Annotated in this window: 40 protein-coding genes and 1 tRNA gene (1 of these 41 cut by a window edge); 39 read left to right on the top strand and 2 right to left on the bottom strand. The window is 44.9% G+C overall.

The genetic code is table 11. From position 1 onward, the window contains the following. The 16 genes from G590_RS0114990 to thiI form a co-directional block, all read left to right on the top strand. Positions 1-969 carry the 3' portion of a glucose-1-phosphate adenylyltransferase gene (locus G590_RS0114990; protein WP_022766477.1) on the top strand. Its footprint begins 300 nt before the window's first position, so only the last 969 of its 1,269 coding nucleotides appear in the window; its start codon lies beyond the left edge, outside the window; it ends in the stop codon at positions 967-969. A gap of 2 nt (positions 970-971) precedes the next feature. Beyond that, positions 972-2,090 (top strand): glucose-1-phosphate adenylyltransferase subunit GlgD, encoded by a 1,119-nt coding sequence (glgD, locus tag G590_RS0114995; protein WP_022766478.1) that lies wholly within the window; start codon positions 972-974, stop codon positions 2,088-2,090. A 40-nt stretch (positions 2,091-2,130) separates the two neighbouring features. Further along, positions 2,131-2,424, top strand: a complete 294-nt coding sequence (spoVG, locus tag G590_RS0115000; RefSeq protein WP_022766479.1) for a septation regulator SpoVG — start codon at positions 2,131-2,133, stop codon at positions 2,422-2,424. Between the two features lie 87 nt (positions 2,425-2,511). Further along, complete coding sequence (pth, locus tag G590_RS0115005) at positions 2,512-3,141, top strand: aminoacyl-tRNA hydrolase (RefSeq protein ID WP_022766480.1); 630 nt, start codon at positions 2,512-2,514, stop codon at positions 3,139-3,141. Next, positions 3,138-6,692 (top strand): transcription-repair coupling factor, encoded by a 3,555-nt coding sequence (gene mfd, locus G590_RS0115010; protein ID WP_022766481.1) that lies wholly within the window; start codon positions 3,138-3,140, stop codon positions 6,690-6,692. Before pth ends, mfd begins: the two co-directional genes overlap by 4 nt. 91 nt (positions 6,693-6,783) lie before the next feature. After that, positions 6,784-7,974 carry a pyridoxal phosphate-dependent aminotransferase gene (locus tag G590_RS0115015; protein WP_022766482.1) on the top strand — a complete coding sequence of 397 codons (1,191 nt, stop codon included), beginning with the start codon at positions 6,784-6,786 and terminating at the stop codon, positions 7,972-7,974. 20 nt (positions 7,975-7,994) lie between these two features. Continuing rightward, positions 7,995-8,642 (top strand): phosphatase PAP2 family protein, encoded by a 648-nt coding sequence (locus G590_RS0115020; RefSeq protein WP_022766483.1) that lies wholly within the window; start codon positions 7,995-7,997, stop codon positions 8,640-8,642. Positions 8,643-8,769: 127 nt separating this feature from the next. Next, the gene (locus tag G590_RS21580) at positions 8,770-9,396 is read left to right on the top strand and encodes a DUF6465 family protein (protein WP_022766484.1); all 627 of its coding nucleotides are present in this window, start codon (positions 8,770-8,772) and stop codon (positions 9,394-9,396) included. 177 nt (positions 9,397-9,573) lie between these two features. Continuing rightward, complete coding sequence (gene hrcA / locus G590_RS0115030) at positions 9,574-10,638, top strand: heat-inducible transcriptional repressor HrcA (protein WP_022766485.1); 1,065 nt, start codon at positions 9,574-9,576, stop codon at positions 10,636-10,638. A gap of 29 nt (positions 10,639-10,667) precedes the next feature. Next, a complete protein-coding gene (gene grpE / locus G590_RS0115035; protein ID WP_022766486.1) occupies positions 10,668-11,318 on the top strand; it encodes a nucleotide exchange factor GrpE in 651 nt (216 codons plus the stop codon). A gap of 45 nt (positions 11,319-11,363) precedes the next feature. Continuing rightward, positions 11,364-13,247 (top strand): molecular chaperone DnaK, encoded by a 1,884-nt coding sequence (dnaK, locus tag G590_RS0115040; RefSeq protein WP_022766487.1) that lies wholly within the window; start codon positions 11,364-11,366, stop codon positions 13,245-13,247. Positions 13,248-13,335: 88 nt separating this feature from the next. Further along, on the top strand, positions 13,336-14,520 hold the full coding sequence (gene dnaJ / locus G590_RS0115045) for a molecular chaperone DnaJ (RefSeq protein ID WP_022766488.1): 1,185 nt from the start codon (positions 13,336-13,338) through the stop codon (positions 14,518-14,520). Positions 14,521-14,611: 91 nt separating this feature from the next. After that, the gene (prmA, locus tag G590_RS0115050) at positions 14,612-15,649 is read left to right on the top strand and encodes a 50S ribosomal protein L11 methyltransferase (RefSeq protein WP_022766489.1); all 1,038 of its coding nucleotides are present in this window, start codon (positions 14,612-14,614) and stop codon (positions 15,647-15,649) included. Next, positions 15,649-16,407: an RsmE family RNA methyltransferase gene (locus tag G590_RS0115055; protein ID WP_022766490.1), complete on the top strand. Its 759-nt coding sequence runs from the start codon at positions 15,649-15,651 to the stop codon at positions 16,405-16,407. The genes prmA and G590_RS0115055 overlap by 1 nt, the downstream gene beginning before the upstream one ends. 8 nt (positions 16,408-16,415) lie before the next feature. Then, complete coding sequence (locus G590_RS0115060) at positions 16,416-17,573, top strand: cysteine desulfurase family protein (protein ID WP_022766491.1); 1,158 nt, start codon at positions 16,416-16,418, stop codon at positions 17,571-17,573. A gap of 10 nt (positions 17,574-17,583) precedes the next feature. Further along, positions 17,584-18,786 (top strand): tRNA uracil 4-sulfurtransferase ThiI, encoded by a 1,203-nt coding sequence (thiI, locus tag G590_RS0115065; protein ID WP_022766492.1) that lies wholly within the window; start codon positions 17,584-17,586, stop codon positions 18,784-18,786. A gap of 79 nt (positions 18,787-18,865) precedes the next feature. On the opposite strand, the gene G590_RS0115070 is transcribed toward thiI, so the two are convergent. After that, on the bottom strand, positions 18,866-19,096 hold the full coding sequence (locus G590_RS0115070) for an HPr family phosphocarrier protein (protein WP_022766493.1): 231 nt from the start codon (positions 19,094-19,096) through the stop codon (positions 18,866-18,868). A 74-nt stretch (positions 19,097-19,170) separates the two neighbouring features. Here G590_RS0115070 and mtaB point away from each other — a divergent pair, with 74 nt between their 5' ends. The 14 genes from mtaB to G590_RS0115140 all read left to right on the top strand — a co-directional run bounded on the left by mtaB (position 19,171) and on the right by G590_RS0115140 (position 34,399). Then, positions 19,171-20,520, top strand: coding sequence for a tRNA (N(6)-L-threonylcarbamoyladenosine(37)-C(2))-methylthiotransferase MtaB (mtaB, locus tag G590_RS0115075; RefSeq protein WP_022766494.1), 1,350 nt, complete (start codon positions 19,171-19,173; stop codon positions 20,518-20,520). A 137-nt stretch (positions 20,521-20,657) separates the two neighbouring features. Further along, positions 20,658-20,933, top strand: a complete 276-nt coding sequence (locus G590_RS0115080) for an IreB family regulatory phosphoprotein (protein ID WP_022768041.1) — start codon at positions 20,658-20,660, stop codon at positions 20,931-20,933. Further along, positions 20,933-21,358, top strand: coding sequence for a Holliday junction resolvase RuvX (gene ruvX / locus G590_RS0115085; RefSeq protein ID WP_022766496.1), 426 nt, complete (start codon positions 20,933-20,935; stop codon positions 21,356-21,358). Before G590_RS0115080 ends, ruvX begins: the two co-directional genes overlap by 1 nt. Positions 21,359-21,364: 6 nt before the next feature. Continuing rightward, positions 21,365-21,628: a DUF1292 domain-containing protein gene (locus G590_RS0115090; RefSeq protein WP_022766497.1), complete on the top strand. Its 264-nt coding sequence runs from the start codon at positions 21,365-21,367 to the stop codon at positions 21,626-21,628. 59 nt (positions 21,629-21,687) lie between these two features. Further along, complete coding sequence (locus G590_RS0115095) at positions 21,688-23,367, top strand: ribonuclease J (protein WP_022766498.1); 1,680 nt, start codon at positions 21,688-21,690, stop codon at positions 23,365-23,367. A 19-nt stretch (positions 23,368-23,386) separates the two neighbouring features. Continuing rightward, positions 23,387-23,809, top strand: a complete 423-nt coding sequence (locus G590_RS20850; RefSeq protein WP_022766499.1) for an endolytic transglycosylase MltG — start codon at positions 23,387-23,389, stop codon at positions 23,807-23,809. After that, the gene (locus G590_RS0115105) at positions 23,751-24,443 is read left to right on the top strand and encodes an O-methyltransferase (RefSeq protein ID WP_330361684.1); all 693 of its coding nucleotides are present in this window, start codon (positions 23,751-23,753) and stop codon (positions 24,441-24,443) included. The genes G590_RS20850 and G590_RS0115105 overlap by 59 nt, the downstream gene beginning before the upstream one ends. Positions 24,444-24,472: 29 nt before the next feature. Beyond that, positions 24,473-25,717 (top strand): peptidase U32 family protein, encoded by a 1,245-nt coding sequence (locus G590_RS0115110; RefSeq protein WP_022766501.1) that lies wholly within the window; start codon positions 24,473-24,475, stop codon positions 25,715-25,717. Positions 25,718-25,785: 68 nt separating this feature from the next. Next, positions 25,786-27,897, top strand: a complete 2,112-nt coding sequence (locus G590_RS0115115) for a glutamine synthetase III family protein (protein WP_022766502.1) — start codon at positions 25,786-25,788, stop codon at positions 27,895-27,897. Positions 27,898-28,051: 154 nt separating this feature from the next. After that, a tRNA-Gln gene (locus G590_RS0115120) sits at positions 28,052-28,124 on the top strand. A gap of 80 nt (positions 28,125-28,204) precedes the next feature. Next, entirely contained in the window at positions 28,205-28,933 is a 729-nt protein-coding gene (locus G590_RS19820) for an acyl-[acyl-carrier-protein] thioesterase (protein ID WP_035763473.1), read from the top strand. A gap of 39 nt (positions 28,934-28,972) precedes the next feature. Then, positions 28,973-29,803: a CvfB family protein gene (locus G590_RS0115130; RefSeq protein ID WP_022766504.1), complete on the top strand. Its 831-nt coding sequence runs from the start codon at positions 28,973-28,975 to the stop codon at positions 29,801-29,803. Positions 29,804-29,811: 8 nt separating this feature from the next. After that, positions 29,812-30,735, top strand: coding sequence for a CPBP family intramembrane glutamic endopeptidase (locus G590_RS0115135; RefSeq protein ID WP_022766505.1), 924 nt, complete (start codon positions 29,812-29,814; stop codon positions 30,733-30,735). 226 nt (positions 30,736-30,961) lie between these two features. Then, entirely contained in the window at positions 30,962-34,399 is a 3,438-nt protein-coding gene (locus G590_RS0115140) for a hypothetical protein (protein ID WP_022766506.1), read from the top strand. A gap of 67 nt (positions 34,400-34,466) precedes the next feature. Here G590_RS0115140 and G590_RS0115145 read toward each other — a convergent pair whose 3' ends face one another. After that, entirely contained in the window at positions 34,467-34,655 is a 189-nt protein-coding gene (locus tag G590_RS0115145) for a YjfB family protein (RefSeq protein WP_022766507.1), read from the bottom strand. A gap of 272 nt (positions 34,656-34,927) precedes the next feature. Between G590_RS0115145 and G590_RS0115150 the strand changes: the two genes are divergently transcribed. The 9 genes from G590_RS0115150 (at position 34,928) to G590_RS19830 (ending at position 44,395) form a co-directional block, all read left to right on the top strand. Next, positions 34,928-36,010 carry a PucR family transcriptional regulator gene (locus tag G590_RS0115150; protein WP_022766508.1) on the top strand — a complete coding sequence of 361 codons (1,083 nt, stop codon included), beginning with the start codon at positions 34,928-34,930 and terminating at the stop codon, positions 36,008-36,010. Between the two features lie 104 nt (positions 36,011-36,114). Further along, a complete protein-coding gene (ftsE, locus tag G590_RS0115155) occupies positions 36,115-36,801 on the top strand; it encodes a cell division ATP-binding protein FtsE (RefSeq protein WP_026494199.1) in 687 nt (228 codons plus the stop codon). Continuing rightward, on the top strand, positions 36,791-37,687 hold the full coding sequence (gene ftsX, locus G590_RS0115160) for a permease-like cell division protein FtsX (protein ID WP_022766510.1): 897 nt from the start codon (positions 36,791-36,793) through the stop codon (positions 37,685-37,687). The genes ftsE and ftsX overlap by 11 nt, the downstream gene beginning before the upstream one ends. A gap of 25 nt (positions 37,688-37,712) precedes the next feature. Beyond that, a complete protein-coding gene (locus G590_RS0115165) occupies positions 37,713-38,936 on the top strand; it encodes a murein hydrolase activator EnvC family protein (RefSeq protein ID WP_022766511.1) in 1,224 nt (407 codons plus the stop codon). Positions 38,937-38,954: 18 nt separating this feature from the next. After that, positions 38,955-40,253: a S41 family peptidase gene (locus G590_RS19825; RefSeq protein ID WP_022766512.1), complete on the top strand. Its 1,299-nt coding sequence runs from the start codon at positions 38,955-38,957 to the stop codon at positions 40,251-40,253. Between the two features lie 151 nt (positions 40,254-40,404). Beyond that, complete coding sequence (locus tag G590_RS0115175) at positions 40,405-41,187, top strand: PP2C family protein-serine/threonine phosphatase (protein ID WP_022766513.1); 783 nt, start codon at positions 40,405-40,407, stop codon at positions 41,185-41,187. Between the two features lie 18 nt (positions 41,188-41,205). Beyond that, positions 41,206-42,180: a serine/threonine protein kinase gene (locus G590_RS0115180; RefSeq protein ID WP_022766514.1), complete on the top strand. Its 975-nt coding sequence runs from the start codon at positions 41,206-41,208 to the stop codon at positions 42,178-42,180. Continuing rightward, a complete protein-coding gene (locus G590_RS0115185; protein WP_022766515.1) occupies positions 42,177-42,416 on the top strand; it encodes a hypothetical protein in 240 nt (79 codons plus the stop codon). The genes G590_RS0115180 and G590_RS0115185 overlap by 4 nt, the downstream gene beginning before the upstream one ends. 269 nt (positions 42,417-42,685) lie before the next feature. Continuing rightward, complete coding sequence (locus G590_RS19830; RefSeq protein ID WP_022766516.1) at positions 42,686-44,395, top strand: hypothetical protein; 1,710 nt, start codon at positions 42,686-42,688, stop codon at positions 44,393-44,395. Positions 44,396-44,910: the final 515 nt, after the last annotated feature.

Consider the following 44,910-nt stretch of genomic DNA (forward strand, 5'->3'; position numbering starts at 1 on the left):
ACCGGTACTGCTAACGCAATTTATCAGAACATGGAATACATGGAGAACTATAATCCTGACTATGTCCTGATTCTTTCCGGTGACCATATTTATAAGATGGACTATGAGACAATGCTTGATTTCCATAAGTCAAGCGGCGCTGATGTTACCATTGCTGTTATGCCTGTTCCTATGGAAGAGGCCAGCAGATTCGGAATCATGATAACGGATGAAAACAAGCGCATCGTGGACTTCGAGGAGAAACCCGAGCATCCACGCAGCAACCTTGCTTCTATGGGTATCTACATCTTCTCATGGAAGTCTCTTAAGGAAGCGCTTATTAAGAATAAAGATCAGGCAGGACTGGATTTTGGTAAGCATATCATTCCTTACTGCAAGGATCAGGGACAATCTCTTTTCGCATATGAGTTTGATGGCTATTGGAAGGATGTAGGAACTCTTACATCTTACTGGGAAGCCAACATGGAGCTCATCGATATCGTTCCTGAGTTCAATCTCTACGAAGAGTATTGGAAGATATACACAGCAAGCGGAGTTCAGCCGCCGCAGTACCTGGGACCTGAGAGTGCCATTGAGAGAAGTATTGTCGGTGAGGGCTGCGACATAGAAGGAAAGGTTTACAACTCAGTTATCGGACCCGGCGTCAAGATCGGAAAGGGCACAGTTGTCAGCCATTCCATCATCATGAATGAGACGCAGATCGGTGATAACTGTAACATTGAGAAGGCAATCATTGCAGAGAGAGCACAGATCGGAAACGGCGTAATGCTCGGAACCTTTGAGGAAAAAGAGAATGAGACCAAGCCCGCAATTTATTGCGAAGGTCTCTGCACTATCGGCGAGAGATCAGTTATACCGGATGGTGTAAAGGTGGGTAAGAACACCATGATCTCCGGAGTTACAACTGCTGACGACTACGTGGACGGAGTCCTGGACAGCGGAAGAACATTAGATAAGGCAGGTGATTGAGTATGAGGGCGATTGGTATTATTTTAGCAGGCGGCAGCAGTAGCAGGATGCAGGAACTGTCCAAGAGAAGAGCGGTTTGCGCAATGCCGGTGGCTGGTTTTTACAGAAGTATCGACTTCGCACTGAGCAACATGACCAACTCTCATATTCAGACAGTAGCCGTATTTACACAGTACAATGCAGGAAGTCTTAATACACACCTCAGTTCTTCAAAGTGGTGGGACTTCGGACGTAAGCAGGGAGGCTTATACGTATTCACTCCCGCAGTTAAGGCATCAGGTAATCTCTGGTACAGAGGTACGGCAGATGCCATTGCACAGAATCTTGATTTCCTTAGAAGCTGTCATGAACCGTATGTAGTGATCACTTCAGGAGACTGCGTATACAAGATGGACTATGGCAAGCTTCTTGAGTATCACATTCAGAAGCAGGCTGACATCACAGTTGTTTGCAAGGATATGCCGGCAACAATTGATACCGAGAGATTCGGAACAGTTCGTATGAACGAGGAGAGCCGTATCGAGGAGTTCGAGGAGAAGCCGGTTGTATCAAGATCCAACACAATCTCCTGCGGTATCTACGTTATCAGAAGAAGACAGCTCATCGAGCTCATTGAGAGAGCCGAAGAGGAAGAGAGATACGACTTTGTAAGAGATATCCTTGTAAGATACAAGGATATGAAGAGAATATACGGATACAAGATCAAGGAATACTGGAGCAACATCGCTTCGGTAGAGGATTACTACAGGACCAACATGGACTTCTTAAAGCCTGAGATCCGCCAGTACTTCTTCCGCGAGTATCCGGGTATCTACACCAAGGTTTCCGACCTTCCGCCGGCTAAGTATAACGTGGGAGTAAACGTCAAGAACGGACTTATCTCCAGCGGTTGTATCATAAACGGAACCATCGAGGATTCAGTGATCTTCAAGGGTGCGTTCATCGGCAACAACTGCTACATCAAGAATTCGATCATCCTGAATGATGTTTATATCGGAGATAATTCACATATTGAGAACTGCATTGTAGAGAGCCACGGCACGATACAGGCAAACTCATATTATAAAGAAGAAAACGGAATAAAGGTAGTTGTAGAGAATAACGAAAGGTACGTCATCTAAGGTATCGTTGACCAGGTTGTAATCAAGAGGGGGTTACAATATGAAGATTACAGATATTCGTGTTAGGAAAGTTACCAAGCAGGGCAAGATGCGCGCAGTAGTTTCTGTTACTTTTGACAATGAGTTCGTTGTTCATGACATCAAGGTCATCGAGGGTGAGAGAGGTCTTTTCATCGCTATGCCCAGCAAGAAGTCTGCAGACGGTGAATATCGCGACATCGCGCACCCCATCAACTCAGACATGAGAGGCGTTCTTCAGACACAGATCCTTGAAGCTTACGACAAGGCATCTTTAGAAGAGCCTGAGGGCGAGGATGCACCTGTAGAGGGTTGACAAGCCACTTTGCAAAGTTAATAATGGGTATTAATAACAGGGGACTTAGGTTGTTACTAGGTCCCCTGATTTATGCTGGGGGATGGGATGTTTGAATTTTTAAAAGCAATATTTTCAAGGAAGAATAGAGAGGAAGACGGTAAAGTGTTCGTGATAGTGGGACTCGGAAATCCGGAGAAAAAATATTTCGGAACCAGGCATAATGTAGGATTTGATACCATTGATTACCTTTCCGATAAATACAATATCGGCCTTACGGAGACCAAGTTTAAGGCTGCTTACGGCAAGGGAAGGATTGGGAATGAGAGAGTAATTCTGGTCAAACCCCTTACCTATATGAACCTCAGCGGAGAAGCTGTGGCTCCGATATGTAACTATTTCAAAATTGATACAAAGACAAACCTTATTGTTATATCCGACGATGTGGAACTTGATGTGGGTAACCTCCGTGTTCGCCCCAAGGGAAGCGCCGGAGGACATAACGGACTTAAGAACATAATTGCTCAGCTTGGGCATGATGAGTTTTCCAGAGTCCGCGTAGGAGTTGGCAAGAAGCCCAAACAGTGGGATATGGTGGACTGGGTCCTCGGACACTTTGAGGGTGAAGATGCAACTCTTATTAAAGAGAGTATAGAAAATGCAGCCGGTGCTGTAACATGCATTATGGAAGAAGGCGTGGACAGTGCCATGAACAGATTCAACGGAAAGAATAAATGAGAGCAATTACGACGCCCCTTTCGGAGCTGAAGGAATTTAATGAAATAAACGAATATCTTGAAAAGCCCTTTGCCTGTGCTGAGGTGACAGGCTGCGTTGACTCGCAGAAGCTCCACATCATCGACGGACTTGGGGCTGATTTCAAGTACAGGATCATTGTGACTTACTCGGATCTTCGGGCAAAAGAGATCTATGAGGATTACAAGTTTTACGACAGAAATGTCACAGTGTATCCCGCCAAGGATCTGATCTTCTATCAGGCTGATGTTCACAGCAATGAGATTGCAAGGCAGAGAATCCGCTGTATGAGAAGACTCATTGAGGGAAGGCCTGTTACGGTGGTCACTACTTTTGCTGCCCTTATGGCTCCTCAGATCAAGCCGGAAGTCATTCGCGATCACATTTTGTCTTTGGACAGACACAGCGCTATTGATGTTGTGGAGATAGGCAAAAAACTTGTCACCATGGGCTATACCAGAAACTATCAGGTTGAGGCTCCGGGTGAGTTTTCGATACGTGGAGACATTGTAGATGTCTTTGATCTTACGGAAGAGAATCCTTTCAGAATCGAGCTTTGGGGTGATGAGATCGACTCCATCAGAAGCTTTGACATTCTCTCTCAGAGATCTCTTGAGAAGCTGGAGAGCGTGGATATTTATCCTGCTTCAGAGATCATTCTCGAGGATGAGGAGCTTGAGAAGGGCTTTGCCAGGATTCAGGAAGATACCGACAAGGCAGTGAAAGCCCTCAGAGATGAGTTTAAAACTGCAGAAGCACATCAGCTGAAAAAACAGACCGAGGAACTTAAGGAAGAACTTTTTGAGTTCAGGGCGGCTGTCAATCTTGAGAGCTATATCAGATATTTCTATGAAGATACGGTTACCATTCAGGAGATGTTTCCCAAGGGCAAGAGCTGTATCTTTATCGACGAGCCGCAGCGCGTGCAGGAACATGCAAGGGCTGTGGAAACAGAGTTCCGCGAGAGTATGACCCACAGAGCAGAGAAGGGCTACGTACTTCCGGGACAGATGGACATTCTTTATTCCATAGACAACTGCATAGCAAGAATGGGTAACGGCAGGAGAGTCCTGGTGTCTGCTCTTGCAATGCCGGCTTCTCTGAATCTCTTTTCCCCGGAAAAGAGCTGGGACATTAAGGCGAGAAGTATAGCTGCTTACAATAACAGCTTTGACTCTCTGGTCAGCGACTTAAAGAGCTATTCCAAGAGAGGTTACAAGGTTCTTATCCTCTCCGGTTCAAGGACAAGAGCAAAGCGTATAGTTGAGGACCTTAGGGATAATCTTGTCAGTGCATTTTACAGCGAGGATCCCGGAAGGGTTCTGCAGCCCGGCGAGATCATGACATACTACGGCAGGATAATGAAGGGCTTTGAGTACCCTGACATTAAGTTTGCTGTTATTGCTGAGAGTGATATCTTCACCGAGCACACGAGGAAGAAGAAAAAGAAAAAGAGCCAGTACAGCGGCGAGAAGATTTCGGATTTCGCCGATCTTAAGATTGGTGACTACGTAGTTCATGAGGACCATGGTCTTGGTATATACAGAGGTATCGAGAAGATCGAGACCGACCATGTGGTCAAGGATTATATCAAGATAGAATACGGTGGTGGCGGAAACCTTTACGTTCTTGCGACAGGACTTTCTGTAATTCAGAAGTACGCCTCCGGTGGTGATGACGAGACTGCCCACAAACCCAAGCTCAACAAGCTTGGAAGCGGAGACTGGAGCCACACCAAGAGCAAGGTCAGAGCTGCAGTTGAAGAGGTTGCGCAGGATCTGGTTGAACTCTATGCCAAGAGGCAGCAGGCCATCGGCTACGAGTTCGGAAAAGACACAGTGTGGCAGCAGGAGTTTGAGGATGCCTTTCCTTATCAGGAGACGGAGGATCAGCTCACTGCCATCGACGATACCAAAAAAGATATGGAATCAAGTCGCATAATGGACAGACTCATCTGTGGAGATGTTGGCTTTGGCAAGACAGAAGTGGCTATCCGTGCGGCTTTCAAAGCAATACAGGACGGCAAGCAGGTGGCGGTTTTGGTACCCACCACAATCCTTGCCCAGCAGCATTACAACACCTTCTCCGAGAGAATGCGTTCATTCCCGGTGAGGGTTGATCTCATGTCCAGATTCAGGACTGCTGCGGAGCAAAAGAAGACAGTGGCTGACCTTAAGAAGGGTCTTGTAGATGTTGTCATCGGAACTCACAGACTTCTGTCCAAGGACATTGAATACAAGGATCTTGGACTTCTTATTGTGGATGAGGAACAGCGCTTTGGTGTAACCCACAAGGAAAAGATCAAGACCATGAAGGAAAACGTGGATGTACTGACCCTGACCGCTACTCCTATTCCGAGGACTCTTCATATGTCTCTTGTTGGCATCAGGGATATGAGTGTTCTCGAAGAAGCACCCAACGACAGGCTCCCTATCCAGACCTATGTCATGGAGTACAATGACGAACTTGTGAGGGAAGCTATTGTCAGAGAGCTCTCCAGGAAGGGACAGGTTTATTACGTTTACAACAGAGTAAATACCATTGCCGATACGGCAGCCAAGATCCAGAAGCTTGTGCCTGAAGCAAATGTTGCTTTTGCCCATGGCCAGATGAAGGAATCCGAGCTTGAGCGTATCATGTATGATTTCATCGACGGAACCATTGATGTGCTGGTATCAACCACCATCATTGAGACGGGACTTGATATCCCCAACGTCAACACCATGATCATCCACGACTCTGACAAGATGGGTCTTTCTCAGCTCTATCAGTTAAGAGGACGTGTGGGAAGATCCAACAAGACAGCCTATGCCTTCCTTATGTATAAGAGAGACAAGATGCTCAAGGAGATCGCTGAAAAGAGACTTGCTGCCATCAAGGAATTTACAGACCTTGGCAGCGGCTTTAAGATTGCGATGAGGGATCTTGAGATCAGAGGAGCAGGAAATCTCCTTGGCAAAAAACAGAGCGGACACATGGCGGCTGTCGGATACGACCTCTACTGCAAGATGCTTGGAGAGGCTGTCAAAGTCAGAAAAGGCGAAGAAGACGGTACCATTTCCGATTTGCCGGGAACAAGTATCGACCTTGATGTCAGTGCTTTTATTCCGGATAACTACATCCTCAATGAGGATCAGAAGCTTGAGATATACAAGAGAATAGCCAGCATCGAGAATCAGGCGGAGTGCGACGAGATGAAGGACGAGCTCATCGACAGATTCGGCGAAGTTCCGGAGACCGCGATAAACCTTCTTCGAATATCTCTTTTGCGCGCCAGAGCTCACGACCTGTATATCATAGAGATCAAGGGCGGCGACGGAACCATCGAGATCAAGATCAGCCCAAGTGCCAAGATCGATCCCGGCAAGATTCCGGGATTTATCGCCTCCTACAAAGGAAACATGGCCTTCCACAGTACAGGCATTCCGGTATTCGTCTACAAGTACAAGAAGGATTCCAACCCCACCAAGGCAGAGAAGCAGCTTCTCGAGGATGCGGAAAAGCTTGTGGAGAAACTTAAGGAATTGCGCTGACGCTTTAATGATGTAAATCGTTAAACATTGTGCTATAATCAAACGGACATTATGCTATAATCATACAGATAATAACATAGGAGGAACGGCTATGATAAACGAACAATATAAGAGCATGTTGGGAGCGAAGTCTGTAATAAGAGAGCTCTCTGAGTATGCAACTGCCAGGGGAAAAGAGATTGGATACGAGAATGTTTTTGACTTCAGTCTCGGAAATCCAAGTGTTGAGGTTCCTAAGGAGTTCACAGATGAGATGATAAGACTCCTCCAGGAAGAGGACACCATGACACTTCATGGATATACTCCGAGTCTTGGAAACCCTCTATATAAAGAAGAAATTGCAAAATCACTGAACGAGAGATTTGGGATGAACTATGGACCGGAGCACATCTTCCCTACAACAGGAGCTGCCGGAGCTGTTGCTCATGCAGTCAGGGCAGTGACCAAGCCCGGGGATGAGATGATAGTTTTTGCGCCATACTTCCCGGAGTACGGTCCATATATTACAGGTGCCGGATGCAAGCTCAGTGTTGTTCCGGCTGATACAAGCTCTTTTCAGATTAATTTCGATAAGTTCCTTGAGATGATAAATGAGAATGTGGCAGCAGTTCTTGTTAACACACCTAACAATCCTTCAGGTATCGCTTATTCAACTGCTACTCTTCAGAGACTTGCTGATATTCTCAAGGAGAAGTCAAAAGAGTACGGACATACAATATTCCTTCTCTCAGACGAGCCATACAGAGAGATCGTGTTTAAGGGTGCTGATTCACCATATGTTTCCAAATTCTATGACCATACTTTGAGCTGCTACTCTTTCTCAAAATCGCTGTCTCTTCCCGGAGAGCGAATCGGATATGTGGCAGTCAATCCTGCGTGCGAGGGCGCAGATGTTATTGTTCCTATGTGCGGACAGATTTCAAGAGGCACAGGACACAACTGCCCGCCTTCAATCATTCAGCAGGCTGTTGCCAAGGTGTGCTCAATGACAGCGGACCTCTCGGTATATGAGACCAACATGAACATCATATACGATACTCTTGTGGAGCTTGGCTTTACTGTTGTTAAGCCCGGCGGAACCTTCTATATAATGCCCAAGGCACTTGAGGAAGACTCAGTTGCCTTCTGCAAAAAAGCTCTTAAGTACGATCTGGTATTTGTTCCTGCTGACGGCTTCGGAGCACCCGGATTCTTTAGAATGGCTTACTGTATCGATACTGAGAAGGTTGAGAGAGCAATGACTGCTCTCAGAAAATTCGTGTCGGAGGAGTACGGCAAATAATCCGAAAGGGGATGTTTTAATTGAAGATTGAGAAAAATTCGCTGGTAAAGCCTTTATGTCTTTTGCTGGTGACTGTGATTTTTTCTGTTCTAACATACTTTGTGGATAGAGCAGCTATAGGACTTGAGGGTACTTCCGTAGGATTCTCTTCATTAAACGGAGCTGTGTCAGGTGCACTTGGCTACAATGGATTTTTTGACAAAGTATCGGATCTTGTGATGGTGCTGTCATTTTTGGTTGTGGCAAGCTTTGCGTTTATAGGTCTTCTTGTGCTGGTAAAAACAAAGAGCATAGCCAAAGTGGGTAAGACAATTCTTGGACTTGGAATCCTTTATCTGGTGGTTGCCATTATATATGTTGCTTTTGATAAGATTCCGATAAATTACAGACCGCTTTTACAGCCGGGTGAGACTGAGATTGAGACGTCTTTTCCATCAAGCCACACACTCGTTATATGCAGTGTTTTTGGAAGTGCTATGATTGCCTGGAAAAGGCTTCTTAAGAATAAGACTTATGCTAAAGTGCTGAGAATAGCTGCAGTTGCGCTTATGGTGATTGGAGTATGTGCAAGATTACTGGCCGGAGTACACTGGCTTACCGACATTATCGCGGGAGTTCTGTTTTCGCTCACACTGGTTTCCTTTTATGCCGCTTGTAGCAAGGATTAAAAGTCATTAAATCTTAGTAAATGCGTTGACAATGCGCATTAATGAGTGTAAACTCTATTTCGTAATCGCTTTATTGTTTTAACGAGCTACAATAAATCATATATGATTTTGAGGAGGAAATGTAAAAATGGCAGAGATCAAGAAGACTGAGGCAGCTGCAAAGCCTGTTGCAACAATCAAGACACCGGTAGCTGCAGAAGTTAAGACACCTGAAGTAAAAGCAGCACCTGCAAAGGCAGAGGAGAAGAAGGCAGCACCTGCAAAGGCAGAGGAGAAGAAGGCAGCACCTGCAAAGGCAGAGGAGAAGAAGGCAGCTCCTGCTAAGAAGGCAGCAGCTAAGAAGCCTGCAGCTAAGAAAGCTGCACCGGCCAAGAAGGCAGCTCCTGAAAAGAAGGCTGAGCCTAAGAAGGCAGCTGAGAAGACTGAGGCTAAGAAGCCTGCAGCTAAGAAAGCTACAACAGCCAAGAAGGCAGCTCCTGCAAAGAAGGCTACAGCAGCCAAGAAGCCTGCAGCTAAGAAGGCTACAACAGCTAAGAAGGCAGCAGCACCTGAGGTTAAGACAAATATTGTTCTTCAGTACGGCGACAAGAATGTTACATACGATACAATCGTTGCTAACGCTAAGAACAACTTCAAGTTTGAGATGGGCGGAGACGTTGATTCCATGAAGAAGCTCAGCGTTTATGTTAAGCCTGAAGAGAACTCAGCTTACTACGTTGTTGATGACAAGGTACAGGGCAGAATTGATCTTTAATCTTTCGTTAATATAAAAACTCTTGCAGCAGACACCTAAAAAGTGTCTGCTGTTTTTTTATCCATATTTAACATTTAGATGGTTGACATTAGTTCCGCCGAGTGATATTTTATGTTACAGAGAAGATGTTAGCACTCGATTGAGTTGAGTGCTAACAACTCAAAAAAAGCCATTCCAATGGAATCCGGAGACAGAGGAAGGGGTAACAACTTGGAACTTGATGAGAGAAAGAGAACCATACTACATGCAATAGTAAGGAACTACCTTGAGACGGGAGAACCTGTCGGATCAAGGACTATTTCCAAGGATACTGATCTGAACCTTAGTTCAGCCACCATCAGAAATGAGATGGCAGACCTTGAGGAGATGGGACTTATTATTCAGCCCCATACTTCAGCCGGAAGAATTCCTTCCGATCAGGGCTACAGAGTTTATGTAGACGAGATGCTGAGGGAGAAGGAACAGGAAGTTGAGAATATGAAGGAGATGCTTCTTGATAAGGAAGAGAAGCTTGAGAATCTCCTTAAACAGGTGGCTAAGACCCTTGCAATTGATACCAACTACGCCACAATGATCTCGGCACCTCAGATCCGCAAGAACAAGCTGAAGTTCATACAGATATCCAAAGTTGACACCGAGCACCTTCTGGCAACTATCGTTATAGAAGGAAATGTCATCAAGAATAAGATCATTCCCGTTGAGGAAGAACTTGATGATGCCACAATGCTCAAGCTTAACATTCTTCTTAACACAAGACTTGACGGACTTGCTGTAGAGGATATCAATTTAGGACTTATAGCAGCGGTCAAGCAGGAAGCCGGAATTCACAGTGAGATCATCGGAAACGTCATTGATACAGCTGCCGAATCAATCACAGCTGATGACGACCTTCAGATATATACTAGCGGTACAATGAATTTCTTCAAGTACCCGGAGCTTACGGATTCAGCCAAGGCCAGTGAGCTCATAAGCACCTTTGAGGATACCAAGGACCTCTCCAGTATCGTAGAGGACACGCTCTCATCTGACGGAGAGCAGACAGGAATCCAGGTTTACATCGGCAATGAGACACCGATACAGTCCATGAAGGATTGCAGTGTTGTAACGGCGACATACGAGCTTGGTGATGGCATGAAGGGAACCGTTGGAATCATCGGCCCCAAGAGAATGGATTACGGCAAGGTTATAACGACGCTTAAGAATATGCGTCATGCACTTGATGATCTATATAAAAAGGATTAGGAACATAAGCTTTAAGGAGGCAATTTGAATTGAGCGAAGATAAGAAAAAGGCTTCATCTGCCAAGGCAGGTAAGAGCGCTGAGGAAAAGAAAAAAGAAGAAGTTCTTGAGAATATCATGGAAGAACTTGAAGAGGAAGCCAAAGAGAAAGAGGCAGCTGAAACATCCGCTACTAAGGAGGATAAAGATGATGCTGAGGCAAATCCTACTGTAGAAAAAGAAGATAAGAAAAAAGAGAAAAAGAATCCGCTTCAGGAAAAGATCGATGAACTTAACGACAAAGTCCTGAGACAGATGGCGGAGTTTGAGAACTTCAGGAAGAGAACCGACAAAGAGAAATCACAGCAGTTTGAACTTGGTCAGGGCAATGTCCTTGAGAAGCTCCTTCCTGTAGTAGATAATTTTGAGAGAGGTCTTGCAGCAGTTCCCGAGGCTGAGAAAGACGGAGCTTTTGCAGATGGCATGAACAAGATTTACAAGCAGCTCATCAAGCAGCTTGAAGATCTCGGAGTAACCCCAATAGAAGCGGTTGGAAAAGAGTTTGATCCAAACCTCCACAATGCAGTAATGCAGGTGGAATCCCAGGAATACGAATCCGGAATCGTTGCCCAGGAGCTTCAGAAGGGATACATGTTCCATGATACAGTGCTCAGACACAGCATGGTGGCTGTAGCACAATAACTTAGTAAATACAGAATCTTATTATTATAAACGGAGGAAAAAGAAATGAGTAAGATTATTGGTATCGACCTTGGTACAACTAATAGCTGCGTAGCAGTTATGGAAGGTGGTAAGCCCACCGTTATCGCTAACGCAGAAGGCGCTAGAACAACACCTTCAATCGTTGCTTTCACAAAGAACGGCGAGAGGATCGTCGGCGAGCCTGCTAAGCGTCAGGCAGTAACAAATGCTGAGAACACAATCTCATCTATCAAGAGAGATATGGGTACAGATCACGGCCGTACAATCGACGGCAAGAAGTATTCACCTCAGCAGATTTCAGCTATGATCCTGCAGAAGCTTAAGGCAGATGCAGAACAGTATCTCGGCGAAAAAGTTACAGAAGCAGTTATAACAGTTCCTGCTTACTTCAATGATGCTCAGCGTCAGGCTACTAAGGACGCAGGTAAGATCGCAGGACTTGAGGTAAAGAGAATCATCAACGAGCCTACAGCAGCAGCTCTGGCTTACGGTCTTGACAACGAGAAAGAGCAGAAGATCATGGTTTACGACCTTGGTGGTGGTACATTTGATGTATCTATCATCGATATTGGTGACGGTGTTATCGAAGTTCTTTCAACAAACGGCGATACACACCTCGGTGGTGATGACTTTGACCAGGCAATCATCAACTGGATGGTTCAGGATTTCAAGAACAAAGAAGGCGTTGACCTTTCAGGCGATAAGATGGCTATGCAGAGACTTAAGGAAGCTGCAGAGAAGGCTAAGAAGGAGCTCTCTTCTTCAACAACAACCAACATCAACCTTCCTTTCATCTCAGCAGGCGCAGATGGCCCTAAGCACTTTGATGTAGATCTTACAAGAGCTAAATTCGAAGAGCTTATCCATGACCTTGTAGAGAGAACAGCTATCCCTGTTCAGAACGCTATGAAGGATGCAGGACTTACAAATGCAGATATCGGCAAGGTTCTCCTTGTTGGTGGATCAACACGTGTTCCTTGCGTAGTTGAGAAGGTTAAACAGCTCACAGGCCAGGAGCCTTCCAAGAACCTCAACCCTGATGAGTGCGTAGCTATCGGTGCAGGTATCCAGGGCGGTAAGCTTGCAGGTGATGAGGGCGCAGGTGATATCCTTCTTCTTGATGTAACACCTCTTTCACTTTCTATCGAGACAATGGGTGGTGTTGCTACAAGACTTATCGAGCGTAACACAACAATTCCTACCAAGAAGAGCCAGGTATTCTCAACAGCTGCTGATAACCAGACAGCCGTAGATATCAACGTACTTCAGGGTGAGAGACAGTTCGCCAAGGATAACAAGTCACTTGGACAGTTCAGACTTGACGGAATCCCTCCGGCAATGAGAGGTGTTCCTCAGATCGAGGTTACATTCGATATCGATGCTAACGGTATCGTTAACGTTTCAGCTAAGGACCTTGGAACAGGCAAGGAGCAGCACATCACAATCACAGCCGGTTCTAACATGTCTGACGAGGATATCGATAAGGCAGTTAAGGAAGCTCAGGAGTACGAGGCTCAGGACAAGAAGCGTAAGGAAGGCATTGATGCAAGAAACGACGCTGACTCATTCGTATTCCAGACAGAGAAGGCTCTCCAGGAAGTAGGCGACAAGATCGATGCTTCTCAGAAGCAGGTTGTTGAGGATGACATCAAGGCTCTCAAGGAGACACTTGAGCAGACCAAGGACAAGGAGCTTTCAGATTCTGAGATCGATTCTCTTAAGAGCCAGAAAGAGAAGCTCATGAACGATGCTCAGGCACTCTTTGCTAAGATGTACGAGAACGTACAGGGAGCAGCAGGTGCTCAGGGTGCAGGCCCTGACATGGGAGCAGCAGGTCCTGACATGAATGCAGGAAGCACAGCTTCAAATGACGACAATGTAGTTGACGGTGACTACAGAGAAGTATAAGCAGACGCTTTGTTGGATAATGTTAATAATAGCCAGGCTGGAAACAGTCTGGCTATTGGAGAGTTTAAACAGATACGGTGGATTATAGATGGCAGAACAAAAACGTGACTACTATGAAGTCCTGGGCGTTGGTAAGAACGCTTCAGAGGATGAAATAAAGAAAGCATACAGAGTGCTTGCCAAGAAGTATCACCCTGACATGAATCCGGGTGATGCATCTGCGGCCGATAAGTTCAAGGAAGCATCCGAGGCTTATGCGGTACTCAGCGATCCTGAGAAAAAGCGTCAGTATGACCAGTTCGGACACGCAGCCTTTGAGGGTGGTGGTAATCCGTTCAGTGGTGGATTTGACTTTAATGGTGCAGACTTTGGCGACATCTTTGGTGATATTTTTGGTGACTTCTTCGGAGGCGGACGTGCCAGAGGCGGAGCAAGAAGTGGCCCTTCAAAGGGTGCCAATCTTCGTGCCAGCGTACGCATAACCTTCCTTGAGGCTGTATTTGGCTGTGAAAAAGAGCTTGAACTCACCATCAAGGATCCATGCCCGACATGTCATGGAACCGGAGCTAAACCCGGAACATCTCCTCAGACATGTACTAAGTGTGGCGGTAAGGGACAGATTGTTTATACACAGCAGTCATTCTTCGGAACCGTCAGAAACGTTCAGACATGTCCTGAATGTGGCGGAACAGGTAAGGTCATCAAAGAGAAGTGTGCCGACTGTCATGGAACCGGATATATTGCAAGTCGCAAGAAGATCAAGGTTACAATTCCTGCCGGTATAGACAACGGCCAGAGTGTAAGAATAAGAGAAAAGGGTGAGCCCGGAGTTAATGGCGGACCAAGAGGAGACCTTCTTGTTGAAGTTGTTGTATCTGAGCATCCTATTTTCCAGAGAGACGGTTACAACGTATATTCAATGGTTCCTGTTTCATTTGCTATTGCAGCACTTGGTGGAACAGTTCTTATAGATACTGTGGACGGTAAAGTGGCTTATGATGTTAAGGCCGGAACCCAGACAGACACAAGAGTAAGACTTCGCGGAAAGGGTATTCCTTCCCTTAGAGACAAGGAGCAGAGAGGAGACCACTATGTAACACTTGTGGTACAGGTTCCTGAGAAGCTCTCCAAGGAAGCCAAGGATCTTCTTAAGAAGTTCGATGAAAAGACAGGCGATTCCCTGACAGCGGCAGAGAGGCTCATGGGTAATGACAATAATAACCCCGGAGGCTCAGGCGGCGGTAAAAAGAAAAAGAAATTTTGGGAAACGTAAATAAGTGTGATATACTACCGTAGTTAGAAGCATTAACTACGGTAGTTTTTTGCGTGTGAAGCAGAGTCATGCAACGAGAGGACAAACTATTATGAAATGGATGCGTTTCAGAGTTCGAACAAATGAAGAATCAGAAGACATTATTGTAAGTTACCTTGAGGACATAGGTCTTGAGGGTGCTCAGATTGAGGATAATGCACCTTTATCTGCAGCCGACAAGGAGCAGATGTTCATTGATGCACCGGAGCTTGAACCGGATGAGACAGAAAGCGGTATTGAGAGCGGAGTTGCATACCTGAGCTTCTTTGTTGAGATTGATGACGACAACATGCTCACAGTTGAACTTCCCAATGATGAAGGTGAATACGAGAAGGTCAAGAAGACTCCGGAAGAGATGCAGGCCGCCATCAGAGAGAAGCTTGAGGAACTTAAGTCATTCTCCGATATAGGTGATGGTACAATCTCCGTTGATGTTACTGAAGATATAGACTGGATCAACAACTGGAAGCAGTACTTTCATAAATTCTACATTGATGATATACTTGTTATTCCATCCTGGGAAAAAGAAAGCGCAGAGGACGAGGGAAAGGCTGGCATGGTCCTTCATATCGATCCCGGAACAGCTTTCGGAACCGGTATGCATGAGACAACACAGCTCTGCATCAGGATGCTTAAGAAATATGTAACAGAGGATACCGAGCTTTTGGATGTCGGAACAGGAAGCGGAGTACTTTCCATCCTGGCCTTGATGTTCGGAGCAAAGCATGCTGTGGGAACTGACCTTGATAAATGTGCTGTTCCTGCGGTAAAAGAAAATATGGAAAACAATGGTATTTCATCCGACAAGTTTGACATGATGATCGGAAATATCATTGACGATAAAGAGGTTCAGGACAAGGTTGGATACGACAAATACGACATCGTAGTTGCCAACATTCTGGCCAATGTACTTGTTCCTTTGACACCGGTTATTTTAAACCAGCTAAAGAGCGGCGGAATCTATATCACCTCCGGTATTATCAATACCAAGGAGGAGGAAGTGAAGAAGGCGCATCTTGATGCGGGTCTTGAGATTCTTGAGATCCATCATCAGGGAGACTGGGTTTCAATCACATCGAGGAAGAATTAATGTTTCATTTCTTTGTGGACAGCAGTCAGATCACACCTGATCTTAAGAAGGTGGAAGTAACAGGCAGCGATTACAATCACATGGTAAGTGTCCTTCGCATGAAGGTGGGAGAGCAGTTTTCCGTCAGCATCAGAGAAGAGGGAGAAGGACGTGAGCTCTTTTACGAAATAGAAGAGATCACGGGCGAATCCGTTATCGGCAATCTTTGCTTTGTTGAGGAACAGGGAAACGAACTGCCCTCCAAGATATATCTTTTCCAGGGACTTCCCAAGGTGGATAAGATGGAACTCATCATCCAGAAGGCGGTTGAGCTGGGAGCTTACAGGATTGTTCCTTTGAAGACCAAGAGATGCGTTGTCAAGATAGATGAAAAAAAGGCACCGGCCAAGCAAAAGAGATGGCAGGCAATATCCGAGGCTGCAGCCAAGCAGAGTAAGCGCGGTATTATCCCTGAGGTTATGCTGCCCATCACCATGAAGCAGGCTATAGAATACTGCGACAGCGAAGGCATTGATGTCCGCCTCATTCCCTATGAGAATGCAAAAGACATCTCGGTGACCAGACAGATAATAGATAATATAGAACCCGGCCGGAGCATAGCTCTTTTCATCGGCCCCGAAGGGGGATTCTCGGAGGATGAGATAGCGCTGTGTTCTGAGAACAACATAAAGCCCATCACTCTGGGCAAGAGGATCCTTAGAACCGAGACGGCCGGATTTACTGCGATAGCATGGCTTATGTATCACCTTGAAAGCTGAGTAATAAAATGAGAGCATATTTGGATAATTCAGCCACCACAAGAGCCTACGATGAAGTGGCACAGCTGGTGGCCAGGATAATGACAGAAGAATACGGAAATGCATCCAGTGTACATCACATGGGAACTATTTCCGGCAACAGACTCTACAGTGCAAGAGAGACAATCGCTGATACCTTGAAGGTTGATCCTGCGGAGATAGTATTCACCTCAGGCGGAACGGAGTCTGACAACACAGCAATTATCGGAGCTGCGAGGGCAAATGCCTGGAGAGGCAAGCACATAATCACAACCTCCATAGAGCATCCGGCTGTTTTGGAGAGCTGCCAGGAGCTTGTTAAGGAAGGCTTTGAAATAACTTACCTTCCTGTTGATGAGAACGGTGTTGTGAGGCTCGACGATTTAAAGAACGCAATAAGAGAAGATACAATTCTTGTATCTATGATGTTTGTAAACAATGAGATCGGCGCAGTGGAGCCAATTGCTGATGCCGGAAAGCTCATTAAATCTATAAACGACCAGATAGTATTTCATGTGGATGCAGTGCAGGCCTATGGCAAGTTCAGAATAAGACCAAGGTCAATGAACATCGATCTTTTGGCTGTCAGCGCCCACAAGATACACGGCCCCAAGGGCGTGGGATTCCTTTATATCAAAAAAGGAACTAAGATAACCCCCATATGTTACGGCGGAGGTCAGCAGAAGGGTATGAGATCCGGCACCGAAAATGTTCCGGGTATCGCAGGAATGGCCCTTGCTGCACAGATGTGCTACGATAATTTTGATGAGAAAATGAGCGCTCTGTACGAGCTCAAGAAATACCTTATGGATTCTCTTGCTGAGAGGATCTCGGACATCAGGCTCAATGGTCCCGAGTGCGAAAAGGGAGCTCCGCACATTGTGAGCGTTTCAATAAAGGGACTTGCTGCGGAGACTATACTCAACATGCTGAGCAGTAAAGAGATTTACGTTTCAGCCGGAAGCGCATGTACTTCCAATAACCCACATGTTTCGGATACGCTTAAGTCCATCGGGCTTGATAAGAGCCTTTTGGAATCAACAATACGTATCAGTATGTCTACCCAGACAACAAAAGAGGAGATTGACTATCTTTTGGATGTTCTCTCTTCTCAGGTAGAGACAATGAGAAAGTTTTACAGGCATTAAGGAGATTGATATGCAGTACCATGCTTTTGTAATCAAATACGCAGAGATCGGAGTTAAGGGCAAGAACAGATATATTTTTGAAGATGCCCTTGTAAGACAGATCAAAAGAGTTTTAGGAGGATGCGACGGCGAGTTCAAGATCTCCAAGGTCGCAGGAAGAGTCTATGTTGAGGCTGCCGGCTTCGATTTTGACGAGACTGTTTCCGCACTCCAGAGAGTCTTTGGAATAACCGGAATCTGTCCTGCTGTGACAATAGAAAGAGACGGGGAGAATAATCTTCCTGATGTTGACGGAGTTTGCAAGGCGGTTGTGGACTTCGTTGATGGAGTATACCCTGACAAGAACCGCACTTTCAAGATTAAGTGCAGAAGAGTTGATAAGAGCTATCCTATGGATTCCATGGAGATGGCAGCTGAGATAGGTGGCAGGATCCTTGATGCTTATCCTGAGATGAAGGTTGATGTTCATGACCCTCAGATTCTCATAAATGTTGAGATCCGTGAGAAGCTCAACATCTTTTCCGAGATCATCCCGGGCCCGGGTGGAATGCCCATCGGAACTGCAGGCAAGGCTATGCTTCTTCTCTCTGGAGGAATTGATTCGCCTGTTGCAGGTTACATGGTTGCCAAGAGAGGTGTTGATATTGAGGCCGTTTACTTCAATGCGCCGCCTTACACCAGTGAGAAGGCTAAACAGAAGGTTGTCGACCTTGCGGGTGTTATCGCCAAGTACACAGGCAATATCAAGCTTCATGTCATCAACTTTACAGATATTCAGATGTACATTTATGAGAAGTGCCCACATGATGAGCTGACCATCATCATGAGAAGATATATGATGAAGATTGCAGATATCCTGGCAGCAAGATCGGGATGTATGGGACTTATAACAGGCGAGAGTATCGGCCAGGTTGCTTCCCAGACCATGCAGAGCCTTATGTGCACAGGAGAGGTAGTAAAAGACATGCCGGTTTACAGACCGCTTATCGCCTTTGACAAGCAGGATATCGTAGATATCTCAGTAAAGATCGATGCCTATGAGACATCTATCCTTCCTTACGAGGACTGCTGCACAATATTTGTGGCCAAGCATCCTGTAACAAAGCCAAGGCTGGATATTATCCAGAGGCATGAGGAGGATCTTTCCGAGAAGATTGATGAGCTGGTTCAGACAGCTCTTGATACAGATGAAGTGATTGAGATAAAGAAGTAACAGGAAAGTAAAAAGACCATCCCGATATTATCGAGATGGTCTGTAATAATCTTTTTTGATAGATCTAATCAGTTACTGATTAGACCATGTAGGGCTTGAGAACCTCAAGGATCTCTTCAGCGCCGTCTTCTGCATGGATATTAAGGTCGATCGGCTTTGAAAGATCGAGTGAGAAAATACCCATAATAGACTTAGCATCGATAACGTATCTTCCTGATACAAGGTCGAAATCATAATCGAACTTCGTAATATCGTTTACGAAAGATTTAACCTTATCGATGGAATTTAAAGAAATCTTAACTGTCTTCATTGGTCAAGTACCTCCTTCTTTTCTTTATAGTAAACGTATGATTGTCAAAAGTCAATGAGGTTTTCAACATAAAAATGAATAAGATTAGCGGTTTAAGGGTTGCGATGCACAACCTTGGATGTAAAGTTAATAGTTATGAGATGGATGTTATGGGCCAGAAGCTTGCAGATGCAGGCTGTAAGCTGGTTCCGTTTACCGACGTTGCAGATGTTTATATCATCAACACCTGTACCGTTACAAATATCGCCGACAGAAAATCCAGGCAGATGCTTCACAAGGCAAAAAAGGAAAATCCGGGAGCTGTGGTGGTGGCTGTCGGATGCTACGTGGAGACCGGAATAGACGGTGTCAAAAAAGATGAGAGTATAGACCTTGCTGTCGGTAACAATAAAAAGTCTGAGATTGTCAGCATCCTTGAGGAGTTCATGGCTGCGAGGGAAGGCATTGAAGATAAGACCATGGGCGGAAGATCAGTCATTGATATAAACGCCACTCACGAATATGAGAACATGAGACTCTCTGAACTTCCCGAGCACACAAGGGCTTATATCAAGGTCCAGGACGGCTGCAATCAGTTCTGCAGCTATTGTGTAATACCATATGCCAGAGGAAGGGTCAGAAGCCGTGATATGGAGGATGTCCTTTCTGAGATAAAAGACCTCTCTGCAAAGGGCCTTAAGGAAGTTGTAATAACCGGTATCCATGTGGGTTCCTACGGTGTTGATAAGGGAGAGCCGCAGCTTATAGAGCTTCTTGAAAAGGTTAACGATATTTCGGGCATTGAGAGGATCCGTATGGGATCGATAGAGCCTCGTCTTATGTCTAAAGAGAATGTCGACAGACTCGCAAAGATAAGTAAGCTCTGCCCACACTTCCATCTTTCGCTTCAGAGCGGCTGCAACTCAGTACTGAAGAGAATGAACAGACATTATACCGCCGAAGAGTATATGGACAGTGTAGCTCTTTTGCGCAAAGCGTTTGACAGACCGGCTATCACAACGGATGTAATTGTAGGCTTCCCCGGAGAGAGTGAGGAAGAGTTTGAGGAGTGCAGGAAGTTTGCTGAGGACATCGCGTTCTACGAGATGCATGTCTTTAAGTATTCCCCGAGAAAGGGAACTGTGGCAGCAGGACTTGCCGATCAGCTCACCGACAGGCAGAAGTCAGCAAGAAGTGACGTTCTGATCGAGCTTACAGAAAGAGATTCGAAGGCTTACAGAGAGTCTTTTATCGGAGAAGAGCTTAAGGTTCTCTGGGAAGATGAAGAGGAGCACGGAGGTGCAAAATACCTTATCGGTCATACCGACAGATATGTCAGAGTTGCCGTGAAAGAGGGTACCGATGCCTACAATGAAGCTAAATCCGGCGAGATTACAACTGTTGTGCCGACAGGAATGCTGAACGACGAAACACTTTTGGCGTGAGTCATCGGGGACGTATCAGTTTGACTCAGATTTGAACAAATACAAATGGTTTGGTATCATTATATTGATATATTATTTTTCCGAGATTATAAGAGGGAGGACTCCCTCACAAAATATAACGAATGGAGATAGAAATCATGGCAGATCAGGATTTAGGAAATACCCAATTTTTTAAAGTTGAAGTAGAGCCTGAGACAGGCGTTAAGAAGGTACTTTCTGTAGTTTATGATGCGCTTCTGGAGAAGGGATATAATCCGGTTAACCAGATTGTTGGATATATCATGTCCGGAGATCCCACATATATCACAAGCCACAAGGGTGCAAGAAGCCTCATCATGAAGGTTGAGAGAGATGAGCTTGTAGAGGAGATGCTCACTGAGTACATCAAGAGCAACGATTGGGCCAAGAAATAATGCGAATTATGGGACTTGATTACGGTTCCAAGACTGTGGGCGTAGCTATCAGCGATGAGCTTTTACTCACTGCCCAGGGCAAAGAAATTATCCGTAGAAAAGAAGAGAACAAACTTAGAAAAACACTGGCGCGCATAGAAGAACTCATTCAGGAGTACGGGGTGGAAAAGATTGTATTGGGACTTCCCCTGAACATGGACGAGTCTGTCTCTGAGCGCTCTGAGTTATGCCTTGAATTTAAGGACAAGATTGAGAGAAGGACAGGGATACCTGTAGAGATGCTGGATGAACGCCTTACAACGGTTGAGGCTGATGAGATAATGAATGAAGCCGGCATTAAGGGGAAAGAGCGAAAAGAGTACGTTGACATGATTGCAGCCCAGATAATTCTTCAGGATTATCTGGACAACAAGTTGAAAAGGTGATTTATTTTGGAAAAGATTTTATTCAGCCCCGATGGAGAAGAAGCGGTAGAGTTTTATTGTCTTGAACAGACCACTATAGGTGGCAAGACATATCTGCTGGTTACGGATGAAGAAGATGGTGACGGAGAGGCGCTTATACTGCGCGACGACTCCGATTTAAAAGATGAAGAGGCGGTTTACGTTATTGTTGATGACGACCTGGAGCTTGAAGCAGTTGCAGGTGTATTTAGTAAGCTGCTCTCTGAGGATGGCATAGATCTGGATATTTAACGGGTTAGGGGTTTATATCCTATTCTTTGCGTCCGCCAAAATTATATGGAGGAATTAATTTGAGTAAAAAGAAAACTGAAAACACGTCCAAGCTGCAGGTCATTCCGTTAGGAGGCCTTGAGCAGATTGGAATGAACATCACTGCCTTCAGGTATGAGGACAGTATTATTGTGGTGGATTGCGGACTGTCTTTTCCCGACGATGACATGCTGGGAATCGATCTTGTAATCCCTGATATCACATATCTGCAGGAGAATATAGATAAGGTTAAGGGCTTTGTAATTACCCACGGACATGAGGACCACATCGGTGCGCTGCCTTATGTTCTTCATGAGCTCAATGTGCCTGTTTATGCGACACGCCTTACAATGGGCATCATCGAGCACAAGCTCGAGGAGCACAATCTCCTTAAAAAGACACGCAGAAAAGTTGTAAAGTTTGGACAGTCCATTAATCTTGGACAGTTCAGGGTTGAGTTTATAAGAACAAACCACTCTATCGTTGATGCTGCGGCTCTTGCCATTTATTCACCGGCAGGAACAGTGGTGCACACGGGAGATTTCAAGGTTGACTACACTCCTGTATACGGAGATCCTATCGACCTTCAGCGCTTTGCTGAGATTGGTAAAAAAGGTGTTCTCGCCCTTATGTGCGATTCAACAAACGCTGAGCGTCCCGGATTTACTGCGTCTGAGAAGACTGTAGGAAGGGCACTCGACAATCTGTTTGCTGATCATGAGAACTCAAGGATCATCGTAGCTACTTTTGCATCCAACGTTGACAGAGTTCAGCAGATCATAAACACCGCCCACAAGTGTGGCCGTAAGGTTGCCGTGGAAGGCAGGAGTATGGTCAGCATTATTGATATTGCCCAGAAGCTTGAGTGTATCAAGATTCCTGAGAACACTCTTGTTGACATAGACCAGATCAAGAACTTCCCTGACAATAAGACAACCATCATCACTACAGGTAGCCAGGGAGAGAGTATGGCTGCACTTAGCCGTATGGCCAACGGTCAGCACAGAAAGATCACTATCGGTGCTGGAGATACGGTCATCTTCTCATCTCATCCTATCCCGGGTAATGAGAAGGCTGTAACCAATATCATCAATGAGCTTCAGATGAAGGGCGCAGAGGTTATTTTCCAGGATGTGCATGTTTCTGGACACGCATGCCAGGAGGATATCAAGCTTATTTATACCCTTGTTAAGCCCAAGTATTCCGTGCCTGTTCACGGTGAGTACAGACATCTCATCGCTCAGAGAAGGATTGCAAAAGATCTTGGAATTCCCAAGGAGAACATCTTTATCCTTCATTCAGGTGAGATCCTTGAGCTCTCAGAAGACAGCGCCAAAGTGGCAGGCAAAGTTCCTGTCGGAGCGATCCTTGTCGACGGACTCGGCGTCGGCGATGTAGGGAATGTTGTACTTAGAGATAGACAGCATCTTGCCGAAGATGGTATTGTAATTGTTGTATTTGGAATCGATAAGGACACTGCTCAGCTTGTTTCGGGCCCGAGCATTGTTTCGAGAGGTTTTGTATATGTAAGGGAGTCCGATAAACTCATAGAGGATGCTACCGATATGGTTTATGACGACGTAACTGAGGCTCTGGAGAAGGGCATTACAGACTGGACTAAGCTCAAGAATATTGTCAAGGATACCCTTAGTGACTACATATGGAAAAAGACAAAGAGAAGGCCTATGATAATGCCTATCATAATGGATACGCATTTCTAAGGCTCCTTGGGGAGATTTTATGAACGCAAGAAAATTCTTTCTGGGATTGCTGGACATAGCTGTGAAGGTTGTATTTGTCATAATTGTGGCCATGCTGATCTCAAAATATGCCAAGCTGGCTTACAGCTATGGTTATCAGATATTCAGTCAGTCAGCGGTTTCTTCCGGAACCGGAAGGACAGTGAGCTTTACCGTTAAGAGCGGTGATGATGTTGATACCATTGCTGACAACCTTGCCGGCCTTGGACTTATTACCGACAAGAGGCTGTTCAAGCTTCAGGAGAGGTTCTCTGAGTACCATGAGAAGGAAAAGCCCGGTACATATGAGCTGAGCACAGCCATGAAACCGGAGGAGATGCTGATGATAATGTCAGGTGGTCAGGATGCTTCTGAAGAGGAGGCCGGAGAACAGGATACCGGAGACGAATCAGATGGTGGGTGAGAACGACAGGATCAGTTCCTTTATAAATTCTCTTGATGCCGGCAATCTTCCGTTCTTTGATGAGCTGGAGAGACAGGCACTTCAGGATCAGGTTCCCATAATCCGCAAGGATACGCAGGCGCTTCTAAAATTTCTGATGGCCCAGAGCAGGCCGAAGAATATTTTGGAAGTTGGCTGTGCAGTGGGATTTTCAGCACTTTTGATGGCCGCTTATACCGATGCGGACACTAAGATAACAACTATAGAGAAGTTTGAGAAGAGGATTCCCGTAGCAAGGGAGAACTTTTCCAAATATGACAACGAAGGTAAAATCACACTGTTGGAGGGGGACGCCACAGATATTTTGAAGGGTCTTGATCCGGGGTATGATTTTATTTTTATGGACGCAGCTAAGGGGCAGTACATCAACTTTTTGCCGGACTGCCTGAGAATACTTAATAAAGGCGGACTTCTGGTTTCCGACAACGTCCTTCAGGACGGAGATGTTTTTGAATCCAGGTTCGCGGTAACAAGAAGGAATCGCACCATCCATGCAAGGATGCGCGAGTATTTGTATGAGCTTAAACACAACGATCAGCTGAACACTGTTATACTGACCGTTGGCGATGGAATGACACTTTCTGTTAAGCTCTGAATTTATGTTTATTTTGAGGTATGAACAATATGAAAAAACCTGAATTATTGATACCTGCATCAAGTCTTGAAGTACTTAAGACAGCCGTTACCTTCGGGGCTGATGCGGTTTATATCGGCGGAGATGCCTTCGGACTTCGTGCCAAGGCCAAGAATTTCAGCCATGATGAGATGAAGGAGGGCATAGAGTTTGCCCATGCTCATGGAGTCAAGGTCCATGTCACCGTCAATATCCTGGCACACAACTACGATCTGGACGGCGTTGAGACTTATCTTCATGAGTTAAAAGAGCTTAAACCCGATGCGCTTATTATCGCAGACCCAGGTATCTTTATGAAGGCAAGAAGGATATGCCCCGAGATTGATATACACGTCTCAACACAGGCCAACAACACCAACTATGAAACCTACAATTTCTGGCATGATCTCGGCGCCAAGAGAGTTGTTGCAGCCAGGGAGCTTTCTTTAAATGAGATAAAAGAGATCACATCCAAGATTCCCGATGATCTTGAAATGGAGTGCTTCATTCACGGAGCCATGTGTATTTCCTACTCGGGAAGATGTCTTTTGTCCAACTATTTCACAGGGCGTGATGCCAATCATGGCGCATGTACTCATCCCTGCAGATGGAAATATGCAGTTGTTGAGGAGAAAAGACCAGGTGAATACCTTCCGGTTTATGAGAACGAGCGTGGTACTTACATCTTCAACTCCAAAGATCTGTGCATGATAGAGCACATTCCGGAGCTGGTGGATGCAGGCGTTGACAGCTGCAAGATAGAGGGAAGAATGAAGACAGCCCTCTACGTTGCAACGGTCGCAAGGACCTACAGAAAGGCCATAGACGACTACTTCGAATCCGAGGAGAAGTACAGACAGAACATGCCGTGGTATCTTGACCAGATTTCCAGATGTACTTATCGCCAGTTCACTACAGGCTTTTATTTTGGCAAGCCTACTTATGAGACGCAGATCTATGACAACAACACTTACATAAATGAATACATCTACCTCGGAATCGTCTACGATATTGACGAGAGAGGCTTTGCTAGAATAGAGCAGAGGAACAAGTTCTCCGTGGGCGATGAGATTGAGATCATGAAACCCGACGGAACTGATGTAAGGACCACGGTCAAAGGTATGTACAGGGAGGATGGAACAGCTGTAGAATCCTGTCCGCACTCCAAAGAGGTCATATATCTTGACCTTTCAGTCACACCTTCAAAATACGATATTCTCAGAGTGGATGCAGAAGATTCCACCAAGGAACAGTAAAAAACACTTGAGTTTTCGGAGAATTATTGTATAGTGGTATACAAATTCAGTTTAAAGGGGAACATAGGATGAGCAATGTGGTTAATGTAGAAGAGATTTTTGGTCAGAACGTCTTTACCATCGCAACGATGAGAGAGCGACTTCCGAAGTCTGTTTACAAGGAAGTTATAAACGTCATTGAGAACGGCGGAGAACTCTCCAAAGAGTCTGCTGACGTTGTCGCCAACGAAATGAAGAGCTGGGCAATGGAAAGGGGTGCAACACACTACACTCACTGGTTCCAGCCGCTTACAGGCATAACTGCAGAGAAGCATGATTCATTTGTTGGAAGTGCTGACGCCGATGGCCACATGCTCACTTCTTTTTCAGGCAAAGAGCTTATAAAGGGCGAACCTGATGCATCATCATTCCCGTCAGGCGGCCTTAGAGCTACATTTGAAGCAAGAGGATATACAACCTGGGATATCACATCTCCCGCTTTCCTTAAGGAGTCCGGAGCAGGTGTTACCCTCTGCATCCCTACAGCATTTTGCTCATATACAGGAGAAGCTCTTGATAAAAAGACTCCTCTCTTAAGATCCATGGAAGCAGTCGGAAAACAGGCCCTTAGAATAGTAAGACTCTTTGGCAACGAGACAGCAAAGAGAGTTAATGTATCTGTAGGACCTGAGCAGGAATACTTCCTGGTTGACTGGGATAAGTCCATGAAGAGAGAAGATCTTATCTTTACAGGAAGAACACTTTTTGGTGCAATGCCTCCCAAGGGGCAGGAAATGGAGGATCACTACTTCGGCGTTATCCGTGAGAGAGTCGGAGAGTTTATGAAGGACCTAAATACAGAGCTTTGGAAGCTTGGTGTTCCGGACAAGACTCAGCACAATGAGGTTGCTCCCGGACAGCACGAACTTGCACCTATCTATGAGACTGCAAATATCGCAGTTGATCACAACCAGATCATAATGGAGACCATGAAGAGAGTGGCAGAGCATCATCATATGAGATGTCTTCTCCACGAGAAGCCTTTTGCCGGAGTTAACGGTTCAGGTAAGCATGACAACTGGTCTCTTTGCACAGACGACGGCGTGAACCTTCTTGATCCCGGTGATACACCCAACAAGAACGTTCAGTTCCTTTTTGTACTTGCCTGCATTCTTAAGGCAGTTGATACTCACGCAGACCTTCTTCGTCAGAGCGCAGCCGATGTAGGAAATGACCACAGACTTGGTGCCAACGAGGCTCCGCCTGCTATTATTTCCGTATTCCTCGGAGAGCAGCTTGAGGACGTTGTAAGACAGCTTATCGAGACAGGTGTTGCCAAGTCCAGCAAGCGCGGCGGTAAATTAAAGACCGGTGTTTCAACACTTCCTCAGTTTGAGAAGGATGCAACAGACAGAAACCGTACATCACCTTTTGCCTTTACAGGTAATAAGTTCGAGTTCAGAATGGTTGGCTCATCAGATTCAATGGCCAGCTCAAATACTACTCTTAATACAATTGTTGCTGAGGCTTTCTGCGAGGCAGCAGATATCCTTGAGAAGGCAGATGACTTTGATGTTGCTGTTCACGACCTTATGAAGGAATACCTGACCAAGCACCAGAGAATCATCTTCAACGGCGACGGATACTCGGATGCATGGGTAAAAGAAGCTGAGAGACGCGGACTTCCAAACATCAAGTCCACAATCGAGGCAGCAGATACACTTACTACCAAGAAGGCTATCAAGCTCTTTGAAGACTTTGGTGTTTATACCAAAGTTGAGCTTGAGTCAAGAAAAGAGATCATCTTCGAGAACTATGCTAAGACCATAAATATCGAGGCTCTTACAATGATAGATATGGCTTCCAAGCAGATCATTCCTGCAGTTATGAAGTACGCAGGACGCCTTGCCAAGGATGTCAACGAAGTCAAGGCAGCAGGAGCTGATGCTTCTGCAATGGCAGATGAGCTTAAAGAGATCACAACAGAGCTTAACAAGATGAAGAAAGCACTTGACCAGCTTAAGGCCAATGAAGCCAAGGCCGGCAAGATAACAGACGAGAGAAAGCTCGCATTCTTCTATAAGGATAAGGTGAGACCTTCCATGGATGCTCTTCGTGAGCCTGCCGACAAGCTCGAGATGCTTGTTGATAAAAAGGATTGGCCATTCCCTACATATGCAGATCTCCTCTTCGAAGGTTAATATGTGAGTCAGTGGGGACGTTTCAGTTTGACTCATTGCGCGCAATGAGTCAAACTGAAACGTCCCCACTGACTCACTTTTTTCTTTTTTGAAAAAAATTTAAAAAAGTACTTGCAATTAATAAAAGAACCACGTATAATTACTTCTTGTCCGATGGGCTATCGCCAAGCGGTAAGGCAACGGACTCTGACTCCGTCATTACGTAGGTTCGAATCCTACTAGCCCAGCTATCAAGCTCTTCAAAGCGTTAGCTTTGAAGAGCTTTTTGCGTGTTATTGCAGAGCCATGTAGATATCAGGAGGTACTTATGTACAGCTTCAATTCCAGAATCAGATACAGCGAGACAGACACAAATGCAGAACTGACAATTGAATCCCTGATCAACTATTTTCAGGATTGTTCCACGTTCCATACACAGGACGGACCGGCTTCCATGGAGTATCTTAAAAAGAACGGACTGGCCTGGGTGCTCAACTCATGGCAGATTGAGATAAACAGACTCCCCAGGCTCTGTGAGGAAGTGATCATCGGAACTGTTCCCTATGAGATCAAGGGATACTTTGGCCTTCGTAACTTCTTTATGGATACGGTTGATGGCGAGAGACTTGCTGTGGCCAATTCTGAGTGGACGCTGTTTAACTTTGTAAAAGGGATTCCTGCCAAGATAACCCCTGAGATCATTGAAGCCTATCCGGTAGATGAGCGCCTTGATATGGAGTACATGTCAAGGAAAATTGCTCTTCCCAAGGATGTGACTCCGGTGGCGGCGGATGAGATCGTGGTAAGAGAGCACCACCTTGATACAAACAATCACGTAAACAACGGACAGTACGTGAGAATGGCCCTGGGCAGACTCGATAATGAGAGCATCAGGATTTCGAGGATCAGAGCTGAATACAGAAAGCAGGCAAGACTTGGGGATATTTTGTACCCGGATGTTTATAAGTCTTTGCAAAATGACAGGATGTCCTATACTATTAATTTAAAGGATGCAGACGGCAATTGTGTCTGCAAGGTAGAGTTTATTGCGCAGTGAGGCAATTGCGATATCTCTTTTGAGAAGAACGGAGTTCATATGATTAAATTAGGTGAAAAGCAGGTTTTAAAGGTTGTTAAGAAGGTAGACTTCGGTGTGTATTTAGCAGATACCGATCCGGAGGAGAAAGTTCTTTTGCCAAGCAAGCAGGTTCCGGCAGGAACAGATCTCGGCTCTAAGATAGAGGTCTTTATCTACAGGGATTCTGATGACAGGCTGATCGCGACAACCGCCGAGCCCAAGATAATGCTTGGTGATGTCAGACTTCTTAAGGTCAAGGATGTGGCCAGAATCGGAGCCTTCATGGATTGGGGGCTTGAGAAGGATGTGCTTCTTCCCTTCAAGGAGCAGACCAGAAAGGTTAAGCCCGGAGAAGAGGTACTCTGTGCCATGTATATCGACAAGAGTAACAGACTCTGCGTCACCATGAATGTATATCAGTATCTTTTGACAAACAGTCCATATAGCAAGGATGACAAGGTAAGAGGTACTGTTTATGAAATGAGCGACAATTTTGGGGCTTTTGTGGCCGTTGACGACATCTATTCGGGCCTGATCCCCAAGAAAGAGCTCTACGGAAATATCGGAATAGGTGATCAGGTTACGGCGAGAGTTGTTTCAGTCAAGGACGACGGCAAGCTGAATCTGAGCATCAGAGAAAAGGCTTATCTTCAGATGGATACAGATGCTGAAAAGGTCTTTTCCATGATAGAGGAAGGCGGCGGAAAGCTGCCGTTTACGGATAAGGCTTCACCTGAACTTATCAGAGAGAAGGTGGGCATGAGCAAGAATGAGTTTAAAAGAGCTGTAGGAAGACTTCTCAAGGAAGGCAAAATTGAGATCAGACCTGATTCGATAGTCAGGAAGTGAGGAGTGACATGGATTACAAAAGAGCCAACAGGGCATATCTCTACATGATCATATCAACTCTGGCCCTGGTACTTATCCTTACAGTATGGGTATTCAATACGGGAAGCCAATTTTCTATTTTGGCCAACAATCTCCTCAGTGAGCTTGTGATACTGGTTCCGGCTGTCGCTGCTATTCTCTACAGCGGAGACAGATTCAGGGTTGTGATACCCTTCAGGCGGATAAAGATATCGTCAGCTCTGCTTACGGTATTGTATGTGGTGCTTCTTTTTCCGTTGGTAACTTTTATTAATTCAGTATCAATGCTGTTTGTGGATAATACGGTTGTGGGACTTTCGGATCAGATCCTCGGAATGCCCATGTGGCAGATGTTCTTATCCATCGGATTGTTTGGGCCGTTTGTAGAGGAAGTGGTTTTCAGGGGATTTTTCCTGCAGAGCTATCAGAGGACCGGAAGGATAATCGGTTCCATGATCCTCTCGTCTGTTCTTTTTGGAATGATGCATATGAATTTCAATCAGTTCGCTTATGGAGCTGTAATGGGACTTATGCTCTCGCTCCTTGTGGAGGCAACGGGAAGCGTTTTGACATCGTTTATCGCCCATGCAACCTTTAACTCCATTGAGGTGATACTGATGTATGCTACGTCGGATGTCATCGACAATGCCGAGAATATGCTGACGGAGCTTGAAGCAACGGGGCAGATCCTTCTGACTATCGGACTGTATTTTGTGGCCGCTGTTATCTTTACATCGTTGGCCTTCTGTGTTGTGGTCAAGATATCTGATATGGAGCGGAGAAAAGAGTTCTTTGTCGGTATTCCCAAATGCCCGAAGCAAGGCTACAAACTCATTACGGTACCGCTTATAGTCGCAATTGTAATTGCTGTGGCATATATGATCGGAATTGAATATCTTAATTCATTTATTTAAAAAGAAGGGCTGTCGCACTGATTTAGTGCGCCAGCTCTTTATTTTTTTTGCTTTTTGCCGATAAAAAAAGAGGCAGATTTATTTATAAACTATAAACTATCATAAAGTATTTATAAAAACGCAAAATTACAGCCTTTTATGATGAAGTGTATGATTGCCTCTGACCGATAATGTATTTAGAAGCTAAGAGCGAAGGATGCTGTAAGCTGATTGAAAGGAGATTACAATGAGAAAAGATAGTCTGATCAAAGATAAGAAGATTCTTTCAGCACTCACGATTGGTATATCTGCAATGCTGTTTTTGCAGACACCTATTTCAGCGTATGCTGCATATGACGGTGAATTGGGTGATACTACTCCTCCGGACGATACAGAATCCAGCAGTTCACAAACCCAGGATAATTACGAACCTGTTACAACTGAGGCTCAGGCTGAAGCTACACAGGCGCAGGAAGCATGTGTGAGCGAGAACGATGTGATACCGGCTACGGAAGAAGCACCTGCTGTCGGAAGTGCACAGGCTGAAACTGTAGAAGCTGCAGATCTCATCGTTAACGGAGACGAAGAGAAAGACATCGAAAAGGCCGGCGCGGAGTTTGCTGATGAGGAAGCTGCTCCTGAGGAGATAAATAATCTTGTTGAAGCTGCGCAGGAAGTTTTGGAAGACAAAGCTGAAGGCAGTGAAAATCTCAGCAATATAGAGGCAGCTGCAGCTGACATCAGTGGCAGCGAGGACAGCGCAAAAGAGCAGATTGCAGAAGCAGAAAGTGCCAATAAAGAGGCTGATAAAGCCTATAATGATGCAGTAGAAGCAGTGGATAAAGCTGCAGATATAATGGGAACTACTGAGGATGACAAGGTTCCCGGTCTTATTCAGACGCAGGAAAATATCGACGAAATCGTTGATGACACCAACACAAAGGGACAGGAGCTTGTTGATAAGATTGCTGGCGCAGAGACTGAAGAAGAAATAGAAGCAGCCAAGGATGAACTTGATAAACTGATTAAAGACAGCAAGGACGATCTCGAAAGCCAGATAGAGCTCTTTAACGGACTGAGCGAGAGCTTCGATAAAGCTGTGCAGGAACTGAAAGATGCTCAGGAAGCACTTAATAAGGCAGATGAAAAATATCAGGAATCGCTTGATAACGCTGAGAATAAAACTAATGATGCCCAGAGCAAGGTTGATATTGCAAGTCAGAAAGTTGATAATCTTGTCGGTGCTATGAATGAGGCTCTGGCTGCCATAGACGCCATGGAACCCGGTGCTGATGATCTTGATGCTACAAGAGGCGACCAGTGGCAGGGACTGTTCTCTGTTTCCAGTGAAAGCAGCAGAAATGTCATGAAACAGGTGATCAAGGATTATTATCTTACTCAGGTACTTGGTGATGATCTTGTTGAAGATGAGGAGCATCCGGTTACTTATGTAGATCCTAAAAATAATGGTGGTAACTACGAGAGAAACTATACTACTGTAAGCTACTATTGTAATGACAACGGTGAGATCAAGCAGGTAACCAGATATTTTAACTGGGATTCAATTGCTAAAGCCGACAAGGAACACCAAAATCATGGCTATAATGGCGGCAGTAATAAAAAAGAGTTTGGCAGTGCAATAGTTATTTACGAAAAAGATGCGCAGGAGATTGATCCTACAGCTGCTCGCGATGCTATTTCCGAGGAACTGCTACGAGCCCATTCGAAAGATCACAATTACTATCGCAATAATAACTTTATGCTTGATACCAATGATAACCTGACCAGAGGAAAACAGCAGGGAATGTTCAGGCTGTACTCTTATATAGATTCTAATGGTAATGAGCAGATGATTACGCAATTTGAGCTGTTTGGAGGCAATCCCGGAGATCTTTTCCCTGAATTATTGAAAAATGGCAAGTACAATGATCAGGGCGATCTGACCAAGATATTTGATAAGACAGTCCTTGACGATGGAAGTGTTATCTATACAAATAATTGGACGGGTGTTCAGTATGCAGGCCTTAAGCAGATAACTCCTGATGATCTTGTAACTCAGAACAAGAATGGTCTCTACAGAGATGCAAACTGCCTGATACTGGGTGATACAGAAACTATTTCAAATGTACTTAAAGGCGAAGGCGGTTACAGTTATGTAAAGCAGAATGTTGTTGATAAGTACGGCATCAGCCAGGAAAAGGTAGACGAGCTGATAGAAGCTACCGCAAAGCTGAATAAATACATCGATAACAATTCTACAACCGGAATAAACAATCTTAAGGATAAGTACAATACCTATGCCACAGAAGTTGCTGAGGCTCAGAAGGCGGTTGAAAACGCTCAGACCCAGGTTGGCGAGTTATCAAGTGCGATCGATGAATTAAGAGACAAGAGCGTTAAGAAGTCAAAGACAATGATAGCAAAAGATGCCCTTGGAGTTGGAGACATTGCTACCCACTTTGGACTTACAGGCCTTGATGAGGCTCAGGCGGCAGAACTTAACAACCTGACTCTTGCAGGACTCATAAGCAAGCTGAGCGAACTTAAGAAAGAGGCAAATGATAAGGTCAATGAGGCAAAAGGCCATCTGAGTACTGTTATTGATGATCTTATCAACAAGGCAGATGAGGCTGCTGTAAGGCCTGCTGCCGGTGGCGCAGATGAAACACCTTCTGCAGGTGAAGCGGCTACAACTGAAGCCGGCGGTGGTGAGGCTTCTCAGACAGAAACGGAAGCTGTGACACCTGATGTTGTTACACAAGCAGAACCTGAAGCAGCACCTGTTGTTGAAGTAAAAGAGGAAGCAGCCGGTACTGATGCTACTCAGGCAGAAGCTGTGGTAGCACCGGTTGTTGAAGAAAATGTTGAAGTATTAAATGCTGAAGTGGTTCAGGCGGAAACAGTGGCAGCACCTGCTGTTGAAGAAAATGTGACAGCAGTTGGTGGCGACGTGGTTCAGGCGGAAACAGTGGCAGCACCTGCTGTTGAAGAAAATGTGACAGCAGTTGGTGGCGACGTGGTTCAGGCAGAAACAGTGGCAGCTCCGGTTGTTGAAGGAAATATGGAAGCAGCTGGTGCTGATGCAGTTCAGACAACACCTGCAGTACAGACTATTGAAGACGCAGAAGTTGCTCTGGCAGATGCAGTGGCATCCCCGGTTGCAGGAGGAAATGTTGAAGAAGCCGGTGCCGGCGCAGTTCAGGCAGCACCTGTGGCAGCTACAGTTCAGACAGCACCTGTGGCAGCTACAACTCAGGCAGCGCAGGTTGTTGAAGGAAATGCGGAAGCAGTTAATGCAGATGCAGTTCAGGTAACACCTGCTGCACAGACAACAATAGAAGATGATGCAGTTGCCCTGGCAGATGCAGGTGATGGCGATGAAAGCAGAGATGAAGGCGGCAACGGAGACAACCAGGGTACCGTAGATATTGCTGACGAAGGAGTGGCTCTTGCTGGTACACCCGATGCAGCTGTGCTTCCCGCAGAAACAAAGGAAACACTTACAGCCAAGCAGGAAATTGAGGACGCGGCTGTGCCTCTTGCTTCCAAAGACACGATCACTAACGAGACCAGAAAGATGAGCTGGTGGTGGCTGCTCATAATTGCATTGCTCGGTGCTACCGGTAAAAAGATGTACGATGAGCATGTCAGAAAAGAGGAAGAAAAAAAGAACAGACTGGACTGATATTTCGCAGTGATAAATGAAAACGGCTGTCGCACTAAACGGTGCGACAGCCATTTTTTTGATGGCCTCAGATGCTGATGTCGATATTTTGTCCGACATTGGGATCGAGAGATGGCGAAGGCATTGAATTCATGGCCGAAACCATGGATGCTCCGGTTTCCTCGAGATTGTCGAGGCTCTTTGCGAGCATAGCAACGCCAAAATCATTCTTGATACTGTTCTGAGCTAAAGCCATCGATAAAGCAGGAATATCCATATGGCCACCTCCTTGTGTATGAATATATTGTCCCTTATCTGTTATATCGGCGCCGAAGGACAAAAAAATTATTACCGAAGATGAAATTGCGTGGCAAAAAATAAGGCGTCTTTTTGTGACTTTTGACCACAAAAATAAAAAAATAGACAAAAAACACCTCTCTTCATATAGATTTTTTTGTACATTTATATTAAAATGGATTAGTAATGATTTTTTCATTACAGATTTTGTAATAATTTAACCTGCACCCGGAGTGCAAGAAAGAGTGATACATGATTTCCAATCAGATTTTGCAGAACACAATCGACGGGCTCAAGAACATAGCACATGTAGACCTTTGTGTGCTTGATATTGATGGCAAGGAGGTTGCATCTACCACTAATGAAATAGGCAATGTTTCAGCTGTGGCCAGGGACTTTGTTGAGTCTCCTGCAGACTCGCAGGAAATACAGGGCTATCAGTATTTCAAGATATATGATGAGCAGCAGCTTGAGTATCTGCTTATCTGTACAGGAAGCGGCGACAATATCTATATGCTTGGCAAGATGATCGCATATCAGATCCAGAGCCTTCTTGTTGCATACAAAGAGCGCTTTGATAAAGATAACTTCATCAAGAACCTGCTTTTGGACAACCTTCTTCTGGTTGATATCTACAGCAGAGCCAAGAAACTCCACATTCAGAGCGATGCCAAGAGAGTAGCCATGATCGTAGAGTGCGCCGGCGGCAGGGACAGCAATATATTGGAGCTCACCAGAACCTGCGTGGGCAGCGGAACTGATTTTGTAACTGAGGTAGACGAGGACAATGTCATCGTTGTTAAGGATGTCAGCGATATGGGCAAGCCATATGAGATTGCAAGATCTGCTGAGGACATTCTTTCATCTCTTGAAAAAGAGGGACTTTCAGGCGTAAGGATTGCCTATGGTACAGTTGTCGGTGAGATCAAAGAGGTGAGCCGTTCCTACAAGGAAGCCAAGATGGCTCTTGACGTAGGCAAGATATTCTTTGATGAGCGCAAGGTCATCTGCTACAGCGAACTGGGTATCGGCAGACTTATTTATCAGCTTCCGATTCCGCTTTGCAAGATGTTTATTAAAGAGATCTTCGGAGGCAGGAACCCTGATGAATTCGATCAGGAGACCCTCAGTACCATTGATAAGTTCTTCGAGAACAGCCTCAATGTTTCTGAGACTTCAAGACAGCTCTTCATTCACAGAAATACCCTCGTATACAGACTTGACAAGCTTCAGAAGAGCACCGGACTTGACCTTAGGGTCTTTGATGATGCCATTACTTTCAAAATTGCACTCATGGTTGTAAGATATATGAAGTACATGGAGAGGTTCACATAATCGATATGTAAGTTAGGATACATATTGACGGTTAAACAAAGAGGAGAGTTATGGAAAGAGGATACAGAAAAAGAAAGACAAACAGGCAGATCCCCGAGGATGAGGTGATCACGCTTGAAAACGTGACCAAATCTTATTCTACGGGTGCACCGGCCTTAAACGGAGTCACCCTTCATATCAAGAGGGGTGAATTTGTTTTTATCGTGGGCGACAGCGGATCGGGTAAGTCTACTCTTATTAAGTTGCTTCTCAGAGAGCTTGTTCCCACTGACGGTGAGATTACAGTTCTCGGCTATAATCTCAAGAGAATCAAGCACAGCAAGATTCCGAAGTTCAGAAGAAATCTGGGAATAGTCTTCCAGGATTTCCGTCTTTTGAAGGACAGAAACGTCTATGAAAACGTCGCTTTTGCCCAGAGGATAGTTCAGACACCTACAAGGGAAATCAAGCGAAACGTTCCGTCTATACTTGCCACAGTCAATCTGGCAGGAAAATACAAGAACAAAATCAATCAGCTTTCAGGTGGTGAGCAGCAGAGAGTTGCTCTTGCAAGGGCCCTTGTCAACAAGCCGGCCATTCTTCTTGCGGACGAGCCCACAGGAAACCTTGATCCCAATAACTCATGGGAGATTATGAAACTCATGGAGACTATCAACGAGAATGGTACAACCGTCATCGTAGTTACTCATAACAGAGAGATCGTTAATGCTATGAAGAAGCGAGTTATTACCATGAAGAAGGGCGTCATTATAGAGGACGAGGAAGAGGGTATGTACATCGATGAGGATTAATAGTTTCTTTTACACAATAGGACAGGGATTTAAAAACCTGGGAAGAAATAAATGGTACACGTTGGCATCAATTGCCACTATTACAGCATGTCTTTTCCTGTTTGGACTGTTCTATGCCATAATCACAAACTTCCAGAACGTGGTTAAGACAGCGGAGGAAGGAGTCTCTGTTACGGTGTTCTTTAACGAGGGAACCACCGAGGACGAGATTCTTGCAGTAAAGAGCGACCTTGAGAAGAGAGCAGAGGTCCGTGAGATCCAGTATGTTTCAGCCGATGAAGCCTGGGAGGGCTTTAAGGAGGAGTATCTTGGAGAGTATGCTGACGGATTTACAGAGAACCCTCTGGCAGATTCAGCCAACCTTCAGATTTATCTTAACGATGTTTCAATGCAGCCTGCACTGGTAACATATATTGAATCCATAACAGCAGTCAGAGAGGTCAACAGATCTGAGGTTACAGCTACAACCCTGAGCGGACTCAACCTCCTTATTGCTTACGTATCTGCCGGTATTATCTTAGTTCTTTTGCTGGTATCCATATTCCTTATCAGCAATACAGTAACTATGGGTATTTCAGTCAGAAAAGACGAGATAAATATCATGAAATATATTGGAGCCACAGACTTTTTTGTAAGAGCCCCTTTCGTTGTTGAAGGTATTCTTATCGGTCTTATCGGATCCGCAATCCCTCTGGTCATCATATATTTCGTATACACTCACGTTATCACTTACGTTGTGTCGAGATTTACTATGCTCAGTTCCCTGCTGAATTTCCTGCCGGTTGAGACAGTGTTCCATAACCTGATTCCTATATCGCTTCTCATAGGTATCGGTATCGGTTTCTTCGGAAGTTTCATCACAGTAAGAAAGCACTTGCACGTATAAAGACCAGGATAAGGACGACCCATAGTTGAGCAAAATTCTAACACCAAGCACAAAAAGAATATCGGGCGTTATCTTATGCGTTGTGATGGCTGTTTTTGTCTTTATAGGCGGTGCATTTACCAGTTATGCAGAGGTTACCGAGGAATCCATCAAGGCCAAGGAGAATCAGATCAGTGAGGCCAAAAAGGAGAGAGACTCCCTCAAGAATGCCAAGACTGATCTTGAGAAGGTCAAAAAGGAACTTGAGACCAGCAAAGCTAACCTCAATAACTATATTACAAAGTTGGATGGACAGCTGACGGACATTCAGGAAAAGATTGATTCTCTTACTGACGAGATAGCTGAAAAAGAGCAGCAGATAGAGACTACAACTGCTGAGCTGGCTGAGGCAGAAGCGATACAGAAGGCCCAGTACGAGGCTATGAAGAAGCGAATCAAGTTCATGTATGAACGTGGAGATACGCTTTATCTGGAGCTTCTCATCCAGTCCGGCACCTTTGCGGATATGCTGAACAAGGCGGAGTACATCGAGATGCTCTCCTCCTATGACAGGCAGAAACTCAATGAATACATAGCTACGACAGAACTGATAAAGCTCACCAAGGAAGCTTTGGAGGAAGAAAAGGCTACTTTGGATGAAGCCAAGGCGGCCAAGGAAGAAGAGGAGTCCAATCTTCAGGCGCTTATTGATACCAAGGCCAATGAGCTTTCGGCGGTAAAAAGTGATATATCCGACAAGGAAGCAGCCATCAAAGCCTACGAAGATGAGATTAAGGCTGAGAATGCAGCTATTGCAGCGCTGGAGAGAGAAGTGGCCGAGGACAAGGCTTCTTTGTACAGCAGATACATGTACGATGGTGGTATGTTCACCTGGCCTGCTCCGAGTTACACAAGGATTTCAGATAATTACGGAATGAGAATGCATCCTACTCTGCACGTAGAGAAGATGCATAACGGAATAGATCTGGCGGCGCCATCCGGGTCACCGGTTCTGGCAGCTTATAACGGAACTGTTGTTGCAGCAGATTATAACTCTTCCATGGGTAATTACATCATGATCAATCATGGAGGAGGCCTTTATACGATCTACATGCACTGTTCTGCTCTGTATGTTTCCAAGGGACAGGATGTTACTTCGGGAACCAAGATTGGAGCAGTCGGATCGACGGGTAGATCTACGGGTCCGCACCTTCATTTCGGTGTGAGACTGAACGGTAATTACGTCAGCCCTTGGAATTATCTCAAGTAAGCTGGATAGGAGTAAATAGTGGATACAAATAATAATTTTGGAATGATACCACCTCAGATCCCTGAGGATAAAGGTAAGCTTACCCGCAGATTTATCGCGGGGATTTTGGTGGGATGCTTTATTGCCATGTTTATTATGGCAGGAGTATATGTTTTCTTCTTCGCAAATCCCTTCTCAGGAATGCTGGGCGGTTCAGGCGGATTATCCGGTATACAGGGCGGAAACGGAGACATTCTTCTTACCGATGATGTTGCTGACAAGATAGAATCTCTGGACGATGTCATTGATCAGTATTACTACAAGACAGATGTCAGTGATGAGGTAGAGGCTGACGGAATTTATAAGGGACTTATGGATTCTCTGGGAGACCCCTACTCTGTCTACTATACAGAGGAGGAGCTTCAGGATCTTTTGTCAGATACCGCAGGTGTTTACTATGGAATCGGTGCCTATGTAAGCATTGATGAAGATATGGGACTGCCAAGGATTTCCGGTGTTATGCCCGGTACACCTGCTGAGAGAGCAGAACTCCAGACTGATGATATTATTTCCGAGGTGGATAAAGAGTCAACAAGTGGAATGGAGCTTGATGAAGTGGTTTCTCTGATCAAGGGACCGGAGGGTACAACAGTACATCTCACAATTTTAAGAGGCTCCAAGAGAGAGCAGATCGAAGTTGATGTTGAGAGATCCGCTGTAGAGGTTCCTACAGTTACCACTAAGATGGTTGGGGAAAAAGAGAACATCGGATACCTTCAGATTTCTGAATTTGATGATGTAACTCCGGATCAGTTTAAAGAAGGCATGGCTGAGCTTCGAGAGAAGGACATGCAGGGACTTATCATTGACCTCAGAAGTAACCCGGGCGGAAGCCTTCAGGCTGTATGTGATATTGCAAGACAACTGCTTCCCAAGGGACTTATCGTATACACCGTTGACAGGGATGGAAACAGAGATGACTATACTTGTGACGGAGAGAATCAGATAGACATTCCCGTGGTTGTTCTGGTCAATCAGTACTCCGCAAGCGCTTCAGAGATCCTCTCGGGAGCAATCAAGGATTATGGTATCGGCAAGCTGGTTGGAACAACAACTTTCGGAAAGGGAATTGTTCAGAGAATCTTTGATCTCAAGGATGGTACAGCTGTTAAGCTAACAGTAAGTGATTACTATACTCCTAACGGTAACAACATCCATGGCATTGGTATAGAGCCGGATGTAGAGATCGAATTTGACGCAGATGCCTACGCTGAGGACAAAACGGACAATCAGCTGGAGAAGGGCATCGAAGAGATGGAAAAACTTCTTGACAACTAAAAAAAGAATGTGTATTATCAGAGACTGTGTCGAACATCTTCGGCACAGTCTATTTTTTTGTGCAGAGCACTTAGCGACGTTTTGTGAAGCTTAGTGCGAGGCATCACTGTTTGTTTCAAACATTTTTTCATTTGATTCAGGAGTAAGTTTTATGAATGTAAAGGCATGTATTTTTACCGACGCCGGAAAAGTGCGCAAGGTAAATCAGGACGCTGCTATGATCAAAGTAGCTAACACAAGAAGGTACGGAAGAATCTCTTTTGTCGCAGTATGCGATGGAATGGGAGGCCTCTCAAAAGGTGAAGTGGCAAGCTGCAAGGTGATAAGAGCTCTGGATAACTGGTTTTGTGAAGAGTTTTCTCTGATGCAGGGCATGAATGAAGGTGAACTTTGGAAGACAGCTGAAACGTCACTAAGGAGGCTCATTGTGAAGATATGCGGAGAGCTTAAAAGATATGGGAAGCACAGAGGGATAAACCTTGGAACTACTATGACAGCTCTTTTGCAGATTGGGACAAGGTACATGACCATGAATATCGGTGATTCCAGGATATACCTGATTGATAGCGCCAAGGCCCGGGCGATAACAAAAGACCAGAGCCTTGTTCAGGATAAGATGGACAGAGGACTGATAACCTCGGAAGAAATGGAAACAGATCCGGAGAGGAACGTGCTGCTTCAGTCAATCGGAACGACAATGGCGCCGGAGATACAGGTCGGGTACGGAGATTTTAAGGGCAGTACAACTGTCCTGGCATGTAGTGACGGATTCTGGCGACTTCTTCATGCAGATGAGATGCACAAAAGGCTCTGTCCGCAGATGTGTGTTACAGATTCGGATATGCTGGATGAGTGCAGAAAATTGACAGAGCTTGCCTGGAGCAGGAAAGAAAAGGACAATATCTCGGCAGCAGCCATGTGTCTGGAGTTTTAAACAGGGAGGTTATGTAGGATGGATACAGGAATTTTATATAGAGATAAATACAGGATCAAAAGAAAGCTCGGCGAGGGCGGCAGCAGTGTTGTACTGATGGGAATAGACGAAAGAAAAGGAAGTGCTGTTACCATCAAGCAGATGAAGAAGGATGTCTACGGATCCGGAGAAAACAGTATGCTTATGGGTGATGAAGCGGGAATGCTGATGGATATCAGACACCCTGCGATTCCCAGGCTGATAGAAGCTTATGACGATGCATTTGTCCTTGAATATGTTCCCGGAAACAGTCTTGAAAAGTATGTCAGGCACAAGGGATTTCTTAAGGAAAAAGAGGCAGTGGCAATGGGCGTTGAGATACTGGATATCCTGTCATATCTGCACTCGGGCAAAAGACCTATCGTATACCGGGACCTAAAACCATCCAATATCATTGTCAGACCGGACGGGCATATTTCTCTTATAGATTTTGGAGCGGCAAGGTACTTTGAAAGAAATGCATCATCCGATACGAGAAATCTTGGAACAGGCGGGTTTGCGGCACCTGAGCAGTACGGAAATCTTGGACAGACCGATCCGAGGACTGATATTTACTGCTTTGGAAGAACTCTTTTGCAGATCATGGGTGGCAAGTGCTCGCCTGAACTTATGATGATAATCGAAAAATGTACAAAGCCTGACAGAGAAGACAGGTTTGGCAATTGTAGGGAGATTGTGGCTGCGCTGAGGAAGTATCCGAAGGTTGTCAGGAAAAACTATTTTTTGGCCAAGGCTAAGTACGGCCTTGTGGCAGCAATTCTGGCATTTATAATCTCTTTTGCCATAACCAACTATGAGACTGTGGTGAGCTACGCTGCTTATGATGCGCAACTGAGGGTTCCTGCGGTAAAAGAGAGACTTGGCCTTGCGGGAGTAAGGATAAGACAGATGCTGTCAGAAAGATACGGAGAAGATGTAATCCGGTTTGATAAGCCGGTGGAGGAAGAAGAATGATGATTTTTGCATATACATTCATAGTTGTTTTTGTGGCACTCGTTGTGATACTCGGCCTCGGAAGCCTCCTGACTAGAGGAAATGAAGTGCCGGAGATTATTCCGGAAGGCGCTGCGACAGCAGCCATGTGTACAACTCAGCTCCTGGGGCGTTGTGATTTCTCTGATTCTGTGTGCGATGACGACTTTGTGATAGAGCAGGACCTTGTGTTTACCTATGATTCCATAAATCTCTAAATTAGAAAAGCTCCATATATCGTACGATATGCTCGATTTCTTAACCCCCTTTTTATAAACATTCTCTTTAGAAAATCATGTAAAAATAAGCTAATTATGTATAAATATAAGGTAATTCTAAAGAATAACAAACTGGCTATTAAATGACAAAATTTTGGTCAATTATGATTATGTTTATGATGGGCCTCTTAGTAACATGTGTTTAACAACAAAACAAAACGGTGTTTGACATGTGTTTGAAACGAATGGATTCGGAAAGAGAGGTCAATATGAAGAGAAAGAACGTTAACCTTATAATCAAAAGATTCCTGATGGCATTATTATCGATCATCATAATATTCACTTCTGCAGCTGGAGCAAAGCAGATCACTTTCGCAGCTGAGAATGAAAACGGAACAGAAGAGTTTGACAATGCTAATTCAGAAAATAATGATGATGCAGGATCAGACGAAGAAACTGAAGAGACAGAAGAAACTGAACAGACAGAAGAAACTGAACAGACAGAAGAAATTGCAGTTACCAGAGGAGCTGCAGTAACAGAAGAAACAGAAGAGACAGAAGATACAGAGGAAACTGAGGAAGTAACTGAAGAAGCAGCTGAAGAGACAGAAGAAGTTGCAGTTACCAGAGAAGCTGCAGCAGCTGAAGAGAATGAAGAAGTTGTTGTTCCTGCCCCTGTAGAGCCTACAAAGCCTCAGATTGAAGGCGAAGTAAATAACGATAAGATCAACCAGTACAACACAGACGTTGACAACTATAACAGTCAGGTTGATGCGTACAATCAGGCGGTTGATAGCAAGTATGATGCAGACGTAGCAAATGCAGAGAGACAGAACCAGGAAATAGAAAGACACAATCAGGAAGAGCAACAGAAGGTTGCTGATGCTGAACAGCAGAACGAGCAGATCAAGGCAAAATACGATGAAGATTACGCTCAGTATGAAGCTGATAAGGATGTGGCTGATAGAGTAGTTGAAAAATACAAAGCATATTTCGCTGACATAGAAGCATATAATGCCTATGCTTCAAATAATAACAGTTCTGCAAATAAAGCAGCAGAAGAGAATGCAAAAGACAGTAATGAATTTGTAATAGGTAATACCTACGAAGTAGTAGAATCAGCAGAAAAGTCCGGCAGGGATGTTGCAATAAGGATCATTCACAGATTCGTAGGACTTGGTGACTTTGTAGAAGAATTAACTATGGATGAATATGATACTATCACAGCATACTCCGCAGGTGCTAATCTTCAGACGACTTCCCCCGGATTTTGCCAGTTTTACATGAAGTCAGATGATGCTCATGCAGTGGGATATTGGACTCAAACATATTCAGAAGCTATGGATAATGCAATTAATAAATCGGGAGGTTGGAATTGTGGTAACTCACACACAATAACTTACAAGGATGGTAAGAATCACGTCAATGATATCACTGATTTTGATATCATTTATGAATATCAGTGGCAACAGCTTAATAGATTAAAAGTCTATAATGTCCCTGTAAAGCCTGAACTGAACCTCGTACAGTATACACCTGACATTAAGGAAAAACTTGCAACACCTACAAAAATGAACTATCTTTCATACCTGGCACACATGGATCTCCTTGCAGAACCTGTTATCGAAGAGCCTGTAGTAGAAGAGCCTGTAGTAGTAGAAGAGCCGGTTATTCCTTTAGCACCTCAGCCTGCACCTGCACCAGCACCTGAAACTCCTGCAGCTTCCGCAGCAGAGGTTCCTTATGTAGCTCCTGCACCTGTAGTAATAGCTGAAGCACCTGTAGCACTTGCAGAAGTTCCAGCACCTGAAGCACAGGTACTTGGTGCAACAAGAGAAGAAGCTCCCGCAGCAGCAGTTTTAGGAGCAAGAAGAGGATCAACAGAAGATACAAATAACAGCATGGCAAGAATAATCTTTATCATCATCGCAGGAGCAGCTGTTATAACAGTTCTTTTCACAAGAAAAACAAAGGCTTGATAAACAAATTTGATTAAATTGATGATCTCTCAATAAAACATAAAATCAGACACATACGAAAAAGGGCGTGCTCCATGCACAATGTCATTAAGTTAGTATGACAATACAAAAATGGCAACAGACTGAGGATGAAGTATTTTACTCTTCATCCTCAGTTTCTTCTTTTTAGGGCATAGCAAATAGACGGATTTTTTCCGCCAAAATAAAATTATGCAGCTTATTGTTTTTATGCTACTCTGTATAGGAAACTATGATATATCTTGCCAGTTAGTTTTCTTTCCCGATGTCTATCTGGCCTTATAGGAACTAGATTTTTTGATATAATGGTTTCCAAATCAGGTGATGATGCCTTTCCTCGATAGAACAATCTACACATATGCACTGCAACCGAAAAATTCGCTTTATATGTATGTTTCCTTTGCTTTTTATCAATGACTACGTGCGAGGTAATCATTTCAGCAAAGTTATACATTATAAGATGTGCGTAGATTTCTTGTTGGATGCACATCACCTTT

The sequence above is a fragment of the Butyrivibrio sp. XPD2006 genome (assembly GCF_000420865.1).
Classification (GTDB): Bacteria; Bacillota; Clostridia; order Lachnospirales; family Lachnospiraceae; genus Butyrivibrio.

Excerpts from the sequence above, each read along its gene's own strand:
- glgD (WP_022766478.1), top strand. The coding sequence starts at position 972 with ATGAGGGCGATTGGTATTATTTTAGCAGGCGGCAGCAGTAGCAGGATG.
- spoVG (WP_022766479.1), top strand. The coding sequence starts at position 2,131 with ATGAAGATTACAGATATTCGTGTTAGGAAAGTTACCAAGCAGGGCAAG.
- pth (WP_022766480.1), top strand. The coding sequence starts at position 2,512 with ATGTTTGAATTTTTAAAAGCAATATTTTCAAGGAAGAATAGAGAGGAA.
- mfd (WP_022766481.1), top strand. The coding sequence starts at position 3,138 with ATGAGAGCAATTACGACGCCCCTTTCGGAGCTGAAGGAATTTAATGAA.
- G590_RS0115015 (WP_022766482.1), top strand. The coding sequence starts at position 6,784 with ATGATAAACGAACAATATAAGAGCATGTTGGGAGCGAAGTCTGTAATA.
- G590_RS21580 (WP_022766484.1), top strand. The coding sequence starts at position 8,770 with ATGGCAGAGATCAAGAAGACTGAGGCAGCTGCAAAGCCTGTTGCAACA.
- hrcA (WP_022766485.1), top strand. The coding sequence starts at position 9,574 with ATGGAATCCGGAGACAGAGGAAGGGGTAACAACTTGGAACTTGATGAG.
- dnaK (WP_022766487.1), top strand. The coding sequence starts at position 11,364 with ATGAGTAAGATTATTGGTATCGACCTTGGTACAACTAATAGCTGCGTA.
- dnaJ (WP_022766488.1), top strand. The coding sequence starts at position 13,336 with ATGGCAGAACAAAAACGTGACTACTATGAAGTCCTGGGCGTTGGTAAG.
- prmA (WP_022766489.1), top strand. The coding sequence starts at position 14,612 with ATGAAATGGATGCGTTTCAGAGTTCGAACAAATGAAGAATCAGAAGAC.
- G590_RS0115055 (WP_022766490.1), top strand. The coding sequence starts at position 15,649 with ATGTTTCATTTCTTTGTGGACAGCAGTCAGATCACACCTGATCTTAAG.
- G590_RS0115060 (WP_022766491.1), top strand. The coding sequence starts at position 16,416 with ATGAGAGCATATTTGGATAATTCAGCCACCACAAGAGCCTACGATGAA.
- thiI (WP_022766492.1), top strand. The coding sequence starts at position 17,584 with ATGCAGTACCATGCTTTTGTAATCAAATACGCAGAGATCGGAGTTAAG.
- G590_RS0115070 (WP_022766493.1), bottom strand. The coding sequence starts at position 19,096 with ATGAAGACAGTTAAGATTTCTTTAAATTCCATCGATAAGGTTAAATCT.
- mtaB (WP_022766494.1), top strand. The coding sequence starts at position 19,171 with ATGAATAAGATTAGCGGTTTAAGGGTTGCGATGCACAACCTTGGATGT.
- G590_RS0115080 (WP_022768041.1), top strand. The coding sequence starts at position 20,658 with ATGGCAGATCAGGATTTAGGAAATACCCAATTTTTTAAAGTTGAAGTA.
- ruvX (WP_022766496.1), top strand. The coding sequence starts at position 20,933 with ATGCGAATTATGGGACTTGATTACGGTTCCAAGACTGTGGGCGTAGCT.
- G590_RS20850 (WP_022766499.1), top strand. The coding sequence starts at position 23,387 with ATGAACGCAAGAAAATTCTTTCTGGGATTGCTGGACATAGCTGTGAAG.
- G590_RS0115105 (WP_330361684.1), top strand. The coding sequence starts at position 23,751 with ATGCTTCTGAAGAGGAGGCCGGAGAACAGGATACCGGAGACGAATCAG.
- G590_RS0115110 (WP_022766501.1), top strand. The coding sequence starts at position 24,473 with ATGAAAAAACCTGAATTATTGATACCTGCATCAAGTCTTGAAGTACTT.
- G590_RS0115115 (WP_022766502.1), top strand. The coding sequence starts at position 25,786 with ATGAGCAATGTGGTTAATGTAGAAGAGATTTTTGGTCAGAACGTCTTT.
- G590_RS19820 (WP_035763473.1), top strand. The coding sequence starts at position 28,205 with ATGTACAGCTTCAATTCCAGAATCAGATACAGCGAGACAGACACAAAT.
- G590_RS0115130 (WP_022766504.1), top strand. The coding sequence starts at position 28,973 with ATGATTAAATTAGGTGAAAAGCAGGTTTTAAAGGTTGTTAAGAAGGTA.
- G590_RS0115135 (WP_022766505.1), top strand. The coding sequence starts at position 29,812 with ATGGATTACAAAAGAGCCAACAGGGCATATCTCTACATGATCATATCA.
- G590_RS0115140 (WP_022766506.1), top strand. The coding sequence starts at position 30,962 with ATGAGAAAAGATAGTCTGATCAAAGATAAGAAGATTCTTTCAGCACTC.
- G590_RS0115145 (WP_022766507.1), bottom strand. The coding sequence starts at position 34,655 with ATGGATATTCCTGCTTTATCGATGGCTTTAGCTCAGAACAGTATCAAG.
- G590_RS0115150 (WP_022766508.1), top strand. The coding sequence starts at position 34,928 with ATGATTTCCAATCAGATTTTGCAGAACACAATCGACGGGCTCAAGAAC.
- ftsX (WP_022766510.1), top strand. The coding sequence starts at position 36,791 with ATGAGGATTAATAGTTTCTTTTACACAATAGGACAGGGATTTAAAAAC.
- G590_RS0115175 (WP_022766513.1), top strand. The coding sequence starts at position 40,405 with ATGAATGTAAAGGCATGTATTTTTACCGACGCCGGAAAAGTGCGCAAG.
- G590_RS0115180 (WP_022766514.1), top strand. The coding sequence starts at position 41,206 with ATGGATACAGGAATTTTATATAGAGATAAATACAGGATCAAAAGAAAG.
- G590_RS0115185 (WP_022766515.1), top strand. The coding sequence starts at position 42,177 with ATGATGATTTTTGCATATACATTCATAGTTGTTTTTGTGGCACTCGTT.
- G590_RS19830 (WP_022766516.1), top strand. The coding sequence starts at position 42,686 with ATGAAGAGAAAGAACGTTAACCTTATAATCAAAAGATTCCTGATGGCA.